Origin of the sequence: Shewanella litorisediminis (genome assembly GCF_016834455.1) — a bacterium.
Lineage (GTDB): Bacteria > Pseudomonadota > Gammaproteobacteria > Enterobacterales > Shewanellaceae > Shewanella > Shewanella litorisediminis.
Map to the genome: position 1 here is coordinate 372,501 of NZ_CP069213.1, position 57,671 is coordinate 430,171.

At 53.5% G+C, this 57,671-nt stretch carries 35 protein-coding genes, 4 tRNA genes and 4 rRNA genes (1 of these 43 only partly in view); 25 read left to right on the plus strand and 18 right to left on the minus strand.

The features are described from left to right. From JQC75_RS01715 to rrf (JQC75_RS01750), 8 genes are all read left to right on the plus strand, one after another. Positions 1–193: ribosomal RNA gene (locus tag JQC75_RS01715) — 16S ribosomal RNA — on the plus strand; it begins 1,350 nt to the left of the window's first position. A gap of 70 nt (positions 194–263) precedes the next feature. After that, positions 264–340: transfer RNA gene (locus JQC75_RS01720), tRNA-Ile, on the plus strand. 121 nt (positions 341–461) lie between these two features. Continuing rightward, positions 462–537: transfer RNA gene (locus JQC75_RS01725), tRNA-Ala, on the plus strand. Between the two features lie 275 nt (positions 538–812). Beyond that, positions 813–3,706: ribosomal RNA gene (locus JQC75_RS01730) — 23S ribosomal RNA — on the plus strand. 91 nt (positions 3,707–3,797) lie between these two features. Further along, positions 3,798–3,873 (plus strand) — tRNA-Val (locus JQC75_RS01735). A gap of 69 nt (positions 3,874–3,942) precedes the next feature. Beyond that, positions 3,943–4,058: ribosomal RNA gene (gene rrf / locus JQC75_RS01740) — 5S ribosomal RNA — on the plus strand. Positions 4,059–4,101: 43 nt separating this feature from the next. Continuing rightward, positions 4,102–4,177: transfer RNA gene (locus JQC75_RS01745), tRNA-Thr, on the plus strand. A gap of 40 nt (positions 4,178–4,217) precedes the next feature. Next, positions 4,218–4,333, plus strand: a 5S ribosomal RNA gene (rrf, locus tag JQC75_RS01750). Together the 16S, 23S and 5S rRNA genes with 4 tRNA genes alongside form the textbook arrangement of a ribosomal RNA operon. Before the next feature lie 127 nt (positions 4,334–4,460). Here rrf (JQC75_RS01750) and mutT read toward each other — a convergent pair. The 9 genes from mutT to nadC form a co-directional block, all read right to left on the minus strand. Then, positions 4,461–4,856, minus strand: coding sequence for an 8-oxo-dGTP diphosphatase MutT (gene mutT / locus JQC75_RS01755; protein ID WP_203325796.1), 396 nt, complete (start codon positions 4,854–4,856; stop codon positions 4,461–4,463). Between the two features lie 41 nt (positions 4,857–4,897). After that, positions 4,898–5,113: a DNA gyrase inhibitor YacG gene (gene yacG / locus JQC75_RS01760; RefSeq protein ID WP_203325797.1), complete on the minus strand. Its 216-nt coding sequence runs from the start codon at positions 5,111–5,113 to the stop codon at positions 4,898–4,900. 62 nt (positions 5,114–5,175) lie between these two features. Beyond that, entirely contained in the window at positions 5,176–5,910 is a 735-nt protein-coding gene (zapD, locus tag JQC75_RS01765; RefSeq protein WP_203325798.1) for a cell division protein ZapD, read from the minus strand. Next, positions 5,903–6,520, minus strand: coding sequence for a dephospho-CoA kinase (gene coaE / locus JQC75_RS01770; RefSeq protein ID WP_203325799.1), 618 nt, complete (start codon positions 6,518–6,520; stop codon positions 5,903–5,905). The genes zapD and coaE overlap by 8 nt, the downstream gene beginning before the upstream one ends. Continuing rightward, positions 6,520–7,434 (minus strand): prepilin peptidase, encoded by a 915-nt coding sequence (locus JQC75_RS01775; protein WP_203325800.1) that lies wholly within the window; start codon positions 7,432–7,434, stop codon positions 6,520–6,522. The genes coaE and JQC75_RS01775 overlap by 1 nt, the downstream gene beginning before the upstream one ends. Before the next feature lie 46 nt (positions 7,435–7,480). Next, positions 7,481–8,740, minus strand: a complete 1,260-nt coding sequence (locus JQC75_RS01780) for a type II secretion system F family protein (protein WP_203325801.1) — start codon at positions 8,738–8,740, stop codon at positions 7,481–7,483. Positions 8,741–8,898: 158 nt separating this feature from the next. Then, the gene (pilB, locus tag JQC75_RS01785; protein WP_203325802.1) at positions 8,899–10,605 is read right to left on the minus strand and encodes a type IV-A pilus assembly ATPase PilB; all 1,707 of its coding nucleotides are present in this window, start codon (positions 10,603–10,605) and stop codon (positions 8,899–8,901) included. A gap of 51 nt (positions 10,606–10,656) precedes the next feature. Beyond that, complete coding sequence (locus tag JQC75_RS01790; protein ID WP_203325803.1) at positions 10,657–11,133, minus strand: pilin; 477 nt, start codon at positions 11,131–11,133, stop codon at positions 10,657–10,659. Between the two features lie 1,593 nt (positions 11,134–12,726). After that, positions 12,727–13,584: a carboxylating nicotinate-nucleotide diphosphorylase gene (gene nadC / locus JQC75_RS01795; RefSeq protein ID WP_203325804.1), complete on the minus strand. Its 858-nt coding sequence runs from the start codon at positions 13,582–13,584 to the stop codon at positions 12,727–12,729. A 332-nt stretch (positions 13,585–13,916) separates the two neighbouring features. Here nadC and ampD point away from each other — a divergent pair, with 332 nt between their 5' ends. The 9 genes from ampD (at position 13,917) to JQC75_RS01840 (ending at position 31,845) form a co-directional block, all read left to right on the plus strand. Beyond that, on the plus strand, positions 13,917–14,489 hold the full coding sequence (gene ampD / locus JQC75_RS01800; RefSeq protein WP_203325805.1) for a 1,6-anhydro-N-acetylmuramyl-L-alanine amidase AmpD: 573 nt from the start codon (positions 13,917–13,919) through the stop codon (positions 14,487–14,489). 49 nt (positions 14,490–14,538) lie between these two features. Then, on the plus strand, positions 14,539–15,399 hold the full coding sequence (ampE, locus tag JQC75_RS01805) for a beta-lactamase regulator AmpE (protein WP_203325806.1): 861 nt from the start codon (positions 14,539–14,541) through the stop codon (positions 15,397–15,399). A 205-nt stretch (positions 15,400–15,604) separates the two neighbouring features. Then, positions 15,605–16,357, plus strand: a complete 753-nt coding sequence (gene pdhR / locus JQC75_RS01810; RefSeq protein WP_203325807.1) for a pyruvate dehydrogenase complex transcriptional repressor PdhR — start codon at positions 15,605–15,607, stop codon at positions 16,355–16,357. Positions 16,358–16,431: 74 nt separating this feature from the next. Further along, positions 16,432–19,137: a pyruvate dehydrogenase (acetyl-transferring), homodimeric type gene (gene aceE, locus JQC75_RS01815; protein WP_203325808.1), complete on the plus strand. Its 2,706-nt coding sequence runs from the start codon at positions 16,432–16,434 to the stop codon at positions 19,135–19,137. Between the two features lie 11 nt (positions 19,138–19,148). After that, complete coding sequence (aceF, locus tag JQC75_RS01820; RefSeq protein ID WP_203325809.1) at positions 19,149–21,080, plus strand: pyruvate dehydrogenase complex dihydrolipoyllysine-residue acetyltransferase; 1,932 nt, start codon at positions 19,149–19,151, stop codon at positions 21,078–21,080. Between the two features lie 170 nt (positions 21,081–21,250). Continuing rightward, entirely contained in the window at positions 21,251–22,681 is a 1,431-nt protein-coding gene (lpdA, locus tag JQC75_RS01825; protein WP_203325810.1) for a dihydrolipoyl dehydrogenase, read from the plus strand. Between the two features lie 150 nt (positions 22,682–22,831). Beyond that, on the plus strand, positions 22,832–27,307 hold the full coding sequence (locus tag JQC75_RS01830) for an EAL domain-containing protein (protein ID WP_203325811.1): 4,476 nt from the start codon (positions 22,832–22,834) through the stop codon (positions 27,305–27,307). 104 nt (positions 27,308–27,411) lie between these two features. After that, entirely contained in the window at positions 27,412–29,616 is a 2,205-nt protein-coding gene (locus tag JQC75_RS01835) for a patatin-like phospholipase family protein (RefSeq protein WP_203325812.1), read from the plus strand. Positions 29,617–29,784: 168 nt separating this feature from the next. Further along, positions 29,785–31,845: a M13 family metallopeptidase gene (locus JQC75_RS01840; protein ID WP_203325813.1), complete on the plus strand. Its 2,061-nt coding sequence runs from the start codon at positions 29,785–29,787 to the stop codon at positions 31,843–31,845. A gap of 75 nt (positions 31,846–31,920) precedes the next feature. Here JQC75_RS01840 and hxpB read toward each other — a convergent pair whose 3' ends face one another. Then, positions 31,921–32,586 carry a hexitol phosphatase HxpB gene (gene hxpB / locus JQC75_RS01845; RefSeq protein WP_203325814.1) on the minus strand — a complete coding sequence of 222 codons (666 nt, stop codon included), beginning with the start codon at positions 32,584–32,586 and terminating at the stop codon, positions 31,921–31,923. 372 nt (positions 32,587–32,958) lie between these two features. Here hxpB and acnB point away from each other — a divergent pair, with 372 nt between their 5' ends. Beyond that, positions 32,959–35,556, plus strand: coding sequence for a bifunctional aconitate hydratase 2/2-methylisocitrate dehydratase (gene acnB, locus JQC75_RS01850; protein WP_203325815.1), 2,598 nt, complete (start codon positions 32,959–32,961; stop codon positions 35,554–35,556). A 165-nt stretch (positions 35,557–35,721) separates the two neighbouring features. Further along, a complete protein-coding gene (locus tag JQC75_RS01855; RefSeq protein ID WP_203325816.1) occupies positions 35,722–36,531 on the plus strand; it encodes a DUF2971 domain-containing protein in 810 nt (269 codons plus the stop codon). A 405-nt stretch (positions 36,532–36,936) separates the two neighbouring features. Here the strand turns inward: JQC75_RS01855 and JQC75_RS01860 are convergent, their stop codons facing one another. From JQC75_RS01860 to rsd, 4 genes are all read right to left on the minus strand, one after another. Continuing rightward, positions 36,937–38,319, minus strand: a complete 1,383-nt coding sequence (locus JQC75_RS01860) for a DEAD/DEAH box helicase (RefSeq protein ID WP_203325817.1) — start codon at positions 38,317–38,319, stop codon at positions 36,937–36,939. A 614-nt stretch (positions 38,320–38,933) separates the two neighbouring features. Then, complete coding sequence (locus tag JQC75_RS01865; protein ID WP_203325818.1) at positions 38,934–39,656, minus strand: alpha/beta hydrolase; 723 nt, start codon at positions 39,654–39,656, stop codon at positions 38,934–38,936. Between the two features lie 187 nt (positions 39,657–39,843). Then, entirely contained in the window at positions 39,844–40,464 is a 621-nt protein-coding gene (locus JQC75_RS01870) for a glutathione S-transferase family protein (RefSeq protein WP_203325819.1), read from the minus strand. A gap of 186 nt (positions 40,465–40,650) precedes the next feature. After that, entirely contained in the window at positions 40,651–41,115 is a 465-nt protein-coding gene (rsd, locus tag JQC75_RS01875) for a sigma D regulator (protein ID WP_203325820.1), read from the minus strand. A 457-nt stretch (positions 41,116–41,572) separates the two neighbouring features. On the opposite strand from rsd, the gene hemE reads away from it, so the two are divergent. From hemE to JQC75_RS01890, 3 genes are all read left to right on the plus strand, one after another. Then, a complete protein-coding gene (gene hemE / locus JQC75_RS01880) occupies positions 41,573–42,637 on the plus strand; it encodes a uroporphyrinogen decarboxylase (protein ID WP_203325821.1) in 1,065 nt (354 codons plus the stop codon). A gap of 616 nt (positions 42,638–43,253) precedes the next feature. Continuing rightward, positions 43,254–45,692: a putative bifunctional diguanylate cyclase/phosphodiesterase gene (locus JQC75_RS01885; protein ID WP_239002063.1), complete on the plus strand. Its 2,439-nt coding sequence runs from the start codon at positions 43,254–43,256 to the stop codon at positions 45,690–45,692. Between the two features lie 72 nt (positions 45,693–45,764). Next, positions 45,765–46,565: an SDR family oxidoreductase gene (locus JQC75_RS01890; RefSeq protein WP_203325823.1), complete on the plus strand. Its 801-nt coding sequence runs from the start codon at positions 45,765–45,767 to the stop codon at positions 46,563–46,565. 69 nt (positions 46,566–46,634) lie between these two features. Here the strand turns inward: JQC75_RS01890 and JQC75_RS01895 are convergent, their stop codons facing one another. The 3 genes from JQC75_RS01895 to purH form a co-directional block, all read right to left on the minus strand. Next, a complete protein-coding gene (locus JQC75_RS01895; protein ID WP_203327091.1) occupies positions 46,635–49,835 on the minus strand; it encodes an ImpA family metalloprotease in 3,201 nt (1,066 codons plus the stop codon). 194 nt (positions 49,836–50,029) lie between these two features. After that, complete coding sequence (gene purD, locus JQC75_RS01900; RefSeq protein WP_203325824.1) at positions 50,030–51,325, minus strand: phosphoribosylamine--glycine ligase; 1,296 nt, start codon at positions 51,323–51,325, stop codon at positions 50,030–50,032. A gap of 57 nt (positions 51,326–51,382) precedes the next feature. Beyond that, positions 51,383–52,972 carry a bifunctional phosphoribosylaminoimidazolecarboxamide formyltransferase/IMP cyclohydrolase gene (gene purH, locus JQC75_RS01905; protein ID WP_203325825.1) on the minus strand — a complete coding sequence of 530 codons (1,590 nt, stop codon included), beginning with the start codon at positions 52,970–52,972 and terminating at the stop codon, positions 51,383–51,385. Positions 52,973–53,265: 293 nt separating this feature from the next. Here purH and zntR point away from each other — a divergent pair, with 293 nt between their 5' ends. The 3 genes from zntR (at position 53,266) to JQC75_RS01920 (ending at position 57,346) form a co-directional block, all read left to right on the plus strand. Next, the gene (gene zntR, locus JQC75_RS01910) at positions 53,266–53,727 is read left to right on the plus strand and encodes a Zn(2+)-responsive transcriptional regulator (RefSeq protein ID WP_203325826.1); all 462 of its coding nucleotides are present in this window, start codon (positions 53,266–53,268) and stop codon (positions 53,725–53,727) included. Continuing rightward, positions 53,718–55,178: an SO_0444 family Cu/Zn efflux transporter gene (locus JQC75_RS01915; protein ID WP_203325827.1), complete on the plus strand. Its 1,461-nt coding sequence runs from the start codon at positions 53,718–53,720 to the stop codon at positions 55,176–55,178. The genes zntR and JQC75_RS01915 overlap by 10 nt, the downstream gene beginning before the upstream one ends. 194 nt (positions 55,179–55,372) lie before the next feature. Beyond that, a complete protein-coding gene (locus JQC75_RS01920) occupies positions 55,373–57,346 on the plus strand; it encodes an alpha/beta hydrolase family protein (protein WP_203325828.1) in 1,974 nt (657 codons plus the stop codon). A gap of 61 nt (positions 57,347–57,407) precedes the next feature. Here the strand turns inward: JQC75_RS01920 and JQC75_RS18970 are convergent, their stop codons facing one another. Further along, on the minus strand, positions 57,408–57,530 hold the full coding sequence (locus tag JQC75_RS18970; RefSeq protein WP_275403201.1) for a hypothetical protein: 123 nt from the start codon (positions 57,528–57,530) through the stop codon (positions 57,408–57,410). Between the last annotated feature and the right edge of the window lie 141 nt (positions 57,531–57,671).

Consider the following 57,671-nt stretch of genomic DNA (forward strand, 5'->3'; position numbering starts at 1 on the left):
ATCGTGGATCAGAATGCCACGGTGAATACGTTCCCGGGCCTTGTACACACCGCCCGTCACACCATGGGAGTGGGCTGCACCAGAAGTAGATAGCTTAACCTTCGGGAGGGCGTTTACCACGGTGTGGTTCATGACTGGGGTGAAGTCGTAACAAGGTAGCCCTAGGGGAACCTGGGGCTGGATCACCTCCTTACCTAAGCGACACATTACCCTGCTGAGTGTTCACACAGATTGCTTGATAGACGAAAAGAGACAAATGCGATGGGTCTGTAGCTCAGGTGGTTAGAGCGTACGCCTGATAAGCGTAAGGTCGGTAGTTCGAGTCTACTCAGACCCACCAAATCTCATTGATGCGTCGTTGGAAACGTCGTCGTTTACGCGAGTAAACTTCCTTCGTTCCCGCCTTGCCTGAATGAGATTTTTAATCAACGCATTTGTGTCAGACTGCATATTGCAGAAACGGGGCTATAGCTCAGCTGGGAGAGCGCCTGCTTTGCACGCAGGAGGTCTGCGGTTCGATCCCGCATAGCTCCACCACTATCAATATGTGAGTCTCAGGACTTAGGTCCCAAGGATAGAGACGCCAAAGATAAGTGATGAATTTATCTTTGGCTTTTTTAAGCCCGCTCTTTAACAATTTGGAAAGCTGATAGTAGAAACTGGATCTTCGGATTCAGTTAATACAAAAATTGAGTTCTCAAACACTTCAATCAAGTGTTTTGGAAATTCTTCAAGGCGAGTTCAGTAAAATGAACTATCGAAAAACCAGCTGGTTGCAATACAGCCGGTGAGGAAACTCATCCGGGTTGTATGGTTAAGCGACTAAGCGTATACGGTGGATGCCTTGGCAGTCAGAGGCGATGAAGGACGTAGTAACTTGCGAAAAGCGTTGGTGAGGTAGTAACAACCGTTATAGCCAGCGATGTCCGAATGGGGAAACCCGGCAGCATAAGCTGTCATCACTACATGAATACATAGTGTAGTGAGGCGAACGAGGGGAACTGAAACATCTAAGTACCCTCAGGAAAAGAAATCAACCGAGATTCCCTCAGTAGCGGCGAGCGAACGGGGATTAGCCCTTAAGTCTTCGGGGTGTTAGTGGAATGGTCTGGAAAGTCCAACGGTACAGGGTGATAGTCCCGTACACGACAACTAACCAAAGATGAAATCGAGTAAGGCGGCACACGTGATATGTTGTCTGAATATGGGGGGACCATCCTCCAAGGCTAAATACTCCTGACTGACCGATAGTGAACCAGTACCGTGAGGGAAAGGCGAAAAGAACCCCTGTGAGGGGAGTGAAATAGAACCTGAAACCGTATACGTACAAGCAGTGGGAGCGGTTCTTGAGACCGTGACTGCGTACCTTTTGTATAATGGGTCAGCGACTTACGTTTTGTAGCGAGGTTAAGCGAATAGCGGAGCCGTAGGGAAACCGAGTGTTAACTGCGCGTTTAGTTGCAAGGCGTAGACCCGAAACCCGGTGATCTAGCCATGGGCAGGTTGAAGGTTGAGTAACATCAACTGGAGGACCGAACCGACTAATGTTGAAAAATTAGCGGATGACTTGTGGCTGGGGGTGAAAGGCCAATCAAACCGGGAGATATCTGGTTCTCCTCGAAAGCTATTTAGGTAGCGCCTCGGACGAACACCTTTGGGGGTAGAGCACTGTTAAGGCTAGGGGGTCATCCCGACTTACCAACCCTTTGCAAACTCCGAATACCAAAGAGTGCTATCCGGGAGACAGACGGCGGGTGCTAACGTCCGTCGTCAAAAGGGAAACAACCCAGACCGTCAGCTAAGGTCCCAAAGTAATTGCTAAGTGGGAAACGATGTGGGAAGGCTTAGACAGCTAGGATGTTGGCTTAGAAGCAGCCATCATTTAAAGAAAGCGTAATAGCTCACTAGTCGAGTCGGCCTGCGCGGAAGATGTAACGGGGCTAAGCAATTCACCGAAGCTACGGGTGTGCACGATAACGTGTACGCGGTAGAGGAGCGTTCTGTAAGCCGTTGAAGGTGAAGGGGTAACCCACACTGGAGGTATCAGAAGTGCGAATGCTGACATGAGTAACGATAAAGGGGGTGAAAAACCCCCTCGCCGAAAGACCAAGGGTTCCTGTCCAACGTTAATCGGGGCAGGGTGAGTCGACCCCTAAGGCGAGGCCGAAAGGCGTAGTCGATGGGAAACGGGTTAATATTCCCGTACTTCTGCTAACTGCGATGGAGAGACGGAGAAGGCTAGGCCAGCACGGCGTTGGTTGTCCGTGTTTAAGGTGGTAGGTAGTGTGCTTAGGCAAATCCGGGCACACATATACCGAGAGCTGATGACGAGGTGCTACGGCACTGAAGTGGTTGATGCCATGCTTCCAGGAAAATCTTCTAAGCTTCAGGTTAGCAGGAATCGTACCCCAAACCGACACAGGTGGTCGGGTAGAGAATACCAAGGCGCTTGAGAGAACTCGGCTGAAGGAACTAGGCAAAATGGTACCGTAACTTCGGGAGAAGGTACGCTGCTGTTGGTGACGGGACTTGCTCCCTGAGCTGACGGCAGTCGCAGATACCAGGTGGCTGCAACTGTTTATCAAAAACACAGCACTGTGCAAACTCGCAAGAGGAAGTATACGGTGTGACGCCTGCCCGGTGCCGGAAGGTTAATTGATTGGGTTATCGCAAGAGAAGCTCATGATCGAAGCCCCGGTAAACGGCGGCCGTAACTATAACGGTCCTAAGGTAGCGAAATTCCTTGTCGGGTAAGTTCCGACCTGCACGAATGGCGTAATGATGGCCACGCTGTCTCCAGCCGAGACTCAGTGAAGTTGAAATTGCGGTGAAGATGCCGTATACCCGCGGCTAGACGGAAAGACCCCGTGAACCTTTACTATAGCTTGGCACTGAACATTGACCCTACATGTGTAGGATAGGTGGGAGACTTTGAAGCGGGAACGCCAGTTCTCGTGGAGTCGACCTTGAAATACCACCCTTGTAGTGTTGATGTTCTAACCTCGGTCCGTGAATCCGGACTAGGGACAGTGCCTGGTGGGTAGTTTGACTGGGGCGGTCTCCTCCCAAAGAGTAACGGAGGAGCACGAAGGTTGGCTAAACACGGTCGGACATCGTGTGGTTAGTGTAATGGCACAAGCCAGCTTAACTGCGAGACAGACACGTCGAGCAGGTACGAAAGTAGGTCATAGTGATCCGGTGGTTCTGCATGGAAGGGCCATCGCTCAACGGATAAAAGGTACTCCGGGGATAACAGGCTGATACCGCCCAAGAGTTCATATCGACGGCGGTGTTTGGCACCTCGATGTCGGCTCATCACATCCTGGGGCTGAAGTCGGTCCCAAGGGTATGGCTGTTCGCCATTTAAAGTGGTACGCGAGCTGGGTTCAGAACGTCGTGAGACAGTTCGGTCCCTATCTGCCGTGGGCGTTGGAAGATTGAGGGGGGTTGCTCCTAGTACGAGAGGACCGGAGTGAACGAACCGCTGGTGTTCGGGTTGTCATGCCAATGGCATTGCCCGGTAGCTACGTTCGGAATCGATAACCGCTGAAAGCATCTAAGCGGGAAGCGAGCCCCAAGATGAGTCTTCCCTTGGACCTTGAGTCCACTGAAGAGCCGTCCGAGACCAGGACGTTGATAGGCAGGGTGTGTAAGCGTTGTGAGGCGTTGAGCTAACCTGTACTAATGACTCGTGCGGCTTAACCATACAACCCAGATGGGTTTTGACTGATGGTTGAAGTAGATAGTCTTGAAGAACCAGACTTGATTGAAGTGATAACTCAATAACACAGAATACCGGTCGCTTAGCTCAGCCGGGAGAGCACCTCCCTTACAAGGAGGGGGTCACTGGTTCGATCCCAGTAGCGACCACCATCTTTTTCTGCGAAATGCAGCTTTCCGAATTGCATGTTCTTGCTGAAAGGCGAGGGCATAACGCATTTGTCTGGTGACAATAGCGCTCTGGTCCCACCTGATCCCATTCCGAACTCAGTAGTGAAACGGAGCAGCGCCGATGGTAGTGTGGGGTCTCCCCATGTGAGAGTAGGTCATCGCCAGACGCCTAATTCTGATTTGCACTTTTAAAGTGAAATCAAAGAGTTTGCTGATATGGCTCAGTCGGTAGAGCGCATCCTTGGTAAGGATGAGGTCCCCAGTTCGATTCTGGGTATCAGCACCATTATTCGCCGCCAGGTACTAAATGGCAGCAACAAAATTTGCTTGGAAACCATAGCGCTGTGGTCCCACCTGATCCCATTCCGAACTCAGTAGTGAAACGCAGTAGCGCCGATGGTAGTGTGGGGTCTCCCCATGTGAGAGTAGGACATTTCCAGGCATCAAATACAAGAACCCCGACGGTAACGTCGGGGTTTTTCTTTATCTGCTATTCGATAACGTCGGCATCTGTTTACACAAACAGGTGTTTTACACCATTGCTGATGTAAAACACCTTAATTTGAGTATCAGGCGAAGTCTTTTATTACCTTGTCGAGAATAGGCTGATTGGCATCGGGGAATTGATACTGGCCAATCTCCTGCAGTGTTACCCATTCGATTTGCTGGCCTTCAGCGCCCACCGCATCGCCGCTGAAGTCTTCGACCAAATGAATATCAAGCAGCACCTGTTTATCTGGATAATCATGGCTGATTTCCATATAAGGTAGACTAGAGTGTATAGTCAGACCGACTTCTTCCCTCAGCTCGCGTTTAAGAGCGTCTGAAGTAGTTTCGCCGGCCTCTACCTTGCCGCCTGGGAACTCCCATTTTCCACCTTGGTGAAGGTGGCCATGGCGCTTTGCCAGCAAGATGCTGGCGCCTTTTTTGATAATGCCTACGGCAACGTGAACACGCTTGGTCATAACACGACTCTTAGATAGTAGATTTGGGATTGGGATTTCGATCAATCCGGTGCTTTGAAAAAGTCAGCTTCTTCGTAGCCGAGCTGATCCAGCAGCTCTTCACTGATGTCATCTTTTACTGGAATGGCATGCTTCTCGGACGCCCAATCTCCCAGGTCAATCAGTTTGCAGCGTTCACTGCAAAATGGCTTGAAGGCGGAGGAGGCGTCCCAGATAACAGGTTTTTGGCACTGGGGACACTTAACCGTCAATGTCATGAGAAAAACCTTATCGGATGGAATAACAAACCCAAAATTGGGATGGCTTTATGGTAAAGCCTTCAGGCGCAGGTCGCCAGCTTAAAGGCAATGGTCTTGTCGGAATGGCGTTGATCGGCGAATTGAACGAAGTGAATGGCGTAGCGGGTTTTGTGACCACTGATGGTGGGATAACAACCCTGTGCCGGATCAATCTTAACCCGGATGAGAGAAAGCGGTTGGGCATTGGTTCCCTGATAGAAACCGCCGGCTGCCGTTGCGTCTTGATACTCAGACGTACTACGAATTAGTGAGAGAAGTAAGCTCACGGGGGTAAGCAGGGGAGTAAAGTGCTCAACCCACTGCAGATATTCTCCCCTGCGTTCATCCCAGGGCTTGGCGAGCCAATAATGCAGTTGAGGCAGGTCGAAATTACAACAGGCGCCGGGCATGCCGAATCGTTGCCGCAATGCGCTTAAAAATCTATCTTGCTTTAGTGCACTGCCAATGCGAGAAGGGTTCTGAAGCTGTTCTCTGGCTTTAGACAATCCATCGACAAGATTTTGGACTTGAGGCGCGTCTACGTGGGGTAATAATTGCCACTTGGCGAGAATAAAAAGTTGTCTGTCTATTTCTTTAAGAAGATCGCCACGGTAATCGCAGCGTTCATTTAATTCGAGTAAAGAAAACAAAGGATAGAAACAGCGCTGCTGATGGTCATTTTCCAGATTATGTTGCACCTGCTGGGCGAGATATTCGAGCCGCAGGTAGCTGCGGATCTTTTCGTTCAGTGGTTGCTCATATATCAAGTCAGTCATGCGGTGCTTTTGATGCCGCCAGTGTTAAATAGTACTGGTGGAGCCGGTTAACCTGCTCCCTGAGGTCGGCTATCTCTCCTCTATTGTCGATAATGTCGTCAGCTTTTTGTAGCCGCTCTTCCCGGCTGATTTGGCTGGCGATGATGTTGGCGATTTGGGCTTCGCTCACGTTATCCCGTTTGACGGTACGTTGGATTTGTAATTCAGGTGAAATATCAACCACCAAAGTCCGATCAACTAAGCTATCCAACCCATTCTCAAATAGCAAGGGCACAACCAAAATAACATAATCTGAATCGGATTTTTTTGCTGCAGAAAGCATGGTTTGCCGAATCATGGGGTGGAGTAAATTGTTCAGCCAGAGCCGCTCAGATTCATTGGTAAAAATCCGCTCTCTGAGCTTGGCGCGATCGAGACTGCCATCGGCTTGGAGAATGCCACTACCGAAGTGGGTTTCAATCGCCTTGAGTCCGGTTGAGCCAGGCTCAACTACTTCCCTGGCGATAACATCGGCATCCACCAGCTCGATGCCTTGTTCGCCAAAGAGATTGGCGACGGTTGTTTTGCCACTGCCGATTCCGCCGGTGAGGCCCAGAATAAACTCGGCCATCAAAGAGAACCCAGATACCAGCTGACTATATCTTGTCCCCAAATAAGCGCTATCCAGCCGGCGGCTGCGATATAAGGGCCAAATGGGATGGGATTTTCACGATTATGGTTTTTCCAGACCATCATCAGGATGCCAACGATGGCACCTACCAAGCTTGATAGCAGGATGATAAGCGGCAGCATCTGCCAGCCGAGCCAAGCGCCAAAGAGCGCCATCAGTTTAAAGTCACCGTAACCCATGCCTTCTTTGCCGGTGGTGAGCTTAAACAGCCAATAGACAGACCAAAGCGACAGATAACCGGCAGCAGCACCTATCAACGCATCTTCCAGGTTAGTAAATAACCCCTGATAGTTAAGCAGCAATCCAAGCCACAGCAGTGGAAGCGTGAGGCTGTCTGGCAGCAACATTTCATCGAGGTCAATACCCGACATGGCAATTAAGCCGAAGGTCAGTAATGCAGTTGCCACAAATTGCCAAGTCGGGCCGAAGTGCCACGCCAGCGTTGCAACGGTCAGGCCGGTAAAGGCTTCAACTATGGGGTAGCGGCTTGAGATAGGGGCTTTGCAGGCGGCACATTTACCGCCAAGGATTAGCCAACCCATTACCGGCAGATTGTGCCAGGGTTTAATATGAGTACCACATTTAGGGCAGGATGAACCTGGAAAAATCAGGTTGTAACGCTCCGGATAACTATCAATGGGTTTTTCCAAATTTGTTTTACCAATCTTTTTGAAAAGTTCAGGTTGGTACTCTTCGAGATAAGCATTACATTCCTGCTGCCACTCTCTTTTTATCATTACGGGTAAACGATGAATTACCACGTTTAAGAAACTGCCAATGGTGGCGGCGAAGAGGAACGCGAGCAAAATAAAGAGCCAGGGGTACTGGCTCATCAGGGAGATAAATTCAGTCATCTAATTCTTAAGTTTTAAAATTATTCTACGTTTTAAAATAGCGCTTTTAGCCAACCACGTTACCCATCTGGAAGATAGGCAGATACATACCAACAATCAGGCCGCCCACAAGGGTGCCGATAACCACCATCATAATGGGTTCAATCAGGCTTGAAAGGCCATCCACAGCATCATCTACCTGCATCTCATAGATGTTGGCAATTTTATTGAGCATATTATCGAGCGAACCTGACTCTTCACCAATCATCACCATTTGAATCAACATATCTGGGAAGAGATTAACGGTGCGCATAGCTACGTTCATTTGCATACCTGCCATCACTTCGGTGCGAATTCTCAGAAGGGCTTTACGGTACACGGCATTGCCAGAAGCGCCTGCTGCAGACTCCAAACCGTCAATTAACGGCACACCGGCAGCGAAGGTGGTCGCCAGGGTGCGGGCAAATCGTGCCATGGCGGCCTTGTGTAAAATTTCACCAATTATAGGTATTTTAAGCACAAATTCGTCTTGCCTGTCTCTCACCGCCTGGGAGTTTCTGTGTGCCCTGACATAGAGCCAGATTGAGACAACGATGGCGGTCAGGAAGAAATACCAGGATGACTGCAAAAATCTGGAAATATTGATAATCATCTGCGTGAAAGCAGGAAGCTCTGCACCAAAGCTTGCGAAAATCTCTTCAAACTGGGGCACTACAAAGAGCAGCAGTAAGGTGGTAACAGCAATAGCCACCACCACAACCGCAGCTGGGTAGAACATGGCTTTTTTGATTTTTGACTTAAGGGCTTCTGCTTTTTCTCTATAGGTTGCGATGCGGTCAAATACAGTATCGAGAGAACCCGAGTGTTCACCGGCGGCAACCAGGTCGACATACAAGTCATCGAAGTAAATCCTGTGGGGACGCAGCGCATCAGAGAGCGGAATACCCGCTTGAATGTCATTGAGAATGGTACCCAGCAACTCCCTCATCTTGGGCTTTTCATGGCCTTTACCGAGGATTTCTATGGTAGTGACCAAGGGCACGCCTGCCATCAGCATGGTGGCGATTTGGCGGGTGATCATGGCGATATCCATCGCATTGATCTTTTTATTGCTGGCACCAAAGAGGCCATCAGACTTTTTACGGACGACCTTGGGGTTTATTCCTTGATTTTTAAGAATAGTTTTAATTTCGGCGACAGATGCGCCCCTGAGTTCGCCGCTGGATTTTTTTCCATCGCGGTTCAAGCCCTTCCATTCAAAGTTGTAGACCTTGGGGGCCAGCTTTTGTGTCTGCTTTTTGGATTTGTTTGCGACGGCCGTTGCCATGTCCGTTCCTTCCTTTTTTATCAGCTCGACTTGTCAAGTTGAATGCTGCCGCTCAATGTTCGAATCCATTAATAAGCGGCTGGGTGGGATTGTTCTTTTAGTTATAGTCTATCTGATAGTTATAGCCTGCCTGCTCATTAGTGCTTGGGGCCATAGCATCAGAAACTGGTGACGCGGTTTACCTCGGCAATACTGGTCACCCCTTGTATTACCTTAAGGAGCCCTGACAAACGTAGGTCTCTTACCCCCTGAGACTTGGCCATGCGAGCAATTTCCAAAGAGTTACCACCTTCCATGATAACCCTTGCAATCTCATCGCTCATGGGCATCACTTCGTAGATACCCACCCGGCCTTTATAACCACCGGAGCATAAATCGCAGCCACAGGGTTTGTAGGCAGTGAAGCCTTCAGCAATCTGTGCCTCATTAAAGCCCAAACGCTCCAGCTCGTGATTGGGTATGTCTTCCGGTTGTTTGCACTCGGGGCAAAGGCGCCGGGCGAGGCGCTGGGCAATAATCAAATTCACCGAACTTGCAATGTTGTAGCCGGGTACGCCCATGTTCAGGAGGCGTGTCAGGGTTTCGGCGGCAGAATTGGTGTGCAGGGTAGATAACACCAGGTGGCCGGTTTGCGCCGCTTTAATGGCTATCTCTGCGGTCTCCAAATCCCGGATTTCCCCCACCATCACAACGTCAGGGTCCTGTCGCAAAAATGAACGCAGCGCCGAGGCAAATGTAAGCCCCGCTTTGGTGTTGATGTGCACCTGGTTTACACCTTCGAGGTTAATTTCCACCGGGTCTTCCGCCGTGGAAATATTGCGCTCGGCTGTATTAAGGATGTTAAGGCCAGTGTAGAGAGATACGGTTTTACCCGAACCAGTGGGGCCTGTCACCAAAATCATCCCCTGGGGCTTGGCAAGGTTATCCAAATACAATTGTTTCTGGTCTGGCTCGTAACCCAGCTTCTCAATCCCCAACTGGGCTGAGGATGAGTCCAGAATACGCATTACAATTTTTTCGCCCCAGAGTGTCGGCAGGGTGCTTACCCGAAAGTCAATACTCTTGGTGCGGCTGAGCTTCATCTTGATGCGGCCGTCCTGGGGCAGGCGGCGCTCGGCAATATCGAGTTTGGACATTACCTTTAAGCGGGCGGCAATACGGCCTGAGAGATTAATTGGCGGCTCTGATACTTCGTGCAGAATGCCATCGATACGAAAACGAATGCGGTAGCGCTTTTCGTAAGGCTCGAAGTGTAAATCCGATGCGCCGCGGCGAATGGCATCGGTCAGAATTTTGTTGATGTAAATAACAATGGGCGCATCGTCGGCGCCTTCGTTATCATTTTCCGGTCGCTTATCGGTATCGGCGACCTCAATGCCTGCCAGCGATTCTTCGTCTATACCGCTCAGGTCCAGTGCGCTGATGTCTTCCTCAAGGATTTTCTCGAGTGCAACTATTAGCTTGTCATCTTCCACCAAAATGGCTTCGGCGTGCAGGCCAGCGGAAAACTGGAAATCTTCGAGGGCGGCGATGTTGGTAGGGTCTGAAGTGCCTATATAGAGGCGGTTGCCGCGTTTAAAGAGTGGCAGGCAGCGGTGTTTTTCAATGAGTTTTTTGTTGAGGAACTCTTCAGGGATGCTTTTTATGTCAAATTCGGCCAAGTCCAGCAGCGGCGTGCCGTATTCCTCGTAGCAGAGCTCGGCGATTTCCCGTGCCGATAAAAGCTTGCTGGCCACCAGGGTGGTGACCAGCGAAAACCGGTTTTTTCGAGATAAGGAGACGGCCTCCGACAACTGTTCTTCAGTGAGCAGCTTTTTACGGATGAAGAGCGTCGATAGTCCTAAGTTAAGGCCGGTCGTTGGCATTATTTAACCCGAAAAGATTGGGAGCAAAAGCCCCCAATTGAACTTAGTATGTTAACACAAGCCAGCTGCTTGACAGGTACCACTAGCAGACCAAGAAACAGATCCACCTGGAGTCGGAGTTCCAGTCAAGATGTATGTGTAAGGACCTCCATCAAATGTTGGTTCTCCGACTGATGTTACGGTCACAATCACAGGACCATTTGGATCAAGTACATCAGGAGTGAGTGGATCATTGTCGTCGTCAATGTATGTACCGTCGATTTCAACAGTCTCTACCTTGGGACCATCAGCCCATCCAGTCGAGTCTTCTTGTAAAGTGGCACATGAAGAACCAGTTTGAATACAGATATCGACAGCGGTTTTCGCTGGGGTAGCTGCTAGCACCACTTCACTGAACTTGGCGCGTTGAGTGTAAGTTTTGTACGCAGGCAGCGCGATGGCGGCCAGGATACCGATGATGGCGACTACGATCATCAGTTCAATCAGGGTGAAACCCTTGGCGTTCTTTTTAAAATTGATACCTTTCATTTCTCTCTCCGTTTATTGCTAAGTAGTGGCGGGTAGCTCAGTTTTGTAGCTCTCCAACCTCTGTGCAAATTAACTCAACTCAGTTTGTTTAGTCACCAAATGTTATGGCAGACCTTACATCCAGTTGTTTTATGACCAAATTGGTGCAAGCTTAATCGCGTTAGGATTTCTCTGCAGTCACTGCTGATGTTCATCGATGCTCGCTCTTGACTCCATTGAGAGTCAATCACGAATAAACCTATGAACACTTCATCAACACCTGATGCATTCAAATCTGCCTGCAATTTGGCTGTGCGCCAGTTCTCACCCTGTGTGGTTGGCCGCGGGATAACATTTACTGCTATTACAGCAGTGACAGTTATGCCGTCGAACTCACCACCTTGGTTTATTATTGCCCCATCGTACAGATTGTGTTCAGACTCAAAAGCTTAAGCTCAACACCATCCACCCGTTGAGGTAGAAACCGATTATGGCCCTTTCGGCTGTCTCGGTTGTGTGCGTTATACCGACAAAGCTTATGTCGCGTTTGGTCGCGCATCGGCTCAACCTTGGTTTAAACACCGCAGTTTGAGCTTTGCATTACCTTCAGCCATCACCATCCATATTTACTTTGTATTACTCAGACATGAAACGTCCAAGTTAATAAAATGTAATCATCGAGGTTAGGGCATAACGTACTTTATTCCGTAGGTGCAGTAAAGTGAGCTTGCTTGTTGTCAAGAATCTCGCCAAGAAGTGAATTTGAATTTGCCTTTGGGCCCTTTCTCTTTCACTACATTTGCTAAATTTTTGCTCCAACCATGCCGCTTTCTTGTACCAGCCGGAAAGGCCATAAAGCCTAGGCTAAAGTTAGTACAAAGTTTGCAAAAATGAAACAAGAAATTGCACGAAAGTCTGTGCTATTCGCTTAATTTTTCTAAGGTAGTTTGTTTTGCATGCGCTTTGTTCTAACAATTTTTTGACTATGATGCACACCCTGACGGTTTTGTGTTCTCAGTCAAAAAAATGTCGCGCAAAAAGTCATCAGATAGCCAGCTGGACTGAAGATGCTGAGTCACTGAAATACAACTTATGGTTGATGCTTGTGCAGAGGTTGTTCTGAAGAATACACCTTGCATCAGTCGATCCTGTGGTGTCGAACTTTGTCTATTATGTCGGTTATTTCAAACAGTTTGTCACTCTGCTATAGGTCTCAGCGGTTGGTTGGATGTTCTGCTTTTGGTTACTTTCTAAAACATTCATTTGTCTGTGCATTTATCTGTGTCTTCTCAGGCTTTCGGCACAAAGCACATCTGTTTACCCGCGTCGGCCGCAACCGAGGAGCGAACAAGGTGACTGAATCCGAAAGATAGAAAGCAGTGTGCAAAGCCGGCGCTCATAAGCACCGCTATAGGGTGCTTTTGGGTTTAAGTCGATTTGGACACCAGTAAAGCGTGGCGAATGACCATACGGCATAACATCTGGGCCAAAACGCCTGGCCCAGAATGTCTGGTCTAAAACGTCCAAGGCAGACGAAACGTGAGCGCAGGTTACAAACGGGCAGTTGCCGGGCAAGGTTCATGTCTCGTAAGCAACTGCCCAAACCTAAGCTTGTTAGTGTTTAAGCCTCAGGGAAAGATCCATGGCGCGGACGTGTTTGGTGAGTGCACCCACAGAAATGAAGTCGACACCGGTTTTGGCAAACTCACCCAAGGTGTCCAGGGTCACGTTACCCGATACTTCCAGCTTGGCACCGCCACCTTGCGCCTTGAATGCATCATTGATGGCAACGGCCTCAATCATCATGGTGACATCGAAGTTATCCAGCATGATGATGTCGCTGCCCGCTCGCAGCGCTTCTGTCAGCTCTGCCAGGGATTCAACCTCAACTTCAACCGGCTTGTCCGGGTGCAGGGTTCTTGCCTTGTCTATAGCGGCTTTAATGCCCCCACAGGCCATAATGTGATTTTCTTTAATCAGAAAAGCATCGTACAGGCCAATGCGGTGGTTTTTGCCGCCGCCACAACTTACTGCATACTTTTGTGCCGTCCGCAGTCCGGGGATGGTTTTGCGGGTATCAAGCAGGCGGCAATCGGTTCCTGCCAGTTTATCCACGTAAACCCGGGTCAGGCTGGCGACGCCGGACAGGGTCTGGATAAAGTTCATCGCGGTACGTTCACCGGTGAGGATAGCGCGTGCGGGGCCGGACAACTCACACAGAACCTGATTCGGTACCACCCAATCCCCATCGTCTACATGCCAGTGTATTGCCACTGTGCCACCAAGCTGATTGAACACTTGCTCAGCCCAAGCTTTGCCACAGAAGATCCCTTCTTCGCGGGTAATAAGTGTCGCCTCGGCAATTTTATCCTCGGGGATGAGCTGAGCCGTGATGTCGGCGCTGGCATCGCCGTGGCCAAGATCTTCATCCAATGCGGCTTTCACTGAGAGTCTGATGTCATTTTCCAGCATGACGACGTCCTTTGCTTTACTTATTCTTACTTGCTAACGGGTATGGTCGGTTCGAGGGCGCATTTTTAGAATCGCCTTTATGTCCAAAGGATACCATGAGCCGGCGCATTGGTGCAGCGATTGCTTAATTGAATGGTATGGTGACAGGCGCACTTAAAGCGCAGCTCTCGGCTATCGTGATAGTGATGCAGGGGAAAAATCGCTACAATCTCCGTCAGTTATACTTCAAACTACAGTGCTACAAACTCTAGTGACAGTAAACTTGGCTTTTTTAGTCGCCACTGCCGAGAGTTGTGCTTTGTAAGTCGTCTCATGTTGAATACGGAAACCATATGCCAGCTTTGCCTTTAACACAGTGGCATAAAGGGTGGATAACCTGCGCCCGGCACAGCCCTTCGCCTTTTTTTAATGAGCGACCCAAAAGGGAAGTGAGCCTGCTGGTTATCCATAATATCAGTCTGCCCGCAGGCCAGTTTGGCTTACCTTATATAGAAGCGCTGTTTCAGGGTTGCCTTGACTGTCACGCACATCCCAGCTTCGCCGATTTGCAGGGGTTTGAGGTTTCGGCTCACTTTCTTATCCGCCGAGATGGCGAGCTGGTGCAATTTGTATCCTGTGAAGACAGGGCCTGGCATGCCGGCGTGTCCAACTTCAATGGCCGTGACGGTTGTAACGATTTCGCGGTGGGGATTGAGCTGGAGGGGACGGACGACCTTCCCTTTACGAATATGCAATATAGGGCGTTAAAGGAACTCACCCTGGCATTGATGGCCGAGTATCCTGATATCACCCAGGACCGAATCGTTGGCCACAGCGATATTGCTCCGGGGAGAAAGACGGACCCCGGGCCCGAGTTTGACTGGTCAAGGTATTTTAGGGAATTATCCCAAGAGTTTAGTGAGTAACGCACTTGGATAAGTCCTCAGCGATGTAGCATGGAATGGGAGAAACAGGATGGCACTATTTTCATTGTTGATGGCGATATTAGCCGAACGCCTTAAGTTTTTACCCGAAACCTGGCAATTTGATACTCTGATATCGAGGCTGCATCGCCGGCTGTGGAAAGACGAATTTGTTAATGGGCAGGCATCTGAATTTCAGGTGTTATTTGCACTGCTGCTACCCGCGATTTTAGTGTATCTGGCCCTGATATTGGTCAGCGGCATAGCCTGGGGGCTGCTGACTCTGGCGGTGTGGGTGCTCACCGCCATGGTGTGTTTCAGTCATCAGGAACAACGCAAAGCCTTCAAGCGGTATATTCAGGCGGCGTGCCGCGGTGATACCCAAGCCTGTTATCGCCATGGTGCAGAACTCGATTGTTCCTCCTGTCTTGAAGCCGTGACTGCCGATGAGCTGGGGCTGAAGGTTGGGCAAAGTGTTGCCTGGATAAACTATCGATTTTATGGCGCAGTGGCATTGTATCTGATAGCCCTTGGTCCCGTTGCCGCGGTGCTCTACTGCAGCGTGCGTTACTACGAGCAAATGCAAAAACGTGGCAATCTGCAACTGCCTTACGTTGATGCTTTGCTTACCGTGCTGGATTGGCTGCCCAGTCGAATTTTTGCCTTTGGCTATGTGCTTGCCGGCCAGTTCAGCAGTGCGTTCAATCGCTGGCGAAAATTGGCCTTTGACCTGTCAACCCCTGCCAGACAACTTGTCACGGAAACCGCCACGGAGGCCGAGTCCATCCCCCAGCCCTCATCTGCGCCTGTGTGCCTGCAGCCAACCCTGGTTTTGCTTGGGTTAAGCAAGCGTAACTTTATCTTGCTATTGGCGGCCGTTTCACTGCTGACTATTTTTGGCGTCGTCAATTAAACTCCATCAGGTGGCGCAAGTATCTGAAATGCAATACTTGACTCAGGTTTGTTAATTGGTCTGACCCCATGACAATTTTTTTCAGCTATGCTCTCATGTCGTGGGTGATATGGATCACTGTATGGACTTTAAAACCGTGATTTGATAAAGTGCGCTCACTCGCATAAATTGGTAAGACCAATTTACAATGGAGCTGAGGGCCCACATGGCATATAGCAAAATCAACCAGCCGAAGATCTCGGATGTGATCATGCAGCAACTCGAGCGCATGATCCTCGAAGGCAGTCTCAAGCCCGGTCAAAAACTGCCCCCTGAGCGGGAGTTGGCCATTCAATTTGAAGTTTCCCGTCCTTCCCTGCGCGAAGCCATCCAAAAGCTCGAGGCCAAAGGCCTGCTGATGCGTCGCCAGGGCGGTGGTACCTACGTGAAAGAACAGCTGTGGCAAAGCATGGCGGATCCTATCGTAGAGCTCATGCAGAGCGACACCGAAAGCCAGTACGATCTGCTCGAATTCCGTCATGCCACCGAAGGCATGATGGCTTACTTTGCCGCCTTACGCGGTACCGATGCTGACATGCAGAACATCCAAAAAATGATTTTGGAAGTGGAAGAGGCCAAAGATATCGAAGCTCAGGCCGCTGCCATCGTGCGTTTTTATCGCGCCGTGGCTGAAGCCTCCCACAATGTGGCCATGTTGCATTTGGTTTTAAGTTTAACTCCAGTGCTGCACAAGAATGTGGCACAAAACCTGGAGCTTCTGAGCCGCCGCGAAGATGCCTCCAGAATGGCGAATGAACATCGTCGGGCCCTGCTCGCCGCCATTGTTCGCCGCGATCCCGAAGCGGCCCGCGAAGCCTCGAATGAGCATTTGAGCTACATCGAAGAGGTGATGTTGGCGGTGAGGGAAGAAGACAGCCGGTTGCAGCGTAGCCTGCGCCGATTAAAGAGTGGTGCCTGATAGTCGGGATGGCATTGTTGCCAGTACCTCAAAAGCCACTTTTCCCATAAATATGTATATATAAGGACAGTCTCATGTCTGAACCTATGCAAAAAAATTCAGTGCTGCAAGACTTAGACCCCATCGAAACTCAAGAGTGGCTTGCAGCCCTCGACTCCGTCGTTCGCGAAGAAGGCGTAGAACGCGCCCAGTACCTGCTGGAACAAGTTCTGGAGCAGGCGCGTCTGGATGGCGTGGACATGCCAACCGGCATCACTACCAACTATGTGAATACCATTCCGTTGACTCAGGAACCGGCTTACCCCGGTGACATCACCATTGAGCGCCGTATCCGTTCCATCATCCGTTGGAACGCCATCATGATAGTACTGCGCGCGTCCAAGAAGGATCTGGAGCTGGGTGGTCACATGGCCTCATTCCAGTCGGCGGCGGCCTTCTACGAAGTGTGTTTCAACCACTTCTTCCGTGCCCCCAACCACAAAGATGGCGGCGACCTGGTGTACTATCAGGGCCACATTGCCCCCGGTATCTACAGCCGTGCTTTCCTCGAAGGTCGTCTGACCGAAGAGCAGCTGGACAACTTCCGTCAGGAAGTGGACGGCAAGGGTATTTCTTCTTACCCGCACCCGAAACTCATGCCTGAATTCTGGCAATTCCCCACCGTATCCATGGGTCTGGGTCCTATCTCTGCCATTTATCAGGCGCGTTTCCTCAAGTACCTGAACGGCCGTGGCCTGAAAGACACCACCGAGCAGCGCGTATACGCCTTCCTCGGCGACGGTGAAATGGACGAGCCGGAAAGCCGCGGCGCCATCTCGTTTGCTGCCCGTGAGAAGCTGGACAACCTGTGCTTCCTCATCAACTGTAACCTGCAGCGTCTCGACGGCCCGGTAATGGGTAACGGTAAGATCATCCAGGAACTCGAAGGCCTGTTTAAAGGCGCGGGCTGGAACGTGATCAAGGTAGTGTGGGGCAGTGGCTGGGACAAGCTGCTGGCCAAAGACACCACCGGCAAGCTGCTGCAACTGATGAATGAAACCGTTGACGGTGACTATCAGACCTTCAAGGCGAAAGATGGCGCCTACGTGCGTGAGCACTTCTTCGGTAAGTACCCAGAGACAGCTGCTCTGGTTGCCGACATGACCGACGAAGAAATCTTCGCCCTCAAGCGTGGTGGTCATGAGCCTTCCAAGCTGTACGCGGCATTCAAGGCTGCCCAGGAGACCAAGGGGCGTCCAACCGTTATCCTGGCCAAGACTGTAAAAGGTTACGGCATGGGCGATGCGGCCGAAGGCAAGAACATCGCGCACCAGGTGAAGAAGATGGACATGTCCCACGTGGCCAAGCTGCGTGACCGTCTGGGTCTTGGCGATCTGGTTAGCGACGAAGCCTTGCTTAACCTGCCATACATCAAGCTCGAAGAAGGCAGTGCTGAGCACAAGTATCTGCACGAGCGTCGTGCCGCCCTGCACGGCTACACGCCAAAGCGTCTGCCCAACTTCACCGGCGAGTTTGTTGCCCCTGAACTGTCTGAGTTCCAGCCTCTGCTGGAAGAGCAGAAGCGTGATATCTCTACCACCATGGGCTTTGTTCGTACCCTGAACATCCTGCTCAAGGACAAGAATATCGGCAAAAACATTGTCCCTATCATCGCCGACGAAGCCCGTACCTTCGGTATGGAAGGTCTGTTCCGTCAGATTGGTATCTACAACCCCTACGGCCAGAACTACATTCCTGAAGACCGCGATATCGTGTCTTACTACAAGGAAGACACCTCAGGCCAGGTGCTGCAGGAAGGGATTAACGAGCTGGGCGCCATGTCTTCATGGGTTGCCGCTGCCACCTCGTACAGCACCAACAATCTGCCGATGATCCCGTTTTACATCTACTACTCCATGTTCGGCTTCCAGCGTGTGGGCGATATGGCGTGGATGGCGGGCGACCAGCAGGCGCGCGGCTTCCTTTTGGGTGCCACCGCCGGTCGTACTACCCTGAACGGTGAAGGTTTGCAGCACGAAGATGGTCACAGCCACATCCTGGCCGGTACTGTACCTAACTGTATTTCTTACGATCCGACCTTCGCATATGAAACAGCCGTGATCATTCAGGACGGTATCCGCCGCATGTATGGCGAGCAGGAGAATGTGTTCTACTACCTGACCCTGATGAATGAAAACTACGCCATGCCAGCCATGCCGGAAGGTGCCGAGGAAGGTATCCGCAAGGGTATCTACAAGCTCGAAAGCCACGCTGGCGGCAAGGGCAGTGCCTACAGCCCAGCGAAGCCATCAAAAGTTCAGCTGATGGGTTCAGGCACCATCATGAACGAAGTACGCAAAGCCGCGGTAATCCTGGCTGAAGAATACGGCGTAGGTTCTGACGTGTTCTCGGTAACCTCGTTCAACGAGCTGGCCCGCAACGGTCAGGACTGCGAGCGTTTTAACATGCTGCATCCGGAAGCTGAGGCCCGCGTACCTTACATCACCACTGTGATGGGCAACGAGCCTGCCATCGCCGCGACCGACTACATGAAGAACTACGCCGAACAGGTACGTGCCTTCATGCCAAGCGCGTCTTACAAGGTGCTGGGTACCGACGGTTTCGGTCGCTCCGACAGCCGCGCCAACCTGCGTCGTCACTTCGAAGTGAACGCCGGTTACGTGGTGGTTGCAGCCCTGAACGAACTGGCCAAGCGCGGTGACATCGAAAAGTCTGTGGTAGTTGCTGCCATCAAGAAGTTCGATATCGACACCGAAAAGATGAACCCACTTTACGCGTAAGAGACGAGACAATGGCAATCGAAATTCATGTACCCGATATCGGCACAGATGAAGTCGAAGTGACCGAGATCCTGGTCAAGGTGGGTGATTCCATCACTGCCGATCAGTCGCTGATCACCGTAGAAGGCGACAAGTCTTCCATGGAAGTACCGGCTCCCAAGGCTGGCGTGGTCAAGGAAATTAAAATTGCGGTGGGCGACAAGGTCGCCACCGGCTCACTCATCATGATGTTTGAAGGTGAGCAGGCTGGTGCCGCACCGGCTGCTGCCGCTCCTGCTCCTGCTGCCCAGGCCACCGCGCCAGCGCCGGTTGCTGCTGCCCCTGCGGTGGCCGCACTGAAAGATGTGTTTGTGCCCGACATCGGCGGTGACGAAGTTGAAGTCACTGAGATTCTGGTCAAAGTGGGCGACAGCATCACTGACGAGCAGCCACTGATCACCGTGGAAGGCGACAAGGCCTCCATGGAAGTGCCTGCGCCGTTCGCCGGTGTGCTGAAAGAAATCAAGGTCGCCACCGGTGACAAGGTTGCCACTGGCTCCCTGATCATGGTGTTCGAAACGGCTGGTGCTGCCCCTGTGGCCGCAGCTGCCGCGCCTGCACCGGTTGCAGCCGCGCCAGCCGCTGTTGCCGGCGGTGACAAAGACATTCACGTGCCGGACATCGGCGGTGATGAAGTGGAAGTGACCGAAGTGCTGGTGAAGGTAGGCGACACCGTTGCTGCCGACCAGTCACTGCTGACCGTGGAAGGCGACAAGGCCTCCATGGAGGTGCCGGCACCATTCGCCGGTACTGTGAAAGCCATCAAGGTGGCCGCGGGTGACAAGGTGTCTACCGGTTCACTGATCATGGTGTTTGAAGTGGCCGGCACTCCGGTAAAAGGTGCTGCTCCTGCTGCCGCGCCAGTTGCACCTGTAGCTCAGGCAGCTGCACCAGCGGCTGCTCCGGCGCCAGGCGCCAATGCCCAGGCTCAGTCTCAAAGTAAGACCGGCGAGTTCGTGGAAAACCACGAGTATGCCCATGCTTCACCGGTTATCCGTCGTCTGGCCCGTGAGTTTGGCGTTAACCTCGCCAAGGTGAAGGGTACAGGTCGCAAGGGCCGCGTGGTGCGTGAAGACGTGCAGTCTTACATCAAAGAAGCACTTAAGCGTCTCGAATCAGGCTCCGCCACCGCCGCTGCGGGTGCCGCTTCCGGCGCCGGTCTGAACCTGCTGCCATGGCCGAAGGTGGACTTCAGCAAGTTTGGTGAAGTTGAGACTCAGCCGCTGTCACGCATCAAGAAGATCAGTGGTGCCAACCTGCACCGCAACTGGGTGATGATCCCCCATGTGACTCAGTTTGATGAGGCCGATATCACCGAGCTTGAAGATTTCCGCAAGGCGCAAAACGCCGAGGAAGCCAAGAAAGATACCGGTATGAAGATCACCCCACTGGTGTTCATCATGAAGGCGGTGGCCAAGTCACTGGAAGCTTTCCCGTCGTTCAACGCGTCTCTGTCAGAAGATGGCGAGAGCCTCATTCTGAAGAAATACATCAACATCGGCATTGCGGTGGATACGCCCAATGGTCTGGTGGTGCCTGTGGTACGCGATGTGAACAAGAAAGGCATCTATGAGCTGTCCCGCGAGCTGGCTGAAATCTCCAAGAAGGCCCGCGCCGGTAAGCTTACTGCCTCTGACATGCAGGGCGGCTGCTTTACCATCTCCAGTCTGGGTGGCCTCGGTGGTACCTCGTTCACTCCAATCGTGAATGCCCCTGAAGTGGGTATTCTGGGTGTGTCCAAGTCTGAGCTGAAGCCCAAGTGGAACGGCAAGGAATTTGTGCCACGCCTGATGCTGCCACTGTCGCTGTCGTACGATCACCGGGTGATTGACGGCGCCGAAGGTGCCAAGTTCACCACGTATCTGAGCGGTGTACTGTCAGACATACGCAAACTCGTTCTGTAACCGTAAAGGCTGTCCTGAATAGGACGGCCTTTTTATTGTGATCCGTGTCGAACGCGGGTTAAAATGCGGCCACCTTACAAGCGGGCCGATAGTTGGTTTAAAAAGTCGCCTCCCTCAAATGCTTGAGCAACTTTTTAAACGACGGAATGAAGAAAAATTCAGAGGAAAACATGAGTAATCAAATCAAAACTCAGGTAGTAGTGTTGGGTGCGGGCCCTGCGGGTTATTCAGCCGCTTTCCGTGCTGCCGACCTTGGTCTGGAAACCGTAATCATCGAGCGCTTCAGCACCCTGGGTGGCGTGTGTCTGAACGTGGGTTGTATCCCATCAAAGGCCCTGCTGCACATTGCCAAAGTGATTGAAGAAGCCAAAACTGCTGCCGAGCACGGCGTAGTATTCGGCGAGCCAAGCATCGATATCGACAAGCTGCGCGGCTACAAAGAGAAAGTGATCGGCCAACTGACCGGTGGTCTGGGTGGCATGGCCAAGATGCGTAAAGTGCAGGTTGTAAACGGTCTGGGTAAATTCACCGGCCCCAACAGCATCGAAGTGACCGGTGCCGACGGCGCCGTGACCGTGGTGAACTTCGATAACGCCATCATCGCTGCCGGTTCACGTCCAATCCAGCTGCCATTCATTCCTCATGAAGACCCACGTATTTGGGACTCTACCGATGCACTGGAACTGAAAGAAGTTCCCAAGAAGCTGCTGGTGATGGGCGGCGGTATTATCGGTCTGGAAATGGGTACCGTGTACCATGCGCTGGGCAGTGACATCGACGTGGTTGAAATGTTCGACCAGGTTATCCCTGCTGCAGACAAAGACGTGGTGAAGGTTTACACCCGTAAGATCAGCAAGAAATTCAACCTGATGCTGGAAACCAAGGTGACCGCGGTTGAAGCCAAAGAAGACGGTATCTACGTTTCTATGGAAGGCAAGAAGGCCCCAACTGAGCCTGTGCGTTATGACGCCGTGCTGGTGGCCATCGGCCGTACTCCTAACGGCAAGCTGCTTGATGCAGAAAAAGCCGGCGTGAACGTAGATGAGCGCGGCTTTATCAAGGTAGACAAGCAACTGCGCACCAACGTGCCACACATCTTCGCCGTGGGCGACATCGTGGGTCAGCCAATGCTGGCGCACAAAGGTGTGCATGAAGGCCACGTGGCTGCCGAAGTGATCTCTGGTCTGAAGCACTTCTTCGATCCTAAGGTGATTCCATCTATCGCTTACACCGACCCTGAAGTGGCCTGGGTAGGTCTGACCGAGAAAGAAGCCAAAGAGAAAGGTATTGCGTTTGAGACCGCCACCTTCCCATGGGCTGCTTCCGGCCGCGCCATCGCCTCTGATGCCAGTGACGGTATGACCAAGCTGATTTTCGACAAAGAGACTCACCGCGTGATTGGTGGTGCCATCGTTGGTGTGAACGGCGGCGAACTCTTGGGCGAAATTGGCCTCGCCATCGAGATGGGTTGTGATGCCGAAGACATCGCGCTGACCATCCACGCTCACCCAACTCTGCACGAGTCTGTGGGCCTGGCGGCTGAGGTTTACGAAGGTTCTATCACTGACCTGCCAAACCCCAAGGCGAAAAAGAAAAAGTAATTTCTGAAAAGCCATAAAAAAGACGCCCTGGAGGCGTCTTTTTTTGTGGCTCTATTTGTGAATAGTGTAAAATTTGTGTAATCATCTCTTGGTCTTAGGCAGTTAATTTCTGCCTGTGCTTGGTTTTCGGGTCGTGCCGCGATAACAACTATGATAAAAAAAGTTGCTCAATCTCTGCTGCTGATGTTGGTACTTTTGCTGCCCTGGCTTAACGTCAGCTATGGCGGTGAGTTTGTGCAGCGGATCTTTGCCAGTCGCGATGGCCTGTCCAATGGCATGATCAACTCCATTACCTTCGACCGCTATGGGTTTGTCTGGGTTGCTACCGAAGATGGCCTGTTTCGGGTCAGTAAAACCATGGTGCGCAGGGTAGATTCCCATCAGGGGGAAAACCGCCTCAACGATTCTTACATCATGGACGTGGTTGCGCTGGGGCAGGAATATCTGCTGGTGAGCGTATCTGACACCCTTTATCGTTACCATATTCCTTCAGATACCTTCGAAGAAATCGGCAGTGCGGCCTTATTACCCGAATACGAAGGGGGCGGCATTATTGACCGCAGTGCCGTGGATCAGCACTCCTTGATGTTGCTGAACAGCAAGGGGCAAATCCTGAAGCTGGACCATCAGAACTGGCAGTTGGAGAAGGTAGTTCAATTGCAGAAGGACCCAGACGTACTCTGGGACAAGCTGCTCTATCTGCCCTCAGGGCAGCTCATCGTTGGCAAGCCCTATCATCTGGAAATTCGCTCCGCCAAGGGTGAAAAGCAGGTCGATTTACCCTGGGTGGAGGCATCGGGCCAGGCCAAACGTCTTTATCGGGATAGAGCGGGCCGTGTGTGGCTGACCTCGAGCGATGGTTTGTTTGAAGTGCTGCCCGACTCCCAGCAGATTCTGCCTGTGCCACAGGTGCCTTACTACATCACCGCCATCAATGAAGATGGCAAAGGCAACCTGTGGATGGCAAGTCGCGCCGGTGTGTTGAAGTGGTCACCGGACGACCAGGTTTTCGAAAAGTTCGACAACGATCTGCGCCAACTTGCCAATATTGATTATGTTCAGGATGTTGCCATCGACAGTCAGGATTTGATTTGGCTCGGTGGCGCCGGCGAGGGGCTGGTGCTGGCGGTGGATAAGCCCACATTCCTGAGGGAAACCTTCAACAATCAGCCCCCGTATTCACTGGGAAACCAGATGATCTGGTCTATTTTCACCGAGGGTGACCGCTATTGGTTTGGCACCGATGCGGGCATCGTCAGCGTAGAAGAGGGGAAAGTCGGCTCGGTGCTGAGTACACCAGAGGAGTTTGAACCCAATGACAGTGTGTATGCCATCACCTCTCTGAACAATGACTACCTGCTGCTGGCAACCACCAATGGACTGTTTTTGCAGGATAAAAACACCCATGCTACCAAGAGATTCCACGAGTGGAGTCATGGTATTGAGTCGTTGAAACGCAAATGGATATTCCAGGTTTATAAGGACCCCGGGATCCCGGGGCGGCTGTGGTTCTTAACCGGAACCGGTTTGTATTATTGGGAGCCCGGTCTGTTTGACCCCCAGGAATATGCCCTCATCAGTCGCAGCGGTGAACGTTACCAACCTGCTATCTACAGCATGCTCAGAGGCTCGGACGGTAAACTCTGGCTGGGTGGTCCGGATGAGTTTGGTTACCTGGATTCTGATGGCTACTTTATCGATAAGCGTGAACTTTTCAGTGGGATGAAGGGCGACTTGCAGGTAGGGCATATCCTCGAGGTTACACCTGGTAAGCTGTGGCTGGGGACATCCCTGTTTGGCGTGATGGAGTACCAGACCAACACGGATACCTTGGCGTCTTTGCAGGAAAGGTGGAAACTCAGCTGCTATACGGCCTTTGGCCTGTTGGAAACGCCGGATTACCGTGTGATCCTTTGTCCTCGCGCCTTGGTGCGTCAGCACAAAGAGACATCTGAAGTGCAGGTGTTTACCGTAGAAGATGGTGTCGTCAATACCGAGTTCAACGAAGGCGCCTATGCCTACCGTGAGGATAAGGGGCTGTTTTTGGGCAGCCCCAACGGGGTGCGTCTGATGGATGTCAATGGCCTGAGCAATCGCATCACCGACGAACGGGTATTTCTGGAGTCGGTGACGGTGTTTTATGATAGCCACACCGAAAAGTCCCTTGTGCCGAGCGATTTTACCACAGTAGCGCCGGGCGCTCGCATGATCAGTTTGCAGCTGACCAGTAACGATTTTCTCGATGATTCCCCCATCAGGCTTAAATATCGCCTGGGCAAACAGGGGCAGTTGGTTGAACCCAAATACCTGCTACTCGATGGCCAACCTCAGCTCAATCTCTCAGGGCTGGACGCAGGCAGGCTGGAACTTGAACTATTGAGCCGTCGCAATGAAATCTGGGACGATACCCCTTACGTCCATCGCCTGCATGTGCAGCAATACTGGTGGGAGACGGCGCTGTTCAAATGGTCACTGATAGTGTTCCTGATGCTGTTAACCCTGGCCATCATTCTTATCCGACATCGCCAGGTTGAGCGTTTTCGTAATATGAACACGGCGCTTTTGGAGAGCGAAGACCGGCTGCGTCAGTCCCTGCGTGGCAGTGACTCGGATCTTTGGGTTTGGACCCGCAAAGACAACTCTTTCTATCTGGATAATCGCAATGGGGTCCTGTCGGTGGCGCAGGAGGTCCTGAGGGTGAACTTTGAGGAGTTTCCCATCCATCCGGACGACAGAGACAGGGTGGTGTCTCACTGGTTGGCGGTGATCAACGGTGAGATTGAACGATTCGACGCTGAATATCGGTTCCAGCGCCGCACTGGAAGCTGGGGATGGCTCAGGGTGCGTGGGCGCCCAAGTCAATTTAACAAAGAGACCGGTGAGGTTGAAAAAATCAGTGGTATCTACAGCGATATCACCCAGCACAAGCAGTTGCAAAATGAGGTAGACCTGTTGGCACAGGCGTTTGAAAACACCTCTGAAGGGGTGCTTATCCTCGACGCCGACGAGCAAATCAAAGTTGCCAACCGAGCCGCCCAGTCAATTTTGGGCGCCGCCATGGCAGAGCTGGCCGGTCGCAAATTTATTTCGCTGCTTACCGAGCATGGCACCAATCGCAGTGAGATAGCGACCTTGCTCGCCAATGGCATGAGCTGGACCGGCGAGCGCGAGCTGCGTATCGCCGCCGGGCAGGTGTGCCCCGTTTGGCTGAACGTTTCTGTGATGCTGGGACTGCAGGGCAAGGTGCAGCACTACGTGGTCGTGTTCTCGGATATTACCGAGCGCAAACGCAGTGAAGCGGATTTACGGCGACTCGCCAACTACGATGTGCTCACAGGCCTGCCCAATCGTTCGCTGTTTGCTGCCAGACTGAATCAGGCCATACACAAGGCCACCCAGAATGATGAAAAGCTGGCATTGATGTTCCTTGACCTTGACCGCTTTAAGCACGTGAATGACTCCTTCGGCCATGGTATGGGCGACGCGCTTTTAGTGGAGGCGGCTGCGCGGCTGCAGTCTTGTATCGATCCTGAATATACCCTGTGCCGTTTTGGTGGCGATGAGTTTGTGGTGCTTATCCATGGTACCGAGGTGGATACCCTGAACCATCTGGCCAATACCATTCTCGGCCAAATCGAAACGCCGTTTAAACTCTTTGGCCGTGAGTTCTATATCTCTACCAGTATTGGCATTTCCATTTGGCCTGACGATGCACGTCAGCCCGAGGCCTTAATCAAAAACGCCGATTTGGCCATGTATCATGCCAAGGAAGAGGGGCGCGGCAACTTCCAATATTATTCTCAGGAACGTAATGCCGAGGCGCTTTATCATTTGCGTTTGGAGGCGGATTTACGCAAGGCGCTGGAGCGGCAAGAATTTATCCTCCATTACCAACCGCAAATTGATGTAAATGATGATAATCAGGTCATAGGGATGGAAGCCTTGTTGCGCTGGCAGCATCCCAAGGACGGCTTTATCCGTACTGACATTTTCATCAAGGTAGCCGAAGCCTGTGGGTTGGTCATAGACATAGACAAGTGGGTATTACGTCAGGCGTGCCTGGATGGGGCGCGCTGGAGCCGCAAACTTAAGCGTCCCTTTAAAATCTCGGTAAACATCTCGGCAGTGCATTTCCGTCAGCCCGATTTTATCGACCACCTGCGCCGTACTCTGGTAGAGACGTGTATTCCGGTAGAAAACCTGGCGCTTGAAATCACCGAAGGGGTGTTGATGAAAGAGCTGCACATCGCCCGCGATCACCTGCGTCTGCTCAGGGATATGGGGGTGCAGGTTGCCATTGATGACTTTGGTACCGGCTACTCGTCGCTGGCTTATCTGCGCCATTTCGACGTTAACCTGCTGAAGATTGATCGCTCTTTCCTGATAGATATTGCCGACAATCAGGCAGACCAAGCGATTGTGTCCAGTATTATTGAACTGGCCCGCAACCTGAAACTCAAGGTTGTGGCAGAGGGCATCGAAACCCGGGAACAGCTCAATCAGGTATTGGAACGGGGTTGTCATGTAATTCAGGGATACTACTTTGCCAAGCCCATGCCCCGTGACGACATGGATGCCTATCTGATGCTGGATGGCCCAGCTTCGGCCTCCCCCGAACAGGTCTGATGTGTTTGTTACTGTTCAGTAATTACTCATGTTTTTAACTTAAACGCGCCATGTCTGTTAGAATGGCGACCACTGCAACCCTTTCACTTTAGCTCTCGGGACTCATGAAGAAAATTTTGTCACTGCTGCTGTTCTTTTCTCTGTCTGTTGCCCAGGCGGCAGACCGCCCGAAGGTGGGTCTGGTTCTCAGTGGCGGTGGAGCAAAAGGCGCAGCGCACGTAGGTGTGCTCAAGGTGCTTGAAGAACAAAAAATCCCGGTGGATTATGTGGCCGGCACCAGCATAGGGGCCTACGTGGCGGGTATGTACGCGTTGGGTTACAGCGCCAGCGAAATCGAAGCCATCATGATGAACGTGGATTGGAACCGGGGTTATTCCGATACCATCCCCCGTGAATCACTGAGCTATCGGGACAAGCAGCTCAGAGACAAGTACAACATCCCTCTGCACATCGGTTATTCCGACGATGAGGTGAAAGCACCCAGCGGTTTGCTGCGCGGCCAGACCATGTCGATACTGCTGCGCGAATCCACCGATGTGGTGCGTGAATTTACCAGTTTCGATGAACTCGCCATTCCTTACCGTGCTGTTGCCACCGATCTGGCCACCAGTCAGCCGGTTATCTTGTCGAATGGAAGCGTCATCAAGGCGATGCAGTCCTCTGCCACAGTGCCCGGTGCATTGCAGCCCATGCTGATTGAAGGGCGTTTGCTGGTGGATGGCGGTATCGCCAACAACATGCCGGTGGATGTGGTCAAGGCTATGGGCGCCGATATCATCATCGCGGTCGACATTGGTTCGCCGCTGGTGGGCAATGATGAGCTGAAAAGCACCATAGCCGTGCTCAACCAGTTATCCACCATGCTGACCGCCGCCAGCACTGAAGCGCAAAAGAAACTGCTGACCGACAAAGATGTGCTTATCCGTCCGGCTATCGATGCCCTCAGTACTACGGATTTCAGCATTATGAGTACCGCTCTGTCCCTGGGCGAAACGGCGGCGAGAGAGCATCTGTCTAAGCTTCAAGGCCTCAGCATTGAGGCGCAGCAGTATGCAGATTATCAGCAGGGCAAGCGGGACAGATCCAGGATTTGGCTCGATGACATGCAGCGTCCTGTTATCGACATCGTGTATGACAATCGCTCCAGAGTCAGTGAAAGCTTGCTTGAGGATAGGTTGGGTATCAAGGCCGGGCAGGTGGTCAGCCGCGAAGACCTGGAAGCGGGCATCAATCAGCTTTATGCCCTGAATCGCTTTGAGCGGGTAGATGCCGAATTTACTGACACGCCAGAAGGGCGGGTGTTGACCGTTTCCACCAAGGACAAGTCATGGGGACCTAATTACTTCGATCTCGGATTTAACTGGGAAGATGACTTCACTGCCGATTCGGTTGTGACCCTGGATACCGCTTACACCATGACCAACCTCAATGAGAATGGGGGAGAGTGGCGCAACGAGGTTAAGCTGGGTTACGAAAAGCTCCTTGGCACCGAGTTTTATCAGCCGCTGGATCGTGACCAGGAGTTTTACGGCCGTGCCCGCTATCAGTATGAAATCACTGCATGGGAAATCTTTGATGCCAACAGCAAGGTGTTCGAGTTTGAAAGAGACGCCCATAGAATCGACTTGGGTTTAGGATTGAATTTTGCCCAGCACGGCCAGCTGGAGTTGGGCATTACCGGCGAGAAGGGGAAAATTTCCAACGAGGCTTTGTTGTTAAAGGATTTAAGATTTTCATCTTACGGCGGCTATTTCCAGATTGGTTATGACAGTCTCAACAGCATAAGCTTTCCCACATCCGGTAACAGGGTCACGCTGCGCGTCACACTGCGCAGTGGAGACTATCATCTGGGCGATTACGGGCATGAATTCAGTACCCAGGTTCAGGCCGATTGGAAAGGGGCGTTGGGTGTAGGTAACCATGCGTTTGTGGGCAAGTTATCGCTGGAATCGTCTGATAATGACGGTGAGTCTTTTATTCAGCTTGCTGAACTGGGTGGTTTCCTGAACCTATCTGGCTACCATAAAGACTCATTGGTTGGGGCCCATAAAGTCTTTGGCGCCTTTGTATATCAATATGACCTTGGGCGTGATGCTCTGGGGATGACAGACTATCCCCTGTATCTCGGTGCCAGTCTCGAAGCCGGTAATGTGTGGTGGGAAATGGATGATGTCTCACTGCAAGATCTCATTTACGCCAGCAGTCTCTACATCGGGACAGATACCGGGCTTGGCCCTGCGGCACTTGGTATCGGCCTCACTGACGATGGTCAGCGTTCCATTTACCTGTTTGTTGGCAAGAATTTTTAACAACTCACATAAATTTACAAAAACCCGCTTCGAAAGGCCTGACATCTCCTGTTAGGCTGTGCGGGACCTTTCTGCCCGCAGCTTGGGCACATAACAGAAACCACAATCACCTGTGCCGCTGGAGTCATTCAATGGCAGGCGGTTGTAATAAAAAAACCGGGGAATACTATGACCAAGTTATCTACTCTGGCGCTGGGCGTTGCCCTGGGGCTGGGTTTGGCTGGCTGTGCCGACAACAACAAAGCACCTGAAACCTCTGTCGCCAAGGCTGTGGCTGTATCTGGTATCGATAAGCAAAACTTTGATTCCAGCGTTCGCCACCAGGACGATTTTTACTACAGCGTGAACGGTACCTGGCTTAAAGAAACGCCCATCCCGGCTGACAAGTCCAACTATGGCGCCTTTTCAGTGCTGTACGATGAGAGCCAAAAAGCCCTCAAACAAATCGTGGAAGACGCGGCAGCCAAGCCCAATAAAGTGGCTGGCTCAAACGAGCAGAAAATTGGCGACTTCTATGCCAGCTATATGAACACCGACAAGCTGGAGCAACTGGGTGGCACCCCAATCAAGGCGAGTCTGGATGCCATTGCAGCGGCTGCTGACCATAAGGCGCTCGCCGGGCTTATGGGAACACTCCTTACCAACGGCAGCTCCATTCCCTTCGGCTTTTGGGTTAACAACGATGCCAAAAACTCTACTCAATATGCCGTATATATGAGTCAGGGCGGCCTGACCCTGCCAGACCGTGACTACTACCTGAAAGACGATGCCAAGTACATTGCCAACCGTGAAGCCCTGGCCAAGTATGTGACCGAGGTGCTGACAGCTGCCGGTTATGCCAATGCAGAGCGTGCAGCCAAGAGCGTGGCCGACATCGAACTCTTTATTGCGCAAAACCAGTGGAGCCGAGTTGAATCCCGTGATGCCAACAAGGCCTACAACAAGCTGAGCCGTCAGGAATTGGCCAGCCTTTTGGGCGGTTTCGACTTTGAAGCCTTCGCGGCCAACGCAGGCCTGGGTGACAAGGTAACCGACGTGATTGTGCGCCAGCCTTCTTATTTTGAAGCGCTGGGCAAGGGCTATAGCAGCTTCCCGGTAGAAGCCTGGCAGGATTACCTGGCTTTCCATCTCACCGATGGCGCCGCAGAGCTTCTGAGTGACAACTTTGTGCAGCTGCACTTTGGTTTCCACGCCAAGACCCTGGCCGGTGTCGAAGAGCAGGCGCCACGCTGGAAACGTGCAGTGGATGCGGCCGATCAGGTGATTGGTGAGCTGGTGGGCGCCGAGTATGTGAAAGCCCACTTCAAACCAGAAGCCAAGGCCCGCATGGAGCAGCTTATCCATAATCTGATCAAAGGCTTTGAAGTGAGCATTAACGATCTGGAATGGATGACCCCGGACACCAAGATTGCTGCCCAGGAAAAGCTGTCCAAGTTCACCTACAAGATTGGCTACCCCGATAAGTGGAAGGATTACAGCGGCCTGGATATCAAGGCAGACGACCTGGTGGGTAACTATGTACGCTATGCCAACTTCGAATATGCCGACATGCTGGGTAAGCTGGGGCAGCCAATCGATCGCAGCGAATGGCATATGACGCCGCAAACCGTGAATGCTTACTACAACCCCGTAATGAACGAGATTGTGTTCCCAGCAGCCATTCTGCAGCCTCCTTTCTTCAATATGGCGGCCGATGATGCGGTGAACTACGGTGGTATCGGTGCCGTGATTGGCCATGAAATCAGCCACGGCTTTGACGATCAGGGCTCCAAGTACGACGGCGATGGCAACCTGCGCAACTGGTGGTCTGACAAAGACCGCGAAGAGTTCCAAAAGCGTGGCAAGCAACTGTCTGAGCAGTACAGCAAGTACGAAGCACTGCCAGGTAAGTTTGTGAATGGCGACCTGACGCTGGGCGAGAACATCGGCGACCTCGGCGGCCTGACGGTGGCCCTGCGTGCCTACCAGATGAGCCTGAATGGTCAGCCAGCGCCTGTTATCGATGGCCTGACCGGCGAACAGCGCTTCTTTATGGGTTGGTCTCAGGTATGGCGCCGTAACTACCGCGATGAAGAGCTGGGCCGTCGTCTGTTGACCGACAACCACTCACCAAGCCACTTCCGCGCCATGGGCACGCCACGTAACATCCCAGGCTTTTACGAGGCCTTCGGCGTGACCGAAAACGACAAGATGTACCTGCAGGAACAGGAGCGTGTGAAGATCTGGTAACGGATTTTCCCCATTAAAAAGCCGGGCCACTGTTTTGGAACAGGGCCCGGCTTTTTATTGTCTTTTTACAGAGTGTTAGCCCTGATTTGCCAACAGTTGGGGCAGGGCGGTTAAATCATCTGCTTTCACATGGGCCACGGCCCAGCGGGCTTGCTCACGCTCATGGGCGGGTGGAATGGCCAGGGTCTGCATGGTGGCGGCGCGGGCGGCAATCAGGCCGTTGAAAGAGTCTTCCACCGCCAGACAGTGACGTGCGGGTACGCCGAGGGCGTCAGCACACTTGAGGTATACCTCGGGGTGGGGCTTGCCGTAATCGAGATGCTCGGCAGACTCCATGGCCTCGAAATAGTCACGGATATTCAGGGTATCCAGCACAGCATCGATAATGACCCAGCTTGAAGAGGTGGCAAGACCAATCTTCAGGCCCTGTGCGCGGCAGTAATCCAGCGCCTCAATCACGCCCTTCATGGGCACACCCTCGGCCAGGATATGGGCGACCACGCCGTCCACAATTTGTTTGGCCACGGCGCCGTTATCGTAGTTATCCCAGGGGAAGCGCCGATACCAATAGTCCACCACCATATCGATACGAAACCCCACAGTTTCATGAATGTCTTCGGGCTTGATGGGCAGGCCGAGTCCGGCCAGCACCTCGTACTCGGCCAGTTGCCACACGGGCTCTGAATCGATAAGTATGCCGTCCATATCAAAAATCACGGCATCGATGCGGTTGGTTAACATGCTGTCTCCTCGGCTGATTTGAGCCGATATTGTCGCTCGGGCAAAAAAAATTTTCAGCGCAATTTTGCCACAGCTGAAAAATGGCCTGTTGAATTTTAATGGATGGGTGATTGGTAACTTTTTGTATTGTATGAAATTTGCCCTTGTTTCAAACTATTGTCTAATTTCGTGCGTTTAATCACTGGGATAAGGTGCCGCTTGCCCACAGAATTTCCGCAGATTTCCCCCGCACAAGAGTGTGAGCTGATTCATACTTTTTCAAAGCTGTAGTATACTGCAGCCCGGAAATCCGGGTCGTCCTGTCGGACTGTAGCCTTCATCCACGAAGACGTGCAGTTTCGTTGAGAGCGCCATACAAAGAGGAATGTTGCCGTGCTAGAAGCATATCGTAAACACGTCGAAGAACGTGCTGCAGAGGGCGTTGTCCCTAAGCCACTCGATGCCCACCAGGTAGCCGAACTGGTTGAATTAGTAAAGAATCCTCCAGCTGGTGAAGAAGCCTTCATCCTGGACCTGCTTGAAAACCGTATTCCCCCCGGCGTTGACGAAGCCGCCTACGTAAAGGCTGGTTTCCTGGATGCCATCGCCAAGGGCGCTGCCACCTCTCCTATCCTGAGCGCCGAGCGTGCCGTTGAGCTGCTGGGCACCATGCAGGGTGGTTACAACATCGAGCCGCTGATCCATCAGCTGGACAACGACAAGCTGGCCCCGCTGGCCGTGAAAGCCCTGTCACACACCCTGCTGATGTTCGACTCTTTCCACGATGTGGTTGAGAAGATGAATGCCGGCAATGCTCACGCCAAGCAAGTGGTTGAATCCTGGGCCAATGCCGAGTGGTTCCTGAGCCGTCCCAAGCTGGCTGAGAAGATTTCCCTGACCGTATTCAAGGTGACCGGTGAAACCAACACCGACGACCTGTCTCCGGCCCCCGATGCCTGGTCCCGTCCAGACATCCCGCTGCACGCTCTGGCAATGCTGAAAAACGCCCGTGACGGCATCGTGCCCGATGAGCCAGGCGTAGTTGGCCCAATCAAGAAAATCGAAGAGCTGAAAACCCAGGGTTTCCCACTGGTATACGTGGGTGACGTGGTAGGTACCGGTTCTTCCCGTAAGTCTGCCACCAACTCAGTGCTGTGGTTCATGGGTGATGACATCCCATTCGTGCCAAACAAGCGCGCCGGTGGTTTCTGTCTGGGCGGCAAAATCGCCCCTATCTTCTTCAACACCATGGAAGATGCCGGCGCTCTGCCAATCGAGCTTGACGTCAGCAAGATGGAAATGGGCGATGTGATTGATATCTTCCCTTACGAGGGCAAGGTACGTCGCCATGGCAGCGATGAAGTGATTTCTGAGTTTGAACTCAAGACCGACGTGCTGCTGGATGAAGTACGCGCCGGTGGCCGTATTCCGCTGATCATCGGCCGTGGTCTGACCGACAAGGCCCGTGAAGTGCTGGGTCTGGGTGCCTCGAAAGAATTCGTCCGTCCTCAGGATGTGGCCGACACTGGCAAGGGTTACACCCTGGCCCAGAAGATGGTGGGTAAAGCCTGTGGCGTGGCCGGTGTTCGCCCCGGTCAGTACTGTGAGCCCAAGATGACCTCTGTAGGCTCTCAGGACACCACAGGTCCTATGACCCGTGACGAGCTGAAAGACCTCGCGTGTCTGGGCTTCAGCGCCGACCTGACCATGCAGTCATTCTGTCACACCGCCGCTTATCCAAAGCCAGTGGACGTGAACACCCACCACACCCTGCCTGACTTCATCATGAACCGCGGTGGTATTTCACTGCGTCCGGGTGACGGTGTTATCCACTCATGGCTGAACCGTATGCTGCTGCCCGATACCGTAGGTACCGGCGGTGACTCGCACACCCGTTTCCCAATCGGTATCTCCTTCCCGGCCGGTTCCGGTCTGGTAGCCTTCGCTGCTGCCACCGGCGTTATGCCACTGGATATGCCTGAGTCGGTACTGGTGCGCTTCAAGGGTCAGATGCAGCCTGGTATCACCCTGCGTGACCTGGTGCATGCCATCCCGCACAAGGCCATCGAAATGGGTCTGCTGACCGTTGAGAAGAAAGGCAAGAAGAACATCTTCTCTGGCCGAATCCTCGAAATCGAAGGTCTGGAGCACCTGAAAGTTGAGCAGGCGTTCGAACTGTCTGATGCGTCTGCTGAGCGCTCTGCCGCCGGTTGTACCATCAAGCTGGATAAAGACCCCATCATCGAGTATCTGAACTCCAACATCGTCATGCTCAAGTGGATGATCGCTGAAGGTTACGGTGACCGCCGTACCATCGAGCGCCGCATCAAGGGCATGGAAGAGTGGCTGAAAAACCCAGAGCTGATGGAAGCCGATAAAGATGCCGAGTACGCTGCGGTTATCGAAATCGACCTGAACGACATCAAAGAGCCAATCCTGTGTGCCCCTAACGATCCGGACGATGCTGTGCTGCTGTCCAGCGTTGCCAACACCAAGATTGACGAAGTGTTCGTGGGTTCCTGTATGACCAACATCGGTCACTTCCGTGCTACCGGTAAGGTACTGGACAAGTTCGCCAAGAGCCTGCCAACCCGTCTGTGGATTGCTCCGCCAACCAAGATGGACAAGGACCAGCTGACCGAAGAAGGTTACTACGGTATCTTCGGCCGCGTCGGTGCCCGTATCGAAATCCCCGGCTGTTCTCTGTGTATGGGTAACCAGGCTCGCGTAGCCGATGGCGCCACCGTGGTGTCTACCTCTACCCGTAACTTCCCGAACCGTCTGGGTACCGGTGCCAACGTGTACCTGGCCTCAGCGGAACTGGCCGCCGTAGCCGCCCTGCTGGGCCGTCTGCCATCGCCAGAGGAATATCAGGTATACGCCAAGGAAATCGACGCCACTGCCGCCGATACCTACCGTTACCTGAACTTCGATGAGATTGAGTCCTACACCAAGAAAGCCGGTGAAGTGATCTTCCAATCTGCGGTCTAAGTACTGTCGCTTAGTGAGTTGAAAAGCCGGCGCAAGCCGGCTTTTTTGTGCCTTTTTTCATTGGGTTAATGTTATCTTTGGAGGGAGAGATCGTAGGTTGTGAGGTAAGGTTATTACCGCACTATCTTTTGCTACCAAGCTGTTTTTTTGAAATGGAGTTTTTGAATGAGCGGGAGTGAAATTTTTTGGTATCGCTATGAGCCGGCGGACTGTAAAAGGGTTTGCTCTTTATCACAAGATAAACTCTTTATCTCAGACCCTGAAAAGTTTAATGACCCATTTGATATATCTGACGAAATGCTACAACGTCCTGATGGCAACGTGGAAAAGAGTTCTGATTGGAGGCGCTTAGAATCCACTTTTTTAAATGGGTCGCTTACGGAAGCATCGCTCTGGACCAGCCCGTTGTTCCCAAATAAATTTGAAGAATTAGTCTCTGATGTCCAAAGCGAGACGGAGCTTGGTGGATGGCCATCTTTGGCTGGGGCGATTAGAGAGAATTTGCAATCTTTTGGGGTTCAATGTTTTTCACGGGATTGGCGGATACCCCTTTGTTGGGCGCACTATAGCAGCGCATGCAAGGGTTTTGTTATTGAGTACGAAGCACAGGAACTTACCATTGCAGGAGGCAACTTAGGAAGTTGTCACTTCCATGATGTAGCTTATACAAGCGAGCCTTTGAGTATCGGATTGGCAGAGTGCCTTGCGGTTCCTAATGCAACTTTGCGAAGGCTGTTGGCAACCAAATCACCAGTTTGGGCTTATGAGAAAGAGGTGAGGTTAGTTCACTACAAAATCAAAGGTGATTTTGCTGCCATGCCTGCTGGTCTCTCCATTAAAAGCTTGATAGCGGGTTCACACGCAGACAAACCTATGTTGCAGATTTTAAGAGAGAAAGCAGAGTCACTTAAGGTAGAACTGTACCAAGTAAAGATGAAACATGATGGCAGTTTTACCAAAAAACTAGTGGATTAGTACCAATCTATTGATGACAAAGACAAAGAGTCAGGACTGCCATAACACTTCACTCGCAGATTGCACCAGCTTTTACCCCCATCGAAGCCGCTTTGGTGGTTGGGCTGAGTGAAACGGGCCAGCCGAGATAGGGATATCGAGGCAGAGACCGTCGAGTTTGGAGCGAGTCGATCTTGGTGACCGTTTTCAGCCCATAAGGCCAAAGTGCCCGGCTTCGTCTGGGGCGGCAGGGACTGTTATTTATAAATCGGCAAGAGGGGATTGCTGTAGATCCCCTCTTGGTCGGGTGTGGGTTGAAGACCCACGACCTTCCGTCGCTTGCAAAGCGACCGTCCTCACTCATTGATTCCACAGCTCAGGCAGTTGCTCGCGGCCTCACTTCCTCTGGCGCTATTTCCTCTGACATTAGCCCCGTGGCTTGCCTGATTCCTTGCCCTTTGGCGTCCCTGTTCTGGCGGTGCCCGTTCCACGCTGTGGGTTGGCAGGTTTTTTCCGTTGCGCCGATGCCCAAGGGCTTTTGGCAGCAGTGCCGCCTTCGCTTGCCCTTGGCTTTTCTGGGCGCGACTTTGATTGAGAGCTGCGCTGAGAGCTGGGCTGGGCTTTGTGCTGAGAGCTGCGCTGAGAGCTGGGCTTATAGTCGAGAATAGACACAGGGATAGGCTTTTTGGGCTCAAATCCCTCAATAACCCGCCGCTCAATCACATGCCCCAGACGGCTTTCAATCATACACAGATTCTTGAAATCATCTTTTGACAGCAAAGACACCGCTTCCCCTGTCATGCCCGCCCGACCGGTACGACCGATACGGTGAATGTATTCATCCGGCGGGAATGGCAGATCGTAGTTCACCACCCGTTCAAGCTTATCGACATCAATCCCCCGGGCGGCCACGCCCGTCGCTACCAGATACTGTAAACTGCCGTCTTTAAATTCACTCAACACCTGTTCACGCGACGCCTGGCTGCGGCCACTGTGAAAGGCTTCGGCGCGAATGCCGCGCTTTTCAAGCTGGCTGACCAACTTGGCGGCACCATGTTTGGTTTCAATGAATATCAGCGCCTGCTGCCATTGTTCAGTTTGGATAAGATGGCTCAGCAGTGCCGACTTGGCGTCCTTGTCGACCGTCACCAACCACTGTGAAATCTCCTTTTTGCTGGGCTTGGCGATGGCAATTTCAACCGGGTCCGGCACCGCCGTTTTGGCCAGCTCGCGGATCCGCGGCGACAAAGTCGCCGAAAACAGCAGATTCTGGCGGTTCTCGGGCATACGGCTGATAAGGTCGTAAATGACCTCAATAAAGCCCATATCCAGCATGCGGTCGGCTTCATCCAGCACCAGCACCTGGATTTCTTCAAAATACACAGCGCGCTGATGGTACATGTCTTTGAGTCGACCCGGCGTAGCCACCAGAATATCCACGCCCGCAATCAGCGCCTGCTTTTGGGCCTGCATATCCACACCGCCATACATGGCCAGCACGGTCAGCGGCAAATTCGCTGCGTAGGCGCCGAGATTGTCAGCCACCTGCACCACCAACTCCCGGGTTGGCGCCAGAATCACCGCCCGTACCCGTTTTTTCCGCTCGGTCTTACCCTGGCTTAAGCGCTCAATCAGCGGCAGTCCAAATGCCGCCGTTTTGCCCGTCCCGGTTTGAGCCGCGGCCAGCAGATTGCGGCCACTTAAGGCTACCGGGATTGCCTTTTGCTGGATCTCGGTAGGCTGTTGATAGTTCAGCGACTCTAGTGCCGAAGTAATGGCGGGAGCTAACCCCAGACGAGCAAATGACATAGAAAATCCAACTCAGTGTAGTGGGCGGTAGCCTCAGGATGGGCGCGCATTCTATCGCTATTCACCCGGGATTCAAAGCCAGCGGCGCTTAATGGGGCCTGCCGACATTGAACCAAGTCAAGCACAGAAAGCCAGGACAGAAAAGAGTCAGGACATATATGGACGCTTTCCACAGATGCAAGCCGTTTTTGGTTCTCGGATAGCCATCCGATGTGTGAAGCAAAAGTGAGGACAGCTATAACACTTCACTCGCAGATTGCACCAGCTTTTACCCCATCGAAGCCGCTTTGACGGTTGGGCTGAGTAAAACGGGCAAGCCGAGATAGGGATATCGAGGCAGAGACCGTCGAGCTTGGAGCGAGTCGGTCTTGGTGACCGTTTTCAGCCCATAAGGCCAAAGTGTCCGGCTTCGTCTGGGGTCGCTGGGGGATTGGACAAGGGGGCAAGTCGATACTGCCCCCTTTCCCCGGGTGTGGGTCGGCGACCCACGACTTCGAGCAAACTTCCGTTGTTTAGTCAAACGACACCCAAAACGAGCAGACATCCACTATTCGGCCATCCTGTCGAACATCATGAAACTGATACCGTTTGCATCTGAAGTAAACACCAATCCATCACTCTGCCGTACCGTGAACCCAATCCAGCACTGGGGTCAGCCACTCGGGTAGGGGCTGGTAAAAGGCGCCGTGCAGTTTGCCGGTGTCGATTTTAAGCTCTTTGAAGCTAGCCGGTTTTTCGGGATAGTCCATAAAGTGGCGGCAGCTTGCGCCCAGCGTATCGCTTGCTTCATAAATCGAAAATACCTTGCCGGATAATCTCAGGCTGGGTGGCACTGAGCCTTCGGGGCAGGATGCCAGCAGCACGTAGCGCAGCTCAGGGCGATGCAGGTAGCTGGATACCCGGGTAGTGATGCCGCCGCCCTTTGAAAAGCCGACCACCACTATGTTCCGCTCAGGCACACCGGCTTCAATCAATTGCTCGATTTGCGCCACTATGGCGCCGGCATAGGCATAGCCGTTGGTATTCGCCGGTCGCTGGGCCGAAATCACCACCGCGCCACGGGAAGCCAGTGCATCCAGCACCGCCGGGTAATCATATAAGCCAAAGCGTGGGTCGGTTGGCCTGGGGCCGCTGTTTTCAATAATGCGGCCGTGTAGATAAAAGAGATAGGTTGCCGACGGGCTCGGCTTGTCGGGCGGCGCAGTCACCACAGTGCCTGCGAGTGCCTGCTCTGAATTTGCCTGCCCCGCGATTACCTGTCCTGCGATTGCCTGTCCTGCGGTTGCCTGTATGGCTAAACTGCTTGCCAGCACCAATGTCGCCAATCCTGCTTTCATCACAACCTCATCAGTTTGTTCGTCCGGTCATTCAAGGTCACACAAATTGGCAGGCTTGAGAGCAGATAAGATGCCATTGGGGAATGGTATCTGCGTAAGCCTGCCTTTTTGTACCCTGATTTCAGCCGTAAAGTACTACCTTGATATAAGCGCTAACAGGCAGCCGGCACCCACGGCTACAGATTGTCTATTTGGCCGCGCGGGCCTGATAGTAAGCGCTAATGACCGGCTCGGCACCGATGCGCTCTGCATAGGCTTGCAGCGAGGGCGCGATACGCGCGACGCTGTCTGCCGGAATATGATCCAACTGGCCCGAACCCAGCCAGCGCAGCAACATAAACACTTTAAGATCCGCTATGGTCAGCTTGCCGTTGGCGAAGTAGTTACCCTGTGCGGCGAGCTTTTGTGACATCCAACCCAGATACAGGGGCAGGGGGCCAGCCACAAAGGCCTCGCGGGCACTCTTTAAGGCATCACCCTGCAGGCCGAAGCTGGCGACCAGTTTATTGGTGAGGTCTTCACAGCCATCCATGATTTCATCGCACAGCAGCGCCTGAAACGCGTCCTGGGGATAAAGGTCGGCCACCTTGCCAAAATAGCGCAGCAAGGCACTCGACTGGGTGTACTGCACTCCCTCTATATTGACAGTGGGCACCTGACCCAGTGGTGTGGTTTTGCGCACTTCGGCAAATTCACCATAGCCGAAACGGAAATCCTCAAACGGGATACCGGCGGCGTGGAGTACGATACGGATTGGCTCACCGCGGCCGCCATCGACATCGAAATAACTGACTTTAATCTGGGGCATTGTGCTCTCCTGAGATGTTCATTTTGCTGGATATGAGTTCTGGTCGTTTTTATACCTTGGGGGTTACGACTAAGAGGGGGCTGGTATCGTCTTGTGGCGTGGTATGCCTGTACAGCTTGTACCTGAAACCTGTCAGGAAACAACAAAGCCGGCGCTGGCCGGCTTTGTCAGACATCTTCAAGGTATTCAAGAGTGTTTGCTGTGCAGCACTTCGAGCAGCTGATCTTCCAGCTGGAAGCGGGTCTCCATGGCGTCGCCGAGATGGGAGAGATCTTCATCGAGCTGCATCAGCACATTGTCGTCATCCACGCCCGTGTACTTATCGTTGAAATCCAGTGCCGTGTCAGTGGTGTTATGAATTTTGGGAAGCAGGTTCTTGGCGATGTCCTGACTTGACTTGCCGTTGGTTTCGCAGGCGCTGACGACCTTGTTATAAATTTCGAAGTGGCCTTCGGAAACATAATCAACCAACAGATCGCAAAAGGCTTTGACATGGTCGAAGGAGGGGAGACGTGCGCGGTCTTCATAGGGGGGTAAACCCGCAATTTGGCAGTAATGCACTAACAGGTTTCTGCGGTTTTCCAGCCACTGATCAATGAGTTTATTGGCGCCGCCCCATCTTTGTTCGGCTTTTTCCAGCTGACTCAGCATTTCGGGCCTCTCTTCCTTAGATGTCGTTCTCTTACTGTAGGAGAGAAATCGGGTCCTGATCAACTGATTTTTGACGCATTCAGTCTCTGGTATGGAATGGACAAACCAGTTGTTTTGTATACAAAAAAGCAAAAATAAAAAGCCCGGCTACAGAAACCTGTGGCCGGGCGAGTCGGAATATATGCGGGCTCGATGTGACGAGCTTCTTGATTGTTCTTGCTAGCGCAGACTTTTTATACCAAAGGGGATCTGCCCACGCAACTTTTTTCTGCCTCACATTTCACATAAGCGTCATTTTCCCGTCATCCTTTTGATCCTGATCAGAAGATAGTCCGATATCTTTTACCCGGGCATTGAGGCGCCGAGCAGCTCACAGAAATGAATTTTGAAAGGTTACTTTATTCCCGTAAATGCTAAACTACCGCGCAGCTTTCAATAAGAACAGGAATCACGCCAAATGGCAGAATTGAAAAACGATCGTTACCTGCGCGCCCTGCTTAAACAACCCGTGGATGTCACGCCCGTGTGGATGATGCGTCAGGCGGGCCGTTATCTTCCTGAATACCGTGCAACCCGTGCCCAGGCCGGTGACTTTATGGCACTGTGCAAAAACGCCGAGCTGGCCTGCGAAGTGACCTTGCAGCCGCTGCGCCGTTACGAGCTGGACGCGGCTATCCTGTTCTCCGACATTCTGACCATTCCCGATGCCATGGGCCTGGGTCTGTACTTTGAAACCGGCGAAGGCCCACGTTTCGAGCGCAAGGCCGACACCCTGGAAGCCATCAAGGCGCTGCCAATCCCGGATCCGGAAGATGAGCTGGGCTACGTGATGCGTGCCGTGAGCACCATCCGCCGTGAGCTCAAGGGCGAAGTGCCGCTGATTGGTTTCTCCGGCTCGCCCTGGACCCTGGCCACTTACATGGTGGAAGGTGGCTCCAGCAAGGCGTTCGAAAAAATCAAACGTATGATGTACTCCGAGCCAATGGCACTGCATCTGCTGCTGGATAAGCTGGCCGACTCGGTCATCCTGTACCTGAACGCGCAAATCGCCAACGGTGCTCAGTCAGTGATGATTTTCGACTCCTGGGGCGGCGCGCTGTCGCACACGGCTTACAGTGAGTTTTCACTGCGCTACATGCAGAAGATTGTTGATGGTCTGACCCGCCACAACGAAGGCCGTCAGGTGCCTGTGACCCTGTTCACCAAGGGCGGCGGTCTGTGGCTTGAATCCATGGCCGAAACCGGCTGTGATGCCCTGGGTCTGGACTGGACCGTGGACATCGCCGATGCCCGTCGCCGTGTTGGCCACAAGGTAGCCCTGCAGGGCAACATGGACCCATCCATGCTGTACGCGCCAATCCCACGCATCGAAGAAGAAGTGGAGCAAATTCTGGCTGGCTTCGGTGAGGGTACCGGTCACGTGTTCAACCTCGGCCACGGTATTCACCAGCATGTGGATCCTGAGCACGCAGGCGCCTTTATCAAGGCAGTACACGAGAAATCCCGCAAGTACCACAAGTAAGCTTGTGATCCTGCAAAGGCCCGCGATAGCGGGCCTTTTTGTTTTCGCTATTCACTATTGCTGTGCAAGGAGACAAAACTAAGGCTCAACCATGGTGCTGGTACTGCGCTCAGGCGGCCAGCTAAGCTAAATATCCTCACCCCGGCCGGAATGGCTTAAGGGGTTCAGCGCCTGAGCAGACACATTATCACCAACCCTCTTACGTGCAGTTTGCCATCACGACGGAGTCGCTGATGTTTGGGGCAAAACGCTCCCGCGAGCTTGTCACACCCAACAGTAAGTTGCGGAAAATTTGCATCTTTTACATTAAGCGCCAATATCGACGAAGTATCACAAAAAAGTCACTGAGTGGCCGTCTTTGTGTTAAATGCTGCGCTATATCAAGGCATGCTGATGTGCTTTTGGGCAACCTGCAAAAGTTTTTGCCTTGGAAGGCTCAGGACTGGTTTCGGCGCGCCTGTAAATAGGGTATGTTTCGGCGCGTTTATGCAGTACCCGTGATCACCCTCGATTCACGGGATATACACAGCCGTGGTTTAAGATGCACATTGGCAAAAAGTTTTTGGTTTTTATCGCTGCTTTCTGTATACCGGCAATCTTGCTGGTGTATTGGGGTATGGGACTTTGGTTTGAACGCAAAGCCACCTCGCTGCTCGAGCAATCCATCGCTCAGGAGCTTGCCAGTATTGAAGAACAATATCAGCGCAGCATTCGACGCCAACTGCTGCTGAGCCACATTTATGCCGGTCCACTGAGCGGTCTTCCCCCGGAAGCTCAGGCGAGCATGGACTCGGCCTGGCATGAACACACACACGAACTGGGGCTGGATTTTTACCGCTATTCTGATGAGGGACTGGTCTCCTTCGGCCTCGGCAACGATTCACCATTATCTCCCGATATTGTCTCTGCACTGGAGAAAGGGTCTGACGATGTTGCCGTCGCCCTGCTGTCAGACTCAGGCCCCTTGCTGTTAACTGCCATTACCCAGGGCGACTCCCGTGTGCTTGTGTCCCGAAGCTTGCCAGAGGAAGAACTCACCAGGCTCGGACAATCGGGCCTGGTCGAACGTATTCGGCTGGTAGAGTCGAGGGCTGGGGGCAAGTATCAAATCCCGGTAGCCAGTCTTGGCGCTACCCGTTTGGTGCTCGATGTCAGTTTCGGTTTGGGCGATGTTCACACACTGGCCATTCAGCCCGACAGGGTAGTAGTGGGTATTTTGCTGTTGGGCATCTTGCTGTTGGCGCTCGGCTATGTGTGGATCCGCCGCAGTTTGGTGGTGCCGCTCAACCGGCTTATGTCTCAGCTTGGCAACATAGACCCCAGCGCCAGCCGATACCTTCCCCTCAGTGCCGATGGCTGTGCCGAAGTGCGGCATTTCTCCCGTGTCAGCAATAAGTTGCTGGCCGAAATCTTTGCCCAAAAAGAACAGGCCAGAGTCATCCTGGAAGGGATTACGGATGCGGTTATTCTCACGGATGCAAAGGGGGATGTGCTCTATCTTAACCCGCCGGCCTGCCGCTTGCTTGGAGGCGAAGCCACCGATTTCGCCACCAAATCCATCAGTGGCATTCTGGGTATCAAACCGGTACTGCTGGACGCGTTTTTGCGAGGCCAGGGCGAGGCATGCAAACAAATCTCCCTGCGGTTTGCGGGGCGTTTATTGCAATGCACCTTAAGCCCTATCGAGGATCACCAACACAGGCGCACCGGCGCTCTGTTGGCTTTGAGGGACGTTACGGCAGAAGAGCGGCTCAAGGCCGAACTCAGACGTCAGGCTGAAGAAGATGCGGTAACCGGATTGCCAAACAGAACCACCTTCGAGGCCAGAATGAAGCGCCTTGCCGCGGGTCACGAGTCGGTGGCACTGTGCTATCTCGACCTCGAGCAATTTAAAATCATCAACGACAGCTGTGGTCATCTGGAAGGAGATCGCATGTTGTGTATGGTGGCCAAAGCTTTTCAGTCCTGTTTGGCGCCCGGCGAGCTGCTTGGACGGGTCGGCGGAGATGAGTTTGGTATTTTGCTTTTGGGGCGCAGTGCCCATGAGGTCGCACAGCTGCTCAAAACGCTGCAGCAGCAACTCTTGATGCAGGTGCTGGAGTATCAGGGGCAGTGCTATCGGGTGGGGGTAAGCATTGGGGTGGCCTTTGCCAGGGCACCGCTGCCGTCTGTGGCTGAGCTTTTTAAAGACGCCGATATCGCCTGCGTGGCAGCCAAGCAGAAGGGCAGTAACCAGATACATTTCTACGACGATAAAGACAAAGAGCTTAATTATCAGCGCAATGCTCCCAAGTGGGCACTGCGGATTGCCAAAGCGATTCACAACAGGGAACTGGAACTTTACTTTCAGCCCATTCAATCCCTTCGTGGGGGGAACCCCCGTAAGCGGATGGAAATCCTGCTCAGGATCCGCGAAGGTAACGGCCGCATCTTGCCCCCTGCGCAATTTATTGCCTCGGCGGAGCGCTTTAAGCTAATGCCTGAGGTCGACAAGGCTGTGGTGGCCATGGCCATGGAGTGGCTGGCAGGGTATCCCGAGCTTTGGCGCGACCACTGTCTTTCCATTAACCTGTCGGGCAATAGCCTGGGCGTGGAAGGCATGGAGTCCTTCATTGTGGGGCAGCTTAAGCGAAACGCCATCCCGCCTGCCTGTATCTGTTTTGAAATCACTGAAACCTCGGCAATTCAAAATCGGCAAAGGGCACTGGATATGCTCAGGAGCCTTCGAAAACAAGGCTTTGCTTTTGCCATCGACGATTTTGGCAGCGGCTTTGCGTCCTATGGATATCTGCGGGAATTGCCGGTGGACTATGTGAAAATTGACGGCTGCTTTGTGCGTCAGCTGGCCAGCAATGCCAAGGATTTCGCCATTGTGAAGTCCATCCATGATGTGTGCAGCGTGATGGGGATAGAAACCGTGGCCGAGTTTGTGGAAAGCCAGGACATCATGGCGCGGCTTGAAGAAATCGGCATTAATTATGCGCAGGGCTATGCCGTGGGGCGCCCGAAACCCTTGAAAGACTACGTCCCGGTTCCGTTGAGACAACTGGCTTAAGATTGCAAGTCAGCAGGGATTGTGACAGTGTAACTCTCTGTAAAATTGGAAAATCTTAAATCGAGGGGATCTATGGATGGCCTGATGGACAAGGTGGTGTTGTTGACCGGTGCTTCGGAAGGCATTGGCCGGGCTTTGGCGAGGGAGCTTGCCAGGCTTGGCTGTCATCTGGTACTCACCGCCCGCAGCGAATCCCGGCTGCAGTCGCTGGTGCTGGAATTGGGGACTGAGGTCGATGTCCTTATTCACAGTGCAGATCTTACCCATCCGAATGAATGCCGCGAGCTAATTGATGCCTGTATCGCCCGCTTTGGACGCCTGGATATTCTTATCAACAATGCCGGCATGACCATGTGGTCACGTTTTGATGAGCTTGAAGATCTCAGTATTCTCGAGCGGATTATGGAAGTGAACTACCTGGCTCCGGCGCGCCTCACCCATATGGCCTTGCCGTATCTCAAACAAAGCCAGGGTCAGATGGTGGCCATTGCTTCGGTAGCGGGGCTGACCGGCGTGCCCACCCGCAGCGGCTATGCTGCCTCCAAACATGCCATGATGGGCTTTTTCGACTCCCTCAGAATTGAGCTCGCCGATGACAATGTGGCCGTCACCGTGATTTGCCCCGACTTTGTGGTATCGCAAATCCATAAGCGGGCGTTGGACGGCAAGGGTAATCCCCTCGGCGCCACCCCGATGAAGGAAGACAAGATAATGTCTGCCGAAGCCTGTGCGGCCGCCATGGCGCCTGCCATTGCCTGCCGCGAACGGATGCTGATCATGTCCCGCCGTGGTCGCCTCGGCCGTTGGGTGCGCCTGCTGTGGCCATCTTTGATTGATAGCATCGCCCGAAAAGCCATTGCCGGTGGCCATTGAGCCGTCTGGCTTACGTCGAAATCACGTTTAATCGGACATAAAAAAACGCCCCGAAGGGCGTTTTTTGTTTTATAAACTGCAACTTGCCGGTGAGCTGCCATCGCGCCACTGGGTGGTGGCGTCGGAGAGTGACAGCGGCAGGAAGCTCAGGCCTTCACTCATATTGGCAGGCGGCAGGTCTGTCTCCAGCACATACATGCCCATCGGCAGGCTGCCCTTGGTGGCATTGGCCTGGGCCTGGGTGGCCGCAAGACTTGAGTAGCGCAGCCCCAACATATCGAAGTGGCTCTGCCAGTTAATGCCAGTGAGCTTGCCTAACGACACCAGCATAAAGTCGTTGCCCGGTATATCCCGCACCTTCTTGCCCGCGTAAAGGCTGTGGCCTTCGAAGGGGAACAGGCCAAAACCCAGACGGTCTTTATTGGCATCCCAATCGGCTTGATTACCGCTTAAGGCGCCAAAGATGCGCTGGTGCTGGTAAAGCAGGGTGAAAATATTGAAACCATTGGCCAAACGGGTGCCATCGGCCAGCTGCATGCCGTGGCTGCGAAGCGCCATCTGGATGTAAAACGCCATCCGGTAGCCGTTGTGCACCGCATAGTTGTTGCTCTTCCACGGGGCTTCGTAGCGGTCGCTGCCCGCATCCAGCACCTTGCAGTTGGCGCCGAGCACCACCCGGTTGCCGCTGCTGTCTTTCACGCCAGCGGCATCCGACATAAACACATAAAACAAATCTTTATGGTTCATATGGCCATCGGTGATGGGGGTGGTGTTGCCGTCACGCAGATAATGGGCCTGCCATTTCACCACGTAAGGGAAGATGTTGTTGGAGTTCTCCCCGGCGCGACTGGCGTAACCTGCCCAGTTGTCTCCGTCGCCTGCGGCGGCATATTGCACATTGAGGCGGTTGGTTTGCAGGTTGTGGCCAAGCTCGTGGTTATCGCCCCAGCCGGTTGGGCTGATGTTCCAGGCCGCATCCCAGGGGTTGCCGCTGCAACCGGCGCCGCAGTGGGCGTTCTGGTCGTAGTTGGCGTGCTGGATGATGTTGCGGGTGTGCAGGGGTTCATCCAGACACTCGCTGCCAAGCAGATTCACGCAGGCGGCTTTTACATCGGCGGGCAGAGATTCAGCCAGGGTTTTGCCCTGAATTTTAAAGCCGGCCAGGGTGTACACCGCATTGATGTGATCTTCCGAGATGCTTTTCAGCAGCGCATTCACATCGGCCACGGCGCCGCCAATGGCATTGATGAAGCGGTCACGGCGCATATGTTGCTCAGCGCCATCGGTGCGCAGATCCACATGGGGCAGCTCGGTCTGGCTCAGACGCTCATTGAAGGCGGCGATTTGGCTGTCGTCGCTGAAATTCATGATGGCCGGATGTCGGGTTACGCCGCTGGCGCTGATGTCTGTGCTCAGGGCTTCACCGCTGCCACCCAGATGCAGGTAAAGTGGGCCACCGTAGGGGCTTGAAAAGCTGATGCTTTCGCCTTTTTCCAGACGCAGGCGCTGGGTGGCCAGCTCCAGTGGCGCCCGGTACACCTTTTGCTCAAAGGCGCGGTTGGTGTTACGTCTGTGGTAGTTGAGTTTGATTTCCACCCGCGCATCGCCGTTATCCAGTCGATTCAGGGTCACCGTTTGCCCCGGCAGCACATACCAGCCGGTGGTGGTCCACTGGTTGGGGTAGGGCACGCCTATGGTCTTGCGCTCGGTGACTGTGGCCGGATGGGCGTAACTGGCGTTGCTGCCCTTGGCGAGATTGTTCCTGTCGGTTACGTACTCACCGAGGTCGGGCTGAGCCGGGTTGTCCTTGCGGGCATAGTTTACCAGCCAGTCGGCGAACATGGCTTGCTGCCAGCTTTGCTGCTCTTCCCAGGCGATGGGGTAGTCGATGGCAGCACGGTATTTGTCGGCAAGTAAAACAGATGCATGCAGGGTGTCGGCGCCCTTCAGTGACAAGGCGTCCTGACCCATATTATCGAGGGTGATGGCAGCGCCTCGAAGCCAGTCGGCACCGGCTTTGAAGGCTTCCACAAACCCTGCCTCATTACAGGAGAGGAAGTTGCCGCCACAGTTGTCCAGCAGCGCCGTGTCGAAGTGACCGGCATCCAGGTTGGCCAGCAGGCGGTCGACAGCAGCCAGATTGGCATCGCTGGCGCGGATGTCGCTTACGGCCAGATTGTCGGCATTGAGTTTTGACCAATAGTTGCCATAGGTCACCAGCCCCATTTGCTGATACAGCGGGCTGAGCATGGGGCTGGCTTCACGCCAGTAGTTGGACAGCAAAAGCGGGATCCCCGCGGCCTTCGCCTTGGCCACGGCCGCGGCTATGCCCTCATGACCAAGGGATTGGCGGTCAATGTCCGACAGGATAATCAGGTCGGGCTTGAGGTTGTCTATACAAGTTGATAACGCATTGTAATCACAACTGTTGGCTTCGTTAATGCTGTGGGCATTGACATAGTTGCTGGTCAGCCAGGTGCGAATCCCTTCGTTATGGGGGAAATACCAGCTGTCGGCGCGGCTTGGCATTTGCGCCGTGACTATGCTGAGGCCATCGGTTTGGTCGGCGCACCTGGTGAGCCAGCCGATGAGGCGTTTAAGTAGCATATCGGTGTCGCTTGAGGTGCTGACCGAAAACAGGTTTGCTGCCATGGCAGCGCTGCGGTACTCACCGTCTTCTGACACCATCACCAGGCCACGATTGGCGCTGTTGCCACCGCCATCTTTATTGGCGGGCAGTAAGCTGTGGGTGCGCTCCGGCAGGAAGCTGGTGAAGGTAATGGAGTCGTGGCTCGGGTGCCAGCTGATTTGGGCAATGCCCTGATACAGGCTATCGACCAGCGCCTTACGGGAACCTTCGGCGGCAGCGACGGCGTCTCTTGCGTGGCTGATAAGTTCAGCATCAGTGGCCAGGCTGTGGTCGCGATGGCGAATGGCATTGGCGGCATTGGTGATAAAACTGGCGCTGACGGTGCAATCCGCGCCCATGGCGGCCGTGGTGTAGCTGCTGCCCGACAGGCTGCCACCACAACCCTCGATGGTATCCAGGATAAAGCCGCTGCTTGGGGTGACTGTGAAGCTACCTTTCTTGCCGGCTTCAATGCTGAGGCTGGCGGGAGACAGTTGGCCACCATTGCTGCTTTGGGCCTTGGCGGTGTACAGGGTAGCGGCGGGTGGCGTGGTGGTGCCACCATCACCATCGGAAGAACCGCCTCCACCGCAGCCATAAAGGGCCAGGCTCAGGGCGGTGAAAACCAGGGTATTTCGCATGGCCACTGTGTTTCTCATGGGGAGTCCTTGTGGGCTTTTTGTACTGTTATTGTGCGGGCATTATAACCTTTCCCTCTTGGCTTTAAAGAATTAAATGCAATAAATTCATTGATTTACATGATGGCATCTTTGACGATCGTCAAAATGCAGGCACAAAAAAGCCGGCGTATGCCGGCTTTCTCAAGGACGGGTATTTACTGCTTTTCGCGGGCAATGGCGCGATAGCCAATGTCGGTGCGGAAGTACACGTCATCCCAGTGGATTTCATCCACCAGAGCGTAAGCGGCTTTTTGCGCTTCGGTCACGCTGTTGCCCAGGGCAGTGGCGCACAGGACGCGGCCACCGTTGGTGACGACGCGGCCATCGACCATCTTGGTACCGGCGTGGAACACCTTGGCATCGTTGTTACCAAGGGACAGGCCTTCAATGACATCACCCTTGCGGTACTCATCCGGGTAACCACCGGCGGCCAGTACCACGCCTACGGCGGCGCGGCTGTCGTACTCGGCGGTCACCTTGTCCAGCTCGCCGCGGCAGGCAGCCAGACACAGCTCAACCAGATCAGACTTCAGACGCATCATGATGGGCTGGGTCTCTGGGTCGCCGAAACGGCAATTGTATTCCAGCACCTTGGCTTGGCCCTGTGGGTCAACCATCAGACCGGCATACAGGAAACCTGTGTAGACATTGCCCTCACTTGCCATGCCATCCACGGTTGGGCGAATGACATTGGCCATGACCCAGTCGTGTACGTCCTGAGTTACCACAGGGGCTGGGGAGTAGGCACCCATGCCACCGGTGTTGGGGCCGTGGTCGGCGTTATCGCGGGCCTTGTGGTCCTGGCTGGTGGCCATCGGCAGAATGTTCTTGCCGTCGACCATCACGATGAAGCTGGCTTCTTCGCCCTTGAGGAACTCTTCCACCACTACGCGTGAGCCGGCTTCGCCAAACTTGTTACCAGCCAGCATATCGTCGATGGCGGCATCGGCCTCGGCCTGATCCTGAGCGATAATCACGCCCTTACCGGCGGCCAGACCATCGGCCTTGATCACCACTGGGAAGCCGGTCCTGGCGGCCATCTCGGCCACAAAGGCTTTGGCAGGCTGGATGTCGGTGAAGTTTTGATAATCCGCAGTCGGGATCTGATGGCGGGCCAAAAAGTCCTTGGTGAAGGCCTTGGAGCCTTCCAGTTGCGCGGCGCCCTGAGTTGGGCCAAAGATGGTCAGGCCTTCGGCGCGAAACGCATCCACCACACCAATCACCAGCGGCGCTTCCGGGCCAACAATGGTCAGGGCGATATTACTTTGTTTGGCAAAGGCGAGCAGCGCAGGGATGTCGGTGGCATCAATCGCCACGTTTTCCACCTTGGGCTCGAGGCTGCTACCGGCGTTGCCGGGGGCTACAAATACGGTATTTACGTCGGCATTCTGGGCGGCTTTCCAGGCCAGAGCATGTTCACGGCCACCACTGCCAATCACGAGAATATTCATCTGCTTATTCCTTAAATCTTGAATGCGAAAGGCAGCCCTAAGGCTGCCTCAATCTTATCAGTGGCGGAAGTGGCGCATGTTGGTGAACACCATGGCCATGCCGTGCTCGTCGGCGGCGGCAATCACTTCCTCATCGCGGATAGAACCGCCGGGCTGAATGATGCAGCTGATACCGGCAGCCGCAGCGGCGTCGATACCGTCGCGGAATGGGAAGAAGGCATCGGAAGCCATTACTGAGCCTTCAACCACCAGGCCTTCATCGGCGGCCTTGATGCCGGCAATCTTGGCACTGTATACGCGGCTCATCTGGCCTGCGCCCACGCCGATGGTCATGCCTTCTTTGGCATACACGATGGCGTTGGATTTCACGAACTTAGCCACTTTCCAGCAGAACATCAGATCTTTCAGTTCGGCTTCGGTGGGTACGCGCTTGGTCACGACTTTAAGCTCGGCCTCGGTCACCATGCCCTGATCGCGGTCCTGAATGAGCAGGCCACCGTTTACGCGCTTGTAGTCCAGACCCTTGGTCTGCCCGGTCCACTGACCGCACTCCAGAAGACGTACGTTGGTTTTCTTGGCAACCACGTCGCGGGCGGCCTGGCTCACCACGGGGGCGATGATCACTTCCACGAACTGACGCTCAACGATGGCGGCGGCGGTTTCGCCGTCCAGCTCGCGGTTAAAGGCGATGATGCCACCGAAGGCAGACGTTGGGTCGGTCTTGTAGGCGCGGTTGTAGGCGTCCAGCAGGTTATCACCCAGGGCTACACCACAGGGGTTGGCGTGCTTGACGATAACGCAGGCAGGGGCGGCGAATTCTTTTACGCACTCAAGGGCGGCGTCGGTGTCGGCGATGTTGTTGTAAGACAGGGCCTTACCCTGAAGCTGAGTGGCGGTGGCCACTGAGGCCTCGTCGCTGTTCAAATCCACGTAGAAGGCGGCGCTCTGGTGGCTGTTTTCGCCGTAGCGCAGGTCCTGCTTCTTCACCAGCTGGGTGTTGAAGGTGCGTGGGAATTTGGAATCGTCGTGGCACTCGTCGCTGCTGTGAGCCGGTACCATGGTACCGAAGTAGTTGGCAATCATGCCATCGTAAGCAGCAGTGTGCTCAAAGGCGGCAATGGCCAGATCGAAGCGGGTAGCGTGGGTAGTCGAACCGCCGCTCACGCTCATTTCGGCCAGCACGCGGTCGTAGTCTTTGGCGTTAACCACAATCACCACGTCTTTGTGGTTCTTGGCAGCAGCGCGCACCATGGTAGGACCGCCGATATCGATGTTCTCGATGGCGTCTTCCAGGGTACAGCCAGGCTTGGCAACGGTAGCAGCAAAGGGATACAGGTTAACGGCAACCAGATCGATAGGGCCAATGTTGTTGGCAGCCATTACATCTTCGTCCTGGCCGCGACGCGCCAGAATGCCACCATGCACCTTGGGATGCAGGGTCTTGACCCGACCGTCCATGATCTCAGGGTGACCTGTGTAGTCAGAAACTTCGATCACAGGTACGCCGTTATCGGCCAGCAGCTTGGCAGTGCCACCGGTGGACAGGAGTTCTACGCCCTGTGCATGCAGTGCCTGGGCAAACTCGAGGATACCTGTTTTATCGGACACGCTCAGCAGCGCGCGGCGAATGGGTCTGGCATTATTCATTTTGGGTACAGTTTTCCGCTGTTAAGGGTTCAAGGATCTTTCGGAAAACAAAACAACATCAATGTTTTATTTTCCAAAAGCCCCTCGCGTTCCCCTCACGCGATGTTATTGGTCTGCCAAGACACCTTTTTATGGGCGCGTATTCTACCGTAAAACGCTACCCGGCGCTGTTTTTTCTGCGTGATTTCACAATATCGTTCTGCGAACGACACACAGGGTAACACAGACCCTTGACCTTGGATTAAACTCCAAGGTTTATACTTGCGCCACTGTCACGAATTTGGAATAGACACATGTATCGCATTGGTGAGTTGGCCAGCCTCTGTGAGGTGAAAGCCGATACTCTGAGGTTTTACGAAAAGCACGGCTTGCTCTCGCCCTCCATGCGCAGTGATTCGGGCTACCGTCTCTACAGCCCCGATGATGCCGCCCGGCTCAAGTTTATTTTGCGGGCCAAGGCGGTGGGTTTTTCCCTGAATGAAATCACTGAGCTTTTATCCATCGAGCTGAATAAGGCCGACTGGGCCTGCGCCGATGTGAAGGGCATGGTGGACGACAAACTCGAGCAGGTGAGTACCAAAATCGCTGAGCTGACGGTGTTTCGCGATTCTTTACAGCGTTTGTCGGATGCCTGCTGCGGCGGCCCCGAGAGCGCCGAACACTGCTCCATTTTGGAAGCCCTGGAAACCAATCGTCAGGTGCGCCCGGAACATCATGGGAACGCACAGCATAAGGGTGATGATTCATGCTGCTGAATAACTTTCTTCATTTGTTTTTGGAATCCGCCCCCTGGTTACTGCTGGGCTTGTTTTTGGCCGGTATGCTGAAAATGTTTGTGCCCATGGAGTGGATGCAAAAGCAGCTCGGTGGTCACGGCTTTAAGGCCACGGTGAAGGCGGCGTTACTTGGCGCGCCCTTGCCACTGTGCTCCTGTGGGGTTATTCCGGCGGCGGTGGGCCTTCGGCGCAGCGGCGCTTCCAAGGCGGCCACCACCTCGTTTTTGGTGTCGACTCCTGAGACCGGCGTCGACTCTGTGACTGTCTCCTATGTTTTGCTTGGCCCCTTTATGGCCATAGTACGCCCCATCGCCGCCGTGACCAGCGCCATAGTGGCAGGCCTGCTGGTGGGCCGTGATGAAGATGAGCCGGAGAGCAGATCTCAATCAGCGGAAAAGCCGCCAGAGAAGCTGTCTGAGAAACCTTCTGATAAGCCAATGGCCCAGGCCGCCAAGCCTGCCATGAGCTTCAAACCGGTTGCGGCAAACAGCCCACTGATGACGCCAACCGGCGCCAAGCTGTCTGGCGCGCCGGCGGTGAGCTTCAAACCAGCTACCGAAAAAACGGCGGCAAAGACTGGCGGAAGTTGCTGCTCCGGCAAAGTCGAAGCTGAGCCCAAGCCCGAACCCAAGCAAGAATCCTGCTGCGCGCCTAAGGCGGTTGCGGCTTCCTGTTGCGACACCGAGGCGCCTGCTATGGAAACGGCTTCTTGCTGCAACACCAAGGCACCAGCGGTTGAGACGAAGACATCAAGCTGCTGCGCTTCTTCATCCACATCCTCATCCAGGGCACAATCAGCGGATGCCGCCTGCTGCGGCAGCACTCAACAGCATGGCAAGCAAAACGATAAGCCTGTCTCTGTGATTGAGCGGATCTGGGACGGCCTGGTGTATGCCTCAAACGATTTGGTGCGTGATACCGCCATCTGGCTGCTGATTGGTCTTTTCTTTGCCGCCTTGGTGCAAACCTATGTGCCGGCAGACTTTTTGGCTCAGTGGGGCAATGGCATTCTCGCCATGTTGGTGATGGTGGTGGTGTCTATCCCCATGTATATCTGCGCCACGGCATCGACCCCGATTGCGGCGGGATTGCTGCTGGCCGGTGTGTCACCCGGCGCCGTGCTGGTGTTTATGATGGCAGGCCCTGCCACCAATATCGCGACCCTGGGGGTGGTGACCAAGGAGCTGGGTAAGCGGGCGCTGTTTGGCTACCTCGGCGGTGTGCTGGGTGTGGCTTTGGTGTTTGGTGTGCTGGTGAACTATCTGGTCGCCACCTTCGGCTTTGAAGTGGCGCCGCAGATTGGTGAAGAGCACTCGATGCTGCCAGACTGGCTGGTGGCCTCATCCGGGTTGCTGCTTGCCTTTCTCATGGGGCGGGTGCTGTGGCAAAAGCTGCCCCGCAAACAAAAAACCGGCAGTTGCTGCAGCTAAGGTTCACCGCACAGCATCACAAGGCCCCGCGTCAGCGGGGTTTTTTTGTTTCTGCTTGTGCCATTAAGGCGATGTGAACTTGCCGTTGGTTATTGTATTTGTTTACAAAATAGACTTGTTTTCCCTGCATTGGCGTTGAATGATGTGGGGGCTCCTGCGGTAACGGACTGACCTTATTACAAAGAGGGATACACATGAAAAAGACCCTACTGGCACTCAGCATGGCCACGTTGGCGGTGGCTGGTTGCCAATCGACCCAATCCAATCAGGGGGCGGATACAGCGGCTGTTGCCAATTCAGCCAATAGCCAGGATGCCGCCACAGCCAAGCAGCCCTACGCCAAACCCTTGCTGCTGGCACACCCCAGGTACGATGCCAAAACCTTTTTTGATACCACGTCTTACACGGGCTCAAGCATTTCTGCCGATGGCAGCGCCGTGCTGGTGGGGTCGGATGAGTCGGGTATCTACAACCTGTATCGCCTTAGTTTGCTCGATGGCAGCAAAACCCAGCTGACCAACTTTGAAGACAGTACTTTCCCTGTGCGCTGGTTCCCTGAAGATGACAGGGTCTTGCTCAGTAAGGACAAGGGTGGCAATGAGCTTAACCACCTGTATGTGCTCGAGCTGGATGGCAGCGTGAAAGACCTCACTCCGGGGGATAATACCCGGGCAAGCTTTGCCGGATTCAGTGGCGACGGCAAGGTGTTTTATGTGCAGACCAACGAGCGCAATCCCAAGTTTATGGATTTGTATCGTTACGATGCCAGGACCTATGAGCGCACCCTGGTCTTTCAAAACGATGAAGGCTATTCATTGGGGGATATAGACCGCAGTGGCCGCTTTGTGGCGCTGAATAAGTCGGTCAGCAATAAAGATATCGACATCTATCTGCTTGACCTTCGCAGCCGTAGCCTGAAACCCGTGCTGGTAAGTGAACCGGGGCTTGAGGCCGCCGAGGCGGTATTCAGCTTTTCCCACGATGGCCGAACCCTCTATTACGGCAGCGATGCCAAATCCGAATTTAACGAGGTGTGGGCATACGATATCGCCTCCGGCACCCGTAAACCTGTTGCCAGTCATGATTGGGATGTCAGCTATTACGGTTTTTCGGACAGTGGTCGCTATCAGGCTATGGCGGTGAATGCCGATGCCAGCACCAAGGTCACCATTACCGATACCCAAACCGGCAAGGCACTGGCGTTGCCGCCTTTGCCACCGGGGGATTTCCGTGGCGTAAGTTTTTCCAAAGACGATAAAACCATGGTGTTTTACCTGAATTCGGATATTTCACCGTCTGAGCTGTATGTCTGGCAGATAGGCGAGCCTTCGGTAAAACGTCTCACCAAGGCCCTCAGTCCTGCCATGGACAGCGCCAATCTGGTGCCTTCTGAGGTGGTCAGGTTCAAGAGTTTTGATGGCCTCGAGATCCCTGGTCTCCTGTATCGTCCCAAGCTGGCACACGCCGCCAGTCCGTCACCCGCGGTTATCTACGTTCACGGCGGTCCGGGTGGTCAGAGCCGCAGCGGCTACAATCCGACAATCCAACATCTGGTCAATCACGGTTACGTGGTCTTTGCCATCAACAACCGTGGCAGCTCGGGCTATGGCAAAACCTTCTTCCATCTGGACGACAAAAACCACGGCGATGGCGACCTGAAAGACATGGTGTGGGGTAAGCAATACCTCCAGAGCCTGGATTGGGTGGATAAGGATCGTATCGGCATCATGGGTGGCAGCTACGGTGGCTACATGGTGGCCGCAGCGCTCGCCTTTACCCCGGAAGAGTTCAAGGTGGGGATAGATATTTTCGGTGTCACCAACTGGGTACGAACCCTGAACTCCATCCCGCCCTGGTGGGAGAGTTTCCGTAAATCGCTGTACGACGAGATGGGCGACCCAGCCACAGATGCCGAGCGTCACAAGGCCATTTCACCCCTGTTCCATGCAGAAAAAATTGTGCGGCCTCTGATGGTCATTCAGGGCGCCAATGACCCCCGCGTGTTGCAGGTGGAAAGCGATGAGCTGGTGGAAAAGGTACGTGCCAACGGTGTGCCGGTTGAGTATGTGCTGTTCGATGACGAAGGCCATGGCTTTACCAAAAAAGCCAATCGGATCACGGCATCTGAGGCGTATCTCAAGTTTTTGGATACCTACCTCAAACCCTGAAGCTAAACCCATCAAAAAAGGCACTCATTGAGTGCCTTTTTTATGGGATAAGGCCAACGCCTTACTTGCTTTTTTTACCCAGGTTTTCAACCTTTCCGCTGCTGACCACTTGCTTTTTGGCCTGTTTGGCGGCGCGCTTTTCCTTCATGGATTTTTGGGGCTGCTTTTTCTGATCTCTGCTCATGGTGGCTTCCTGCGTTGATGTGAACTTTTGCCAGGACGTTTTTTGTTCGGCAAGAACCAGAATAGAGAATTGAGCTGGGAGCAGATAGATTATTTTAAGCTAAGCCAACGTTGCTTATATCAAGAAACACTAGTCTGTCGG

Coding starts and splice junctions, on each gene's coding strand:
- mutT (WP_203325796.1), bottom strand. CDS start 4,856: ATGACCAAGCGTGTTCACGTTGCCGTAGGCATTATCAAAAAAGGCGCC.
- yacG (WP_203325797.1), bottom strand. CDS start 5,113: ATGACATTGACGGTTAAGTGTCCCCAGTGCCAAAAACCTGTTATCTGG.
- zapD (WP_203325798.1), bottom strand. CDS start 5,910: ATGACTGACTTGATATATGAGCAACCACTGAACGAAAAGATCCGCAGC.
- coaE (WP_203325799.1), bottom strand. CDS start 6,520: ATGGCCGAGTTTATTCTGGGCCTCACCGGCGGAATCGGCAGTGGCAAA.
- JQC75_RS01775 (WP_203325800.1), bottom strand. CDS start 7,434: ATGACTGAATTTATCTCCCTGATGAGCCAGTACCCCTGGCTCTTTATT.
- JQC75_RS01780 (WP_203325801.1), bottom strand. CDS start 8,740: ATGGCAACGGCCGTCGCAAACAAATCCAAAAAGCAGACACAAAAGCTG.
- pilB (WP_203325802.1), bottom strand. CDS start 10,605: ATGCCAACGACCGGCCTTAACTTAGGACTATCGACGCTCTTCATCCGT.
- JQC75_RS01790 (WP_203325803.1), bottom strand. CDS start 11,133: ATGAAAGGTATCAATTTTAAAAAGAACGCCAAGGGTTTCACCCTGATT.
- nadC (WP_203325804.1), bottom strand. CDS start 13,584: ATGCTGGAAAATGACATCAGACTCTCAGTGAAAGCCGCATTGGATGAA.
- ampD (WP_203325805.1), top strand. CDS start 13,917: ATGCCAGCTTTGCCTTTAACACAGTGGCATAAAGGGTGGATAACCTGC.
- ampE (WP_203325806.1), top strand. CDS start 14,539: ATGGCACTATTTTCATTGTTGATGGCGATATTAGCCGAACGCCTTAAG.
- pdhR (WP_203325807.1), top strand. CDS start 15,605: ATGGCATATAGCAAAATCAACCAGCCGAAGATCTCGGATGTGATCATG.
- aceE (WP_203325808.1), top strand. CDS start 16,432: ATGTCTGAACCTATGCAAAAAAATTCAGTGCTGCAAGACTTAGACCCC.
- aceF (WP_203325809.1), top strand. CDS start 19,149: ATGGCAATCGAAATTCATGTACCCGATATCGGCACAGATGAAGTCGAA.
- lpdA (WP_203325810.1), top strand. CDS start 21,251: ATGAGTAATCAAATCAAAACTCAGGTAGTAGTGTTGGGTGCGGGCCCT.
- JQC75_RS01830 (WP_203325811.1), top strand. CDS start 22,832: ATGATAAAAAAAGTTGCTCAATCTCTGCTGCTGATGTTGGTACTTTTG.
- JQC75_RS01835 (WP_203325812.1), top strand. CDS start 27,412: ATGAAGAAAATTTTGTCACTGCTGCTGTTCTTTTCTCTGTCTGTTGCC.
- JQC75_RS01840 (WP_203325813.1), top strand. CDS start 29,785: ATGACCAAGTTATCTACTCTGGCGCTGGGCGTTGCCCTGGGGCTGGGT.
- hxpB (WP_203325814.1), bottom strand. CDS start 32,586: ATGTTAACCAACCGCATCGATGCCGTGATTTTTGATATGGACGGCATA.
- JQC75_RS01855 (WP_203325816.1), top strand. CDS start 35,722: ATGAGCGGGAGTGAAATTTTTTGGTATCGCTATGAGCCGGCGGACTGT.
- JQC75_RS01860 (WP_203325817.1), bottom strand. CDS start 38,319: ATGTCATTTGCTCGTCTGGGGTTAGCTCCCGCCATTACTTCGGCACTA.
- JQC75_RS01865 (WP_203325818.1), bottom strand. CDS start 39,656: ATGAAAGCAGGATTGGCGACATTGGTGCTGGCAAGCAGTTTAGCCATA.
- JQC75_RS01870 (WP_203325819.1), bottom strand. CDS start 40,464: ATGCCCCAGATTAAAGTCAGTTATTTCGATGTCGATGGCGGCCGCGGT.
- rsd (WP_203325820.1), bottom strand. CDS start 41,115: ATGCTGAGTCAGCTGGAAAAAGCCGAACAAAGATGGGGCGGCGCCAAT.
- hemE (WP_203325821.1), top strand. CDS start 41,573: ATGGCAGAATTGAAAAACGATCGTTACCTGCGCGCCCTGCTTAAACAA.
- JQC75_RS01885 (WP_239002063.1), top strand. CDS start 43,254: ATGGGACTTTGGTTTGAACGCAAAGCCACCTCGCTGCTCGAGCAATCC.
- JQC75_RS01890 (WP_203325823.1), top strand. CDS start 45,765: ATGGATGGCCTGATGGACAAGGTGGTGTTGTTGACCGGTGCTTCGGAA.
- JQC75_RS01895 (WP_203327091.1), bottom strand. CDS start 49,835: ATGCGAAATACCCTGGTTTTCACCGCCCTGAGCCTGGCCCTTTATGGC.
- purD (WP_203325824.1), bottom strand. CDS start 51,325: ATGAATATTCTCGTGATTGGCAGTGGTGGCCGTGAACATGCTCTGGCC.
- purH (WP_203325825.1), bottom strand. CDS start 52,972: ATGAATAATGCCAGACCCATTCGCCGCGCGCTGCTGAGCGTGTCCGAT.
- zntR (WP_203325826.1), top strand. CDS start 53,266: ATGTATCGCATTGGTGAGTTGGCCAGCCTCTGTGAGGTGAAAGCCGAT.
- JQC75_RS01915 (WP_203325827.1), top strand. CDS start 53,718: ATGCTGCTGAATAACTTTCTTCATTTGTTTTTGGAATCCGCCCCCTGG.
- JQC75_RS01920 (WP_203325828.1), top strand. CDS start 55,373: ATGAAAAAGACCCTACTGGCACTCAGCATGGCCACGTTGGCGGTGGCT.
- JQC75_RS18970 (WP_275403201.1), bottom strand. CDS start 57,530: ATGAGCAGAGATCAGAAAAAGCAGCCCCAAAAATCCATGAAGGAAAAG.